The 52,403-nt window shown below is 44.4% G+C and carries 58 protein-coding genes and 3 pseudogenes; 12 read left to right on the top strand and 49 right to left on the bottom strand.

Features of this window, described 5'->3' with window-relative positions; genetic code table 11:
• Together BUB37_RS20150 and BUB37_RS20145 are read right to left on the bottom strand one after the other, a co-directional pair.
• Positions 1–226, bottom strand: a pseudogene (locus BUB37_RS20150) (IS3 family transposase); the annotation flags it as partial.
• 23 nt (positions 227–249) lie between these two features.
• On the bottom strand, positions 250–525 hold the full coding sequence (locus tag BUB37_RS20145; RefSeq protein WP_072995465.1) for a transposase: 276 nt from the start codon (positions 523–525) through the stop codon (positions 250–252).
• A gap of 141 nt (positions 526–666) precedes the next feature.
• Here BUB37_RS20145 and BUB37_RS20140 point away from each other — a divergent pair, with 141 nt between their 5' ends.
• The 3 genes from BUB37_RS20140 (at position 667) to BUB37_RS20130 (ending at position 3,396) form a co-directional block, all read left to right on the top strand.
• On the top strand, positions 667–1,362 hold the full coding sequence (locus tag BUB37_RS20140) for a hypothetical protein (protein ID WP_139278152.1): 696 nt from the start codon (positions 667–669) through the stop codon (positions 1,360–1,362).
• A gap of 208 nt (positions 1,363–1,570) precedes the next feature.
• Positions 1,571–2,128, top strand: coding sequence for a hypothetical protein (locus BUB37_RS20135; RefSeq protein WP_072995714.1), 558 nt, complete (start codon positions 1,571–1,573; stop codon positions 2,126–2,128).
• 587 nt (positions 2,129–2,715) lie between these two features.
• Positions 2,716–3,396 (top strand): class I SAM-dependent methyltransferase, encoded by a 681-nt coding sequence (locus BUB37_RS20130; protein WP_094766816.1) that lies wholly within the window; start codon positions 2,716–2,718, stop codon positions 3,394–3,396.
• A gap of 485 nt (positions 3,397–3,881) precedes the next feature.
• On the opposite strand, the gene BUB37_RS20120 is transcribed toward BUB37_RS20130, so the two are convergent.
• Positions 3,882–4,394: a VOC family protein gene (locus BUB37_RS20120; protein ID WP_072995710.1), complete on the bottom strand. Its 513-nt coding sequence runs from the start codon at positions 4,392–4,394 to the stop codon at positions 3,882–3,884.
• 156 nt (positions 4,395–4,550) lie between these two features.
• Here BUB37_RS20120 and BUB37_RS20115 point away from each other — a divergent pair, with 156 nt between their 5' ends.
• Positions 4,551–4,829, top strand: coding sequence for a winged helix-turn-helix transcriptional regulator (locus BUB37_RS20115; RefSeq protein ID WP_094766815.1), 279 nt, complete (start codon positions 4,551–4,553; stop codon positions 4,827–4,829).
• Between the two features lie 24 nt (positions 4,830–4,853).
• On the opposite strand, the gene BUB37_RS20110 is transcribed toward BUB37_RS20115, so the two are convergent.
• The 4 genes from BUB37_RS20110 to BUB37_RS20095 form a co-directional block, all read right to left on the bottom strand.
• Complete coding sequence (locus BUB37_RS20110; RefSeq protein WP_072995706.1) at positions 4,854–6,374, bottom strand: S41 family peptidase; 1,521 nt, start codon at positions 6,372–6,374, stop codon at positions 4,854–4,856.
• 64 nt (positions 6,375–6,438) lie between these two features.
• On the bottom strand, positions 6,439–7,212 hold the full coding sequence (locus tag BUB37_RS20105; protein ID WP_072995704.1) for an AraC family transcriptional regulator: 774 nt from the start codon (positions 7,210–7,212) through the stop codon (positions 6,439–6,441).
• Between the two features lie 82 nt (positions 7,213–7,294).
• Positions 7,295–8,347 carry an alpha/beta hydrolase family protein gene (locus BUB37_RS20100; RefSeq protein WP_072995702.1) on the bottom strand — a complete coding sequence of 351 codons (1,053 nt, stop codon included), beginning with the start codon at positions 8,345–8,347 and terminating at the stop codon, positions 7,295–7,297.
• A gap of 158 nt (positions 8,348–8,505) precedes the next feature.
• Entirely contained in the window at positions 8,506–8,958 is a 453-nt protein-coding gene (locus BUB37_RS20095; RefSeq protein WP_072995700.1) for an Lrp/AsnC family transcriptional regulator, read from the bottom strand.
• 169 nt (positions 8,959–9,127) lie between these two features.
• Here BUB37_RS20095 and BUB37_RS20090 point away from each other — a divergent pair, with 169 nt between their 5' ends.
• The 3 genes from BUB37_RS20090 (at position 9,128) to BUB37_RS20080 (ending at position 11,627) form a co-directional block, all read left to right on the top strand.
• Positions 9,128–10,270, top strand: a complete 1,143-nt coding sequence (locus tag BUB37_RS20090; RefSeq protein WP_072995726.1) for a histidine decarboxylase — start codon at positions 9,128–9,130, stop codon at positions 10,268–10,270.
• 161 nt (positions 10,271–10,431) lie between these two features.
• Positions 10,432–11,001 (top strand): nuclear transport factor 2 family protein, encoded by a 570-nt coding sequence (locus tag BUB37_RS20085; RefSeq protein WP_072995698.1) that lies wholly within the window; start codon positions 10,432–10,434, stop codon positions 10,999–11,001.
• A gap of 167 nt (positions 11,002–11,168) precedes the next feature.
• A complete protein-coding gene (locus tag BUB37_RS20080; RefSeq protein ID WP_139278151.1) occupies positions 11,169–11,627 on the top strand; it encodes a MoaF-related domain-containing protein in 459 nt (152 codons plus the stop codon).
• A 93-nt stretch (positions 11,628–11,720) separates the two neighbouring features.
• On the opposite strand, the gene BUB37_RS20075 is transcribed toward BUB37_RS20080, so the two are convergent.
• From BUB37_RS20075 to BUB37_RS20020, 12 genes are all read right to left on the bottom strand, one after another.
• Positions 11,721–12,332 (bottom strand): hypothetical protein, encoded by a 612-nt coding sequence (locus tag BUB37_RS20075; protein ID WP_072995694.1) that lies wholly within the window; start codon positions 12,330–12,332, stop codon positions 11,721–11,723.
• A gap of 369 nt (positions 12,333–12,701) precedes the next feature.
• A complete protein-coding gene (locus BUB37_RS20070; RefSeq protein ID WP_072995692.1) occupies positions 12,702–13,424 on the bottom strand; it encodes a peroxiredoxin in 723 nt (240 codons plus the stop codon).
• Between the two features lie 311 nt (positions 13,425–13,735).
• Complete coding sequence (locus tag BUB37_RS20065) at positions 13,736–14,773, bottom strand: zinc-dependent alcohol dehydrogenase family protein (RefSeq protein WP_072995690.1); 1,038 nt, start codon at positions 14,771–14,773, stop codon at positions 13,736–13,738.
• Between the two features lie 68 nt (positions 14,774–14,841).
• Entirely contained in the window at positions 14,842–16,158 is a 1,317-nt protein-coding gene (locus BUB37_RS20060; RefSeq protein WP_072995688.1) for an FmdE family protein, read from the bottom strand.
• A 12-nt stretch (positions 16,159–16,170) separates the two neighbouring features.
• Positions 16,171–17,145 (bottom strand): permease, encoded by a 975-nt coding sequence (locus BUB37_RS20055; protein WP_072995686.1) that lies wholly within the window; start codon positions 17,143–17,145, stop codon positions 16,171–16,173.
• A complete protein-coding gene (locus BUB37_RS20050) occupies positions 17,138–17,545 on the bottom strand; it encodes an OsmC family protein (RefSeq protein WP_072995684.1) in 408 nt (135 codons plus the stop codon). Before BUB37_RS20050 ends, BUB37_RS20055 begins: the two co-directional genes overlap by 8 nt.
• Positions 17,546–17,555: 10 nt before the next feature.
• Positions 17,556–17,792 carry a thioredoxin family protein gene (locus tag BUB37_RS20045; RefSeq protein WP_072995682.1) on the bottom strand — a complete coding sequence of 79 codons (237 nt, stop codon included), beginning with the start codon at positions 17,790–17,792 and terminating at the stop codon, positions 17,556–17,558.
• A 27-nt stretch (positions 17,793–17,819) separates the two neighbouring features.
• Positions 17,820–18,125, bottom strand: a complete 306-nt coding sequence (locus BUB37_RS20040) for an ArsR/SmtB family transcription factor (RefSeq protein ID WP_072995680.1) — start codon at positions 18,123–18,125, stop codon at positions 17,820–17,822.
• A 227-nt stretch (positions 18,126–18,352) separates the two neighbouring features.
• Positions 18,353–18,574: a hypothetical protein gene (locus BUB37_RS20035; protein WP_139278150.1), complete on the bottom strand. Its 222-nt coding sequence runs from the start codon at positions 18,572–18,574 to the stop codon at positions 18,353–18,355.
• An 81-nt stretch (positions 18,575–18,655) separates the two neighbouring features.
• Positions 18,656–19,978, bottom strand: coding sequence for a YHYH protein (locus BUB37_RS20030; RefSeq protein ID WP_072995676.1), 1,323 nt, complete (start codon positions 19,976–19,978; stop codon positions 18,656–18,658).
• Between the two features lie 6 nt (positions 19,979–19,984).
• A complete protein-coding gene (locus BUB37_RS20025; RefSeq protein ID WP_072995674.1) occupies positions 19,985–21,004 on the bottom strand; it encodes a hypothetical protein in 1,020 nt (339 codons plus the stop codon).
• 310 nt (positions 21,005–21,314) lie between these two features.
• A complete protein-coding gene (locus BUB37_RS20020; protein ID WP_072995672.1) occupies positions 21,315–22,283 on the bottom strand; it encodes a bile acid:sodium symporter family protein in 969 nt (322 codons plus the stop codon).
• 432 nt (positions 22,284–22,715) lie between these two features.
• Between BUB37_RS20020 and BUB37_RS20015 the strand changes: the two genes are divergently transcribed.
• The 3 genes from BUB37_RS20015 (at position 22,716) to BUB37_RS20005 (ending at position 25,293) form a co-directional block, all read left to right on the top strand.
• A complete protein-coding gene (locus BUB37_RS20015) occupies positions 22,716–23,300 on the top strand; it encodes a YceI family protein (RefSeq protein ID WP_072995670.1) in 585 nt (194 codons plus the stop codon).
• 29 nt (positions 23,301–23,329) lie between these two features.
• Positions 23,330–24,598, top strand: a complete 1,269-nt coding sequence (locus BUB37_RS20010; RefSeq protein WP_072995668.1) for a hypothetical protein — start codon at positions 23,330–23,332, stop codon at positions 24,596–24,598.
• Between the two features lie 104 nt (positions 24,599–24,702).
• Positions 24,703–25,293 carry a hypothetical protein gene (locus tag BUB37_RS20005; RefSeq protein WP_072995667.1) on the top strand — a complete coding sequence of 197 codons (591 nt, stop codon included), beginning with the start codon at positions 24,703–24,705 and terminating at the stop codon, positions 25,291–25,293.
• Between the two features lie 76 nt (positions 25,294–25,369).
• Here the strand turns inward: BUB37_RS20005 and BUB37_RS20000 are convergent, their stop codons facing one another.
• From BUB37_RS20000 to BUB37_RS19855, 27 genes and pseudogenes are all read right to left on the bottom strand, one after another.
• Positions 25,370–26,038: a hypothetical protein gene (locus tag BUB37_RS20000; protein WP_072995665.1), complete on the bottom strand. Its 669-nt coding sequence runs from the start codon at positions 26,036–26,038 to the stop codon at positions 25,370–25,372.
• Between the two features lie 219 nt (positions 26,039–26,257).
• Positions 26,258–27,199: a uracil-DNA glycosylase family protein gene (locus tag BUB37_RS19995; RefSeq protein ID WP_072995664.1), complete on the bottom strand. Its 942-nt coding sequence runs from the start codon at positions 27,197–27,199 to the stop codon at positions 26,258–26,260.
• 221 nt (positions 27,200–27,420) lie between these two features.
• Positions 27,421–28,254 carry a 4,5-DOPA-extradiol-dioxygenase gene (gene ygiD / locus BUB37_RS19990; protein ID WP_072995724.1) on the bottom strand — a complete coding sequence of 278 codons (834 nt, stop codon included), beginning with the start codon at positions 28,252–28,254 and terminating at the stop codon, positions 27,421–27,423.
• Between the two features lie 39 nt (positions 28,255–28,293).
• A complete protein-coding gene (locus BUB37_RS19985) occupies positions 28,294–28,968 on the bottom strand; it encodes an RluA family pseudouridine synthase (RefSeq protein ID WP_072995662.1) in 675 nt (224 codons plus the stop codon).
• An 89-nt stretch (positions 28,969–29,057) separates the two neighbouring features.
• Positions 29,058–31,013 carry a YgiQ family radical SAM protein gene (locus tag BUB37_RS19980; RefSeq protein WP_072995660.1) on the bottom strand — a complete coding sequence of 652 codons (1,956 nt, stop codon included), beginning with the start codon at positions 31,011–31,013 and terminating at the stop codon, positions 29,058–29,060.
• Positions 31,014–31,130: 117 nt separating this feature from the next.
• Complete coding sequence (locus BUB37_RS19975; protein ID WP_072995659.1) at positions 31,131–31,991, bottom strand: SDR family oxidoreductase; 861 nt, start codon at positions 31,989–31,991, stop codon at positions 31,131–31,133.
• A gap of 51 nt (positions 31,992–32,042) precedes the next feature.
• Entirely contained in the window at positions 32,043–32,591 is a 549-nt protein-coding gene (locus BUB37_RS19970; protein ID WP_072995722.1) for a TetR/AcrR family transcriptional regulator, read from the bottom strand.
• A 137-nt stretch (positions 32,592–32,728) separates the two neighbouring features.
• A complete protein-coding gene (locus BUB37_RS19965; protein ID WP_072995657.1) occupies positions 32,729–33,778 on the bottom strand; it encodes a succinylglutamate desuccinylase/aspartoacylase family protein in 1,050 nt (349 codons plus the stop codon).
• Between the two features lie 247 nt (positions 33,779–34,025).
• Positions 34,026–34,955, bottom strand: a complete 930-nt coding sequence (locus tag BUB37_RS19960) for a sensor histidine kinase (RefSeq protein WP_072995656.1) — start codon at positions 34,953–34,955, stop codon at positions 34,026–34,028.
• 253 nt (positions 34,956–35,208) lie between these two features.
• Positions 35,209–35,580 (bottom strand): nuclear transport factor 2 family protein, encoded by a 372-nt coding sequence (locus tag BUB37_RS19955; protein WP_072995720.1) that lies wholly within the window; start codon positions 35,578–35,580, stop codon positions 35,209–35,211.
• Between the two features lie 427 nt (positions 35,581–36,007).
• Entirely contained in the window at positions 36,008–36,634 is a 627-nt protein-coding gene (locus BUB37_RS19945; protein WP_072995653.1) for a class I SAM-dependent methyltransferase, read from the bottom strand.
• Between the two features lie 210 nt (positions 36,635–36,844).
• Positions 36,845–37,750 carry an NAD(P)/FAD-dependent oxidoreductase gene (locus tag BUB37_RS19935; protein WP_072995651.1) on the bottom strand — a complete coding sequence of 302 codons (906 nt, stop codon included), beginning with the start codon at positions 37,748–37,750 and terminating at the stop codon, positions 36,845–36,847.
• Positions 37,751–38,054: 304 nt separating this feature from the next.
• Positions 38,055–38,627: a DUF3592 domain-containing protein gene (locus BUB37_RS19930; RefSeq protein WP_072995649.1), complete on the bottom strand. Its 573-nt coding sequence runs from the start codon at positions 38,625–38,627 to the stop codon at positions 38,055–38,057.
• A gap of 20 nt (positions 38,628–38,647) precedes the next feature.
• On the bottom strand, positions 38,648–39,742 hold the full coding sequence (locus BUB37_RS19925; RefSeq protein ID WP_072995648.1) for an ATP-grasp domain-containing protein: 1,095 nt from the start codon (positions 39,740–39,742) through the stop codon (positions 38,648–38,650).
• A gap of 150 nt (positions 39,743–39,892) precedes the next feature.
• Positions 39,893–40,384, bottom strand: coding sequence for a DUF3592 domain-containing protein (locus BUB37_RS19920; protein ID WP_072995647.1), 492 nt, complete (start codon positions 40,382–40,384; stop codon positions 39,893–39,895).
• On the bottom strand, positions 40,381–40,932 hold the full coding sequence (locus BUB37_RS19915) for a DUF3592 domain-containing protein (protein WP_072995644.1): 552 nt from the start codon (positions 40,930–40,932) through the stop codon (positions 40,381–40,383). The genes BUB37_RS19920 and BUB37_RS19915 overlap by 4 nt, the downstream gene beginning before the upstream one ends.
• Before the next feature lie 182 nt (positions 40,933–41,114).
• The gene (locus BUB37_RS19910; RefSeq protein WP_072995641.1) at positions 41,115–41,774 is read right to left on the bottom strand and encodes a DUF6304 family protein; all 660 of its coding nucleotides are present in this window, start codon (positions 41,772–41,774) and stop codon (positions 41,115–41,117) included.
• An 84-nt stretch (positions 41,775–41,858) separates the two neighbouring features.
• On the bottom strand, positions 41,859–42,455 hold the full coding sequence (locus BUB37_RS19905) for a T6SS immunity protein Tdi1 domain-containing protein (protein WP_072995639.1): 597 nt from the start codon (positions 42,453–42,455) through the stop codon (positions 41,859–41,861).
• Positions 42,456–42,501: 46 nt separating this feature from the next.
• Positions 42,502–43,239: pseudogene (nfi, locus tag BUB37_RS19895) on the bottom strand (deoxyribonuclease V).
• A gap of 82 nt (positions 43,240–43,321) precedes the next feature.
• Positions 43,322–43,795 carry a hypothetical protein gene (locus BUB37_RS19890; protein ID WP_072995633.1) on the bottom strand — a complete coding sequence of 158 codons (474 nt, stop codon included), beginning with the start codon at positions 43,793–43,795 and terminating at the stop codon, positions 43,322–43,324.
• Between the two features lie 110 nt (positions 43,796–43,905).
• The gene (locus tag BUB37_RS19885; RefSeq protein ID WP_072995630.1) at positions 43,906–44,202 is read right to left on the bottom strand and encodes a hypothetical protein; all 297 of its coding nucleotides are present in this window, start codon (positions 44,200–44,202) and stop codon (positions 43,906–43,908) included.
• A 68-nt stretch (positions 44,203–44,270) separates the two neighbouring features.
• Positions 44,271–45,206, bottom strand: coding sequence for a DUF6929 family protein (locus BUB37_RS19880; RefSeq protein ID WP_094766813.1), 936 nt, complete (start codon positions 45,204–45,206; stop codon positions 44,271–44,273).
• A 154-nt stretch (positions 45,207–45,360) separates the two neighbouring features.
• Positions 45,361–46,086: a DUF5131 family protein gene (locus BUB37_RS19875; protein ID WP_072995627.1), complete on the bottom strand. Its 726-nt coding sequence runs from the start codon at positions 46,084–46,086 to the stop codon at positions 45,361–45,363.
• 2 nt (positions 46,087–46,088) lie between these two features.
• Entirely contained in the window at positions 46,089–46,925 is an 837-nt protein-coding gene (gene tcmP, locus BUB37_RS19870) for a three-Cys-motif partner protein TcmP (protein WP_072995626.1), read from the bottom strand.
• Positions 46,926–47,279: 354 nt separating this feature from the next.
• On the bottom strand, positions 47,280–47,723 hold the full coding sequence (locus tag BUB37_RS19865; protein ID WP_072995624.1) for a methyltransferase family protein: 444 nt from the start codon (positions 47,721–47,723) through the stop codon (positions 47,280–47,282).
• Positions 47,724–47,785: 62 nt separating this feature from the next.
• A complete protein-coding gene (locus BUB37_RS19860) occupies positions 47,786–48,361 on the bottom strand; it encodes a Crp/Fnr family transcriptional regulator (protein WP_072995622.1) in 576 nt (191 codons plus the stop codon).
• A 155-nt stretch (positions 48,362–48,516) separates the two neighbouring features.
• Positions 48,517–49,755, bottom strand: coding sequence for a DUF418 domain-containing protein (locus BUB37_RS19855; protein WP_072995621.1), 1,239 nt, complete (start codon positions 49,753–49,755; stop codon positions 48,517–48,519).
• A 75-nt stretch (positions 49,756–49,830) separates the two neighbouring features.
• Here BUB37_RS19855 and BUB37_RS19850 point away from each other — a divergent pair, with 75 nt between their 5' ends.
• Positions 49,831–50,025, top strand: a complete 195-nt coding sequence (locus BUB37_RS19850; RefSeq protein ID WP_072995619.1) for a hypothetical protein — start codon at positions 49,831–49,833, stop codon at positions 50,023–50,025.
• A 200-nt stretch (positions 50,026–50,225) separates the two neighbouring features.
• On the opposite strand, the gene BUB37_RS19845 is transcribed toward BUB37_RS19850, so the two are convergent.
• The 3 genes from BUB37_RS19845 to BUB37_RS19830 form a co-directional block, all read right to left on the bottom strand.
• Positions 50,226–50,474: a toxin-antitoxin system YwqK family antitoxin gene (locus BUB37_RS19845; protein ID WP_072995616.1), complete on the bottom strand. Its 249-nt coding sequence runs from the start codon at positions 50,472–50,474 to the stop codon at positions 50,226–50,228.
• 65 nt (positions 50,475–50,539) lie between these two features.
• Positions 50,540–50,863 carry a DUF1801 domain-containing protein gene (locus BUB37_RS19840; RefSeq protein WP_212635336.1) on the bottom strand — a complete coding sequence of 108 codons (324 nt, stop codon included), beginning with the start codon at positions 50,861–50,863 and terminating at the stop codon, positions 50,540–50,542.
• 576 nt (positions 50,864–51,439) lie between these two features.
• Positions 51,440–51,916 (bottom strand): cupin domain-containing protein, encoded by a 477-nt coding sequence (locus BUB37_RS19830; RefSeq protein ID WP_034669023.1) that lies wholly within the window; start codon positions 51,914–51,916, stop codon positions 51,440–51,442.
• Between the two features lie 223 nt (positions 51,917–52,139).
• On the opposite strand from BUB37_RS19830, the pseudogene BUB37_RS21825 reads away from it, so the two are divergent.
• Positions 52,140–52,403: pseudogene (locus BUB37_RS21825) on the top strand (IS110 family transposase); the annotation flags it as partial.

The following is a 52,403-nucleotide window of genomic DNA, read 5'->3' as shown; positions in this document are numbered from 1 at the left end:
CGATACGGTTCCTGCTTACCTTGTACCCTTTGTCACGGGTAAGCCAAACGTGCATGCGCTTGGCGCCCTTCTCGGGGTGGTACAGGTAATGCTCGTCCATAAGCCGCATCAGTTCCAGGTTCAGTTCCGTTTCCCCTCTCGGTCTGTAATAAAGTCCTGATCGGTGGATTCCTAGACTACGGCACTGTGCCGATATGCTCAGTTTGGAATGGCCCTTGCGTACCATTTTTCTTCTTTCGGCCAAAGGCCTTAGCGCAAGGCGTCCTTTAAAAAATCGTTCTCGACCTTTAACTCCCCGATGGTCTTGAGCAATTGATCGTTCTTTTTCTCGGCCTCACTACGTTTATCGGTCTTCCCTTTTTCGAAAACCTGTTCGGCTCCCGAAAGAAAATCCCGCTTCCAACTACTGATCTGGGTGGGATGTATCCCGTGTTTCTGGGCCAGTTCGGCAAGGCTATGCCGCTCTTTCAAGGCTTCCAATACTACCTTGGTCTTGAATTTCGATGTGAATTTTCTTCGTGTCATATTCAGTAAATTTAATAATTAAACTTACTGTCCTAAAATTTGGGGTATCTACAGACTGAATTATGGACTTTTCTTGCCGACAACGTTGCTCAAATTACTTTACTTCTAACTGGTTTATCCCAAGTTCTATCAAGAGTTCCTTTGAGAAAATCAAAATTGGAGCAAAAAGATTTGAAACTAAGCATTGAAGAAAGAAAACTAAATATTAAAACCTTAAAAAAAGAATTAAAACAGAAAGAACCAGAGCAAATAACAATTGAAAATCTCAACTTGATAATTGATAGTAATCCCAAAATACTAAAGCATTTATCAAATTATTATAAACAACTTTATAATTATCCTAAGGTCAAAAAAATATCAACATCTAAACTATCTGAGAATAAGACTAAAATTGAAGAACCTAAATTTATCTCGAGAACTGACTTTGATAAATTTGTTATTGAAAGTGATGATTTAGAATCTGAAATTGATGAAAATGCAACTATTGAGATAATTTCGCCTGTTCTGAAAAAAGGAAAATATAAATGGAAAGGAGTTTATGGTAAATCTGGAGAACCGATAGACTTTTATATGAAAGATAAAGTTTTTAAACAGTCTGTAATCGCAGAAGGAATTGAATTTAAGAATGGAACATTTATAGATTGTATTTTAGAAAAATCCAGAAAAATTAATGAGGTTGGAGAAATTTACACTTCCTCGTATTCGGTATTAACCGTTCTTAAAAAGCATTATGAAAATACTGTGGAAGAAACACCTCAAGGAAAAAAATATCGAAAGAAAAAAGAAGCAGAAAACCAACAGTTAAAGCTCTTTAACAATGACAAAAAAGAAAAATAAGCCCAGTGTACACCACGGTGTATAAAACATAGCTAATAAGTGCTAAACCCAATAGTTTGTAATTATTTGCAAAGACCGCCAATTTTTTTAATTTGGCTTTTTCAGAAAATAAGGTAAAAGAAAATTAAAAAATTCGGCTCGTGTATCATCCGAAACGATAATGTCTTTTTAACACGCTACGTTTCGTATACGGAGGGGATAACACATTATGAAAAAAACTCTGATATTAGTAATAATAACTCTGACTTCTAATTTAGTTGAAGCTCAGTTCATTAAAGAAAAATCAATAAATGCTCAAATAGGATATGGTATTAGTGTACCATACAATAGTATTGACGAAGTTGCTGATGATGGCTTTTATGCACAAGGAGAACTAGTATTAAAAGTCACTTCTTGGTTTGAATTAAGACCATACGCAGGTTTTATTTTAACGAGTTCAAATGGAGAAGACCTAAATGGTAACCCTACTAATGAAAAAGCGGAATCAAAAGCCCTTTTGCTTGGAGGAAAAGCAAGAGTTAGAGCACCAATTCCTTGGGTAGCACCTTATGTAGAAATTGGGAATGGAACTTCAATTGGGAAATTTGAAACATTTGCAGCATTTGATGACATAGACAAAAGCGGAATCATTTATCATATTCCATTCTCATTTGGACTTGAATTAGGAAAGAATAATAATGTTGATTTAGGATTTACTTATTATTTTCAGCCATCAGTTGAACAATTCGCAGGAGCATTTGCGGTTGGAATTACATTTCCGCTGTAACCCTTGCACAAGCCCATAACTATAAAAACAATGACCCCTACAACCGCTTTTTAAGGCGGTTTTGTTTATAAAATACCGGAACAGACCATTGTTTTTGGAGGTTATAAAAACAGTCTTTAAAGCTTGTGTAATCCGGTTTTTACAAAAACCGACAAGGAGGCCATGCCTACCCCACTTTTGGCACGTTTCTGTTCGAACTTCAGGTACTCCTGCCCGTGCCGTTCAGGTGGGTTTTCAGGTTATGTGTAAGCTTCCCCAAAATTAAAACCGTCCGGTTTAACGGGAGGAGATCAACCTTCGAACAAATATTGATCTATTGCGGACTTTTGCTGACCTTATCATCGATGGCGACCGTTTTTGGCGTATTTATATTACGACGAACCAAGGGCAAGTCGCCAGGGCACGCCTATAAAAGTCCTTTTTTCCCTTTTTTTCAAGTGATATTCATTATCATATCGCTTTGGATGATCGCATACGCCTTTATTGACAAGCCCTTCGAAACCCTATTGGTTTTTTGAATCTTGTCCTGGTTTTTTTGACCTATTTATGGAGCAATACATTGAACGATAAATCAAAAACGAGTTAAAATGAAAATAAGAACCATTATCCTTTCAGCCACCACAATGATTTCAACTATGGCTTTTTCGCAGCACAAACATCACACTAAAAAAAACGAGGGCAAGGCAGCCTCGGCCAACGCGTACATGCTCCGATCTTCTACGGAAGACTTGATCAAGCGATTTGAATCGCCCGAAAGGGACGCCTACCAACAGCCCCAAAAAGTACTGGAGTACCTGGGTGACCTTACGAACAAAAAAATAATGGACATAGGTGCAGGTTCCGGGTATTTTTCGGTAAAACTGGCGGCCCAGGGTGCCCATGTCATTGCCGCCGATGTAAGCGATGAATTTCAGGATGCGCTTAAAAAACGCATTGAAGAGAACGACCTTAAGAACATCGAACTTCGTAAAATTCCTTATGACAATCCGAATTTGGCCGACGGGGAAGTAGACATGGTATTGATCGTCAACACCTACCATCATATAGACAACCGAAGCGACTATTTTTCGAAGGTCAAAAACGGAACGAAGGACAATGGGGAGTTGGTAATCATCGACTTCTTCAAGACGGAAGTCCCCGTAGGCCCTCCGACCGACCATAAAATAGCGATCGACGTGGTCATAGCCGAACTAAAAAAGGCCGGGTATACCGATTTTGAGGTAAATGTCGACCTATTGCCCTACCAATACATCATCAAGGCGAAATAAGACAAAAACATTTTGGAACGAAAGCTTCGGCAAGAAGGCTTTGCCCAACTTAAGCCCCCCATGTACGGCCAAAGGTATCTTACTATCTCCGAAGACACCGTTTTTCGCAAAATGGGGGCCTTTTTGACCTTCCAAACCACTGTCCGGCAACTCCAAGTCAGGTAAAATTGGACATGGTCGCCCTAACGAAGCCTTCTAGAAGCTCGATCAGGTCAAAACGGCCGGTCTGTAAATTCACGCCCTTTAGGTAGGACACCTTAAAGGTCCGACCACCGATGTTGTTTTGGCAAGGGGCAAAGTGCCCCGCGGCTTATAAGGCCATGGGGCGAAGCCGTAAAAAATCCGCTATTGGCTAGGGGGCCTCTTTTCTACCCCATGCCCGAAAGCCCCGGGTATTCGTATCATCCCGATTTTATGACCGGCTTTCAAAAAAAATAGGAAGCCCCCCATACCAGCACCTGAGTACCTCCCTATATACCGAAGCCCTATTTTGCATAGGCCCCGGAGGAATAGGTGAGTTCGTAACTGTGGGTGTAGATTTCAAAAACGATTCCGAAGGGGTCTTCCACATAGCACATTTTAAAGGGCTTGTCCTCCGGATAGTATTCCCTGATCGGCATTCTTTGTTTGCCGCCGTGGGCGACAATTTGGTCAATGAGCTTTTCGATATCCGGATCCTGTACACAAAAATGAAAAAGACCCGTATTGAAGGGATTGAACTCCGGAGCTTCCTTGATACCGTTCGGAAAGGAGAACAGCTCTACCCCTATGCCGTCAGAAGTGGACAAATGGGCGATTTCAAACTCCGTCCATTCCTCACCGAATACGTCGATACACATTTGACCAATGGCCGTCTCCCTCTCCTTTTTGATTTTGGAAGCTTCCATAATAATGTACCAGCCCATTACTTCCGAATAAAATTTAACGCCCTTATGTATATCGGGAACCGTTATTCCGATATGTGAGAATGATTTGGGATAATTGGTATTCCTTGCCATATGTTTCTTTTTAGAGGGCAAGATTAGCTTATATTTGCTTCATAGACAATAACTTACCAAAAAGTAGTATAGTTACCTAAACGAGTAAAATACTGAATATCAATAAAATAAAAACTAGAATTGAATAAAGATAATAGTTGCCCCTTACATTATACGATGAATTTGATCGGTACCAAATGGAAGCCCCTGGTTTTGTTCCATTTGTTGGAGGGCCCTTTGCGGTCGGGCGTATTGCAAAAGAAAGTTCCGGGTATTTCCAACAAAATGTTTACGCAGACCGTACGGGAGTTGGAGAAAGACGGACTCCTATCGCGAAAGGTCTATCCCGTGGTTCCGCCAAAGGTGGAGTACGGCCTTACGGAACGGGGAAAATCCTTGGGTCCCATTTTACGCAGCTTGGACCAATGGGGTTCCGAGGATGTTCGGGGGCGGTAAGCCTTTTGTCCTGTTTCGGCGGTTTTACCGGTTTTTGTTCTTCCTTATAAGATCGATCGTAAAATCCATTTGAGTATCCCTGTTCTGCAGAAAGTCATTATACGATTGCGGTACATCATAATCGGGAATAATGCCCCTGTCGTACCGCTGGTTCGACTTCTGGGGTACATCCTGTTCCAAATTTACGACCGAAAAGAAAACGGCCATTCCTGATTTTGGCAAAATGTATCCCATCGGGGTATGTCCGTTGTGCCCATAATAACCGCCCATGGTTTCCTCTCCTATTACGGTCGTGTTGTCGTTTCCGGCGACCATTGCGGCAAAAAGGCTTCCTGCCGATGCCACCCTCGGACCTATCAATAAATAGATATTTCCGGTAAAGGCATGCGGCCTTGGTTTTCTAATCTGGTGGTCTTCGTTGTTTTCGTCTTGGTAGAACTTTCCATCTATCTCTTCGGGAAAATTATTTTTAAACATTTTATTGTACTTGCCTGCGCCCAGTGGCCTTAAAAAACGGGGAATTTTGGTAAAGGCATATTTAAGATAAGGGAGCTTTTTAAAGCTGATCCAGGCTTGTTTGTTTTCCTTAAAATTCCTTTGGGTAAGGTAAGAATAGGTTACTAGGTCGTTGGGGTCGGTACCACCGCCATTGTAACGAACATCAACGATGAGGTTTTTAATCCCCTTTGTTTTTATGTGGGTAAACACACTGTCTAAAAAGGTAAGGTACCTGCCATGAGACGAAGATTGTTTGTTTCCCAAAGAAAAACTGTTTACCCTTAGTATGCCGGTATCCCCATCTATGTCCTTGTAACTGTAGGTTTCCCCTTCTTCCCAATCTTTGTAATCGACCTCGTCAAAGGGTTCTGAGTGCCTTTGCCTTACATTTTTGTAATAATCCGTATAGGCGATTCCCTTTAGGGTAGCGTTTTGGACCTCATGTGAATTATGGGGCCTGTACGCAACCTCAAATACAGGAGATAGGCCGTAGTGCAATCGGTAATATTTACTAAAATTGTATGTTATTCCTATGCGTTTTCCGGTGGTATTTACACCATCGGTAGTGTAATATTTGTATAGGTTTTTTATGATATCGGACATTTTTATTGTGTTGATCGATACAATTTCGGCCCCAAGCGGTATTTCTCCCTTGGCAAAATTTATGATCCACTTACCCTCTATCCATTTGACGGGATAGGGGAAATAACCGTTTTGTTCCTTTTTCATCGATTGGTTATATCTCTCCGGTAACCTTGTATCGTTGTGCAAACTGCCCTCAAAATCGGTCAGTTGGCAAATGATGTTGTAAAAATCGCCATAAGTATTCGCCCGGTCGATTGCCCCGTCCGCCCAGGTGTAGATGCTGTCGATTTGTTCCTTGGTGCGGTATTTGTACAGTCCCGAATTGGCCTTCAGGCGTATGTTTTTAAATACTTCAAGGTCTTTGCGCATCCTTTTTTGCGAAAAAGGGTCGTCAACGGACTGTGCAAGGCCGATACATGAAACCATAAAAAAAAGAAGCGGGAAAAAGACGGTTTTGTTCATTCGGAAATTATTTTTTTCCAAAAGTAAATCTCTGTCCGTCCAGACACTTGTAAGATATTGGCAATTATAAAATTTCGATAAGATGTGTTTGGTATTTTTTTGGGGAAACACCGACAAAGCGTTTAAAGGTTTTTGAAAAATGGGCCATATCGGTAAAATTGTATCGATAGGCAACATCCGTAAGTTCGGTATGTGCGTCTATGAGCTCTTTGCACGAAAAAACCTTTTTCATCAAAATATAGTTCATTGGGGTCATACCCGTTGCGGCCTTGAATTTTTTGACAAAACCATATTTGTTGATGTTGGCCATTCTTGATAGGTCGTCCAAATTGAATTTTTCATGGATGTTGTTTTCGATATAGAGATCGATCTCATTGAAATCGCTAAAATGCGGCTTCCCGTGGGTCCCCATATTTTCCTGTGAATGATATTTTATGGCATTTGCAAACCGATGCAAAGCAAGTTCGATTGTTTTTGCATTGCCGGTATCCATGGCTTTGGTCAGTTGTACGAATAATAGGTTGGCCTTTTCGTTATTGATCTTTCTGTTTTCGAATGTGATGTTTTTTCCTTCGAACAGGTATTTCATCAGGTCGCCTGACAGATAGATGGTGTCGAATTTTAAGGCAACCTTTGATTCGCTTAAGGGATTGGCGTGTATCTCATATGGGTTGGTAATAGATATGCTGCCCTTTTCACTAAAAAAACTTTGGTCTTCAAACTCGATCTGTTCAATACCTTGATGGATCAACGAAATACAAAAAGTTTCATGAAAATGCTTGGGGAAATCGGCCGTTTGCCCATCGATGTTGATATACTCTAAATTATCAAAAAACATGGTTGTTTCTCTATTTCATACCCCATAGTAGCCCCTTCTATGGTAGGGTGAAGATAGCGAATTTTACTACGTGACCGTCCCCCTATTCGCAATAGGCGCTTCTCGGGTTGCTTGCCGCCCCGCACTTGAACAAGTAGTTCGATTGTGCATACAAGGGGGTGGGGTCGTCCGTGACCACCAAGGGCTCCAGGGCCTCCCCATCATGGCTGGGCATGGTGATCTGTTCCGTGGAGCCATTTCCCAAGGCCACATTTTTTGCGGCGGAATTCCCGTTAAAGCTATAATCGGTCAGGGCATCCAAAAGGCGGTAAATGCCATAATAGTCGTAGGCATCATAGGCCGTCTGTGTATTGGGAAGGTTATGTTCGGCCGAATAGGTATAGCCGTCCACAGTACTGCTTTTGATCAAGATAAAGTCCTTTTCCGCATCGGATATGTTGATGTTCTTAAAAATATCGATGGCCATCCGGTGGTCGTTGGTCACATCATCGTCATAGACCTGGGTGATGAGTTTGGTATTGGAGGGGAAATTTTGCAATTGCGTATCGGACAGGTCGTATGAAAACCACTGTGCCATGGTAAAGATAAACCGACCGTTTTCGCCCCAGCCTTCTTCCACAAAACCTTTATAGGCCAAGGAAAAGGTGGCACCTCCCCCGAAGGAGTGCCCCATAAAGCCGACTTTTTCCGTATCGATAATATCGGGATGATCGCCTACCGCCTTTTTAAAACTTTCCCATAAGGTCTCGTAACGTTCCTCTACCGATACCCCTGTGGTCGGATAGGGGGCAAAGACCACGGCATATCCCTTTTTGGCGATAAACTCGTAAAGTCCGATGTTGTACTCACTTTTTTCCCCTCCGTAAGGGTGTGAATAGAAAATGACAGGTACCGGTAAGGTAGCTTCCTCGGGGTAAAACACCTCCACGTCTTTTCCTTCGTAGGTGGGACTTTCAAATGCGATTTTCGCCACCGTATAGGTGCCATCGCTCCCATAACCTTCGGTGGGTTTGCCAATGGGACCTTCCAGCTCGTTTTCAATTGAGGGCAAGGTTGTTTGTGAATCTTCAATGGCGTCTTCGGAACAAGCGGTCAAGAGGAATAGGGCGAACAAGGCCCGGGCAATGGCTTTCATGTACAGTTTTTATAAATGATTTGGGTTATTTCGAACGTTTTAACGGCGTAATTATTATACCTGGCGCAGATACATCCCCCGCCCTGCGGGCACCCCCTTCAAAGCGTTGCACCGGGCCTGTCGAAGTGGGGGAATTGTTCCCCTCCCCCCCTAAAGGCTTATAGCTTATAGGCCGTACTGTCTTTTACCGAATTCAATACAAACGCACTGTGTATCGTAGAAATTCCGTCGATAATGGACAGTTTTTCGTTGAGAAATTCATGAAACTCCCCTATATCGTCCACGGCGATCTTAAGCAGGTAATCGAAATTTCCGGAAACCTGGTGGCACTCCATAATATCGGGCAATAAAAGTACTTCCCGCTTAAAGTTATCGGCCATTTTTTTTTGTTGCTTAGACAAGGTAACCTGGCAATAGGCGATCAGTTCCTTCCCTATTTTCTTTCTGTCGAGCAAGGCAACGTACGATTTTACAATTCCCCGCTGTTCCAGTTTTTTGATCCGTTCGTAGGTTGGGGTTACGCTAAGCCCCACCTTGGCCGCTATTTCCTTGGTGTTTTGCTTCGCATTCTTTTGCAATTGCATCAATATCTTATGGTCGATCGCATCCATACTAGATTATTTTTCTATTCCTCAATCCCTTATAAATTCAAAACAGTAATATCAAACTACAAAACTATATTTTACAGTTTAATATTCTATATTATTTCAAATTAAAGCAATAAATTATTACTAATCGTAATTTTACAGTGTAAAAATACACGTATAAATTACAATGGATATGGATAACGAACAACGGATAGACGAGCTGTTAACCCAAATAATCGAAGAAAAAGATCGGGTTATCGGTTACCCAGTGGCCAAGGACTTCGATTATTCAAGATTGTACGAATTTTTAAAACACCCCATCAACAACATTGGCGACCCCTACGAGGGCAACACCTATAAAGTACAGACCCATGAAATGGAACGGGAAGTGGTCGATTTCTTTGCCCAGTTGTTCAGGGCCGACCCGACGGACTATTGGGGCTATGTGACCAATGGAGGTTCCGAAAGCAACCTGTACGGCCTGTACCTGGCCAGGGAGTCGCATCCGAACGCCATGGTCTATTTTTCAGAATCGACACATTACAGCGTACGAAAGAACATCCACCTGCTCAACCTGCCCAGCATTACCATCAGGGCGCAGGAAAATGGGGAACTGGACTATGGGGACCTGGAGAATACCTTGCAGCTCAACCGCCACAAACCGGCCATTATCCTTACCACATTCGGCACGACCATGACCGAGGCCAAGGACGATGTTTCGAAAGTGAAGGGCATTTTAAAAAAACTGGCCATCCAAAACCACTACATCCACTGCGATGCTGCATTGGCGGGCTCTTATGGCCCCTTTATCGAACCCCGTATTCCCTTTGATTTTCAGGATGGCGCGGACAGCATCTCCATCAGCGGCCATAAATTCATCGGTTCGCCCTTCCCTTCGGGCGTTATTATCGCCAAGCGGTCGTTGAGGGACCGGATCGCACGGGGCATTTCGTATATCGGGTCCTTGGATACGACCATTACGGGATCCCGAAACGGACACAGTCCGCTCTTCCTGTGGTACGCCATTAAAAAAATGGGCGTTAAGGGCTTGGAGGAACGCTACCGCCATAGCTTGGAAATTGCGCAGTATTGCAAAGAGGAACTGATCAAGATAGGTATAAAGGCATGGACCAACCCCGGGGCCATTACGGTGGTGCTCCCCAAGGTATCGGACCCCATAAAAAAGAAATGGCAATTGGCCACGGACCATATTACCCACGTCATCTGTATGCCCAATGTAAGCAAGCAACAGATCGATGAGTTTATCCAAGATATGGTGCAAGAAAGGAAATCGGCCACCGATACAAGCGATCGGGCCTTCGCGATTCAGGCCTAAGCGCCCTGCCATGGGGGCCGATATCCACAAGAATTTCAGGCCTTCTTTATTTACTTTGCCCCGTAAAGCCCTATATTGTCCCCGCAACATCCGGACCGTGTACGAGGGCAAGACTTGAGGGATACCGAAAAGGCCTTGGCACGTTGCCTAAATCACATAAAATGAACAAGACCATCGGCATACTGGTCCTTTGGGCCCTGGCCTTTTTTTCGTGCAAAACCGCCCCGAAAAAGGAAACCGACAAAATTGGGATCGCCAGACAATACTACCAGGCCCTTGATCGCTCCGACGGTCCCGCCATGGAAAAGCTGTTGGCCGACAGCCTTTTTACCCAAGAAGGCGACTACAGGCAGACCTTTTCACGGGCCGCTTATAGGGAATGGGTAAAGTGGGACGCCGTATTTGAACCTAGGTACGAAATACTCCAAATAGCGCAGGAAAGCGAAGGGGTCGTGGCCAAGATCTCTAAAGGGGACAAAAGAATTTTCTTTCTTCACAAGGCCCCGATCGTCACCCAGCAGGTCATCCGCTTTGACGGCAACAAGATCAGCGGTGTGGAAACCATCGATTACATCGGGTTCAATGAAAGCACATTTCTCGACAACAGAGGTAAGCTATTGCGCTGGATCGAGGAACACCATCCCGAATTGAACGGATTTTTATACGACCAAACGGAATCGGGCGGCATGAACTACCTCAAGGCCATCGAACTGTACCAAGACAACAACTAGGGCAGTAAGTCCGGGACCGGGAAAATACACGAGCCCGGACCAACTACCTTCCATCAACCGGTTCCGCCCCATAAAGGTTCGACATTCACCATTTTTTGGCCCTTTTTTATCCGTTCCAAACGGGCTACCTGCCCCACCTTTGTACCCAATCAAAAACCAAGAAAAAAATGAAAGCAAAAACAAAATGGGCCGCGCTTATTTGTCTCACGGTATTAGGTGTCGGACTCACTCAAGCCCAGGGCAAAACGACAGAAGAAAACAAATTTCAATTCGGGGAGCCCGAACATTTTTTGGACGGCTACTCCCTCAACTTCCAATATCAAAATGGCACGGCCATCCATATGGAGTTTCACGATGGCCAAGCCCAATACGAATGGCTAGCAGGACCCGCAAAAGGAAACGGAAACTCAGACATCCCCTATCGTTCGCGAAAAATCGGTGATAAGCTCTATTTGGTGAATTGGCACGAAACGGGACTAAAGGACTATTTGACCATTGTATTTGATTTTGAAAAGATGATCGTACATAGTTCGATTATAATCGGCTATGAAAACAGGCCCGAAAGAACCTTAAAAACGGTGTTTCGAAGCGGAATTATCGATCATTTAAAAAAGTTGGAAAAATAATAGGTAATCGTTTCATAAAGGCGAAGTGACCGGAGGGCCCTTTTCCCGGTTGGCGCGAGCGCGACGCTCGCGCCAACCGGGGCTTGCGGCACATCAATCCATAATCCTAACCAATAAGATCGTGCCTTTATCGATTTCGTTAACCGCCTGTTCAAAGGTCTTTATTTCCGCCCGTTGTTTTTCGAAAAGATCGTCCTGCAATTGATGTAGCTTGTCCCTATCGGCCTTCATCAAATCATCATCCGTTATAACCAAGTCCTTGAATTGCCCTATGAGCTTCTGGGCGGTATAATAATTTATCAAAATAGGGTGTTCGTCCCGTGTCGCAAATTTTTGCCGGGCCTCTTCGGTCAAACTGTTCGTTATCCGTATTCCCTTTTGTTCCAAAACACCTTGAAGGTCGCTGAACATCAAAAAAGCGCGGTCGTTCAACGCGGCGACCAAGCTCGTTTTCGACCTTAGAAAGTCTTTGTAATTATCGACCACAACTTTCTCATTGACCGTCCAAAACCATTGTTTCTTCTTTTTGGTAACCACCTTGTATTCGGCAGCTTCCACAAGTCCGTCGAGGTCGGCAAGCCGTAGGATCCTAAATTCGGCCGACGGGTCGGCCGTCTTGGCGGTTTGGTCGGCTTCGGACCTTGGTCTGGAGTATTTTTTTGCTTCGTAGTTTTTGGCAAAATTTCCTGATGTTCTTCTAATCATAACAGAGGTATTTCTACCGTAAATTATGTTTTTTTTTGAAAATCACCATTTCCACACCCCGGATTTCGACAATCGGTCAAACGGATTTCACGCAATATCCCATGGTTTTATAAAGACTGCTTCGTTTTTTTATCTAGCGGATCGGGGGTACACAGTATCCCCCCCCTTCAATCGTATCGATGGCGCAAGAAAAACGCTCGATATAACGCCCCCACGCTTCGAAGAGGGAATTTATCGGTATTACCTTCTGTACTTGGTACGGGTAGGACACTCTTTTTGGTTGGGGAATTTTGGGGTGCCCAACAACAAAAAAGCGGATGCCGGTTGTAAAACCAGTATCCGCCTCCTATATACCCACATTACTGTTCCTTATTTCTTTCTAAGCACACGGTCCAACACCGTTTCCTTATCGAGTTTTTTGGTACAGAAAAACCAATCCTTACAATCGATATCGCTGTCTTCCATTCGGTCTTTGGCCGTACCACAGGAGCCTGCGGGGCCGACAATTACATCGTCGCCCGGGCGCCAATCGGCGGGGGTGGCCACGTCGAATTCGTCGGCGGCCTGCAAGGCGATGATCACACGGTACAATTCATCAAAGTTTCTGCCCAAGCTCAAGGGATAGTAGATGATGGTTCTGATAATACCCTTCGGGTCGATAAAAAACACGGCCCTGACGGCTTTGGTCGAGTCTTCATTGGGCTGGATCATTCCGTATTTTTTCGCCACTTCCATGGTGATGTCCTCGATCAAGGGAAAATTGACCTCTATGTTTTTCATTCCCTTGTACTCGATTTTTTCCTTGATGGTGCGCAACCAGGCAATATGGCTGTACAGGCCGTCGATGGAAAGGCCTACGAGCTTGCAGTTGGCCTCGGCAAACTTTTCCTCCATAGCGGCGAAGGTCATAAACTCCGAGGTGCAAACGGGGGTAAAGTCGGCAGGGTGACTGAAAAGAATGACCCAACTTCCCTTATAGTCCGCCGGAAAATTGATCTCTCCCTGGGTGGTTACCGCTTTAAATTCTGGGGCAGCATCGCCTATTCTTGGCATGCTGATTACTTCATGTTCTTGATCTTGATCTTGTTCCATTACTTGCATTATTTATGTTCATTAATGGTAGCAAGGTATATGATCGTTGCAGCGTCCACAGTTACCTATGTTACAGTAGGCAAGTTCAAAGGCCGGTATGGCATGCCCAAGCTCCCCTTCCCTTCTTAACCCTTCTTGCATTTTTCGGGTGGGGACCGATTTTGGTCTACTTCCTCGATGTCAAGGAGCTACTTTTACATGAAATAAGTGGGGCGGCTGCAATATGGGGTATCGGGACTTGATCGTTCGAAAATTGCCCTATAAAAAAAGGCCCGTTTTGTATACCGGGCCCTCTCTTCTTGCCGCTAGTGTTAGTCAACATCGATAATAAGCTTCATGGCCTTTTCCTTGGGAGCGTTCAAGAACACTTCATAGGCCTTTTCCATCTCACTGAGTTTGAAATGGTGCGTAATCAGTTTGTTTACGGGCAACTTGTTGGTAGATACGGCTTTCATCAACATAGGTATGGTGTTGGTATTTACCAATCCGGTGGTGATGGTCAAGTTTTTGATCCATAGGTCTTGGATCTCAAAATCTACTTTTTTACCATGTACCCCAACATTGGCAATATTGCCGCCCGGTTTTACGATTTTCTGGCAGATATCCCAGGTTTGGGGAATACCAACGGCCTCAATGGCCACGTCTACCCCTTCTTCCCCTACAATTTTTGCCAACTCCTCTTGAAGGGTGTCGGAAGGCTTTAAGGTGTGTGTGGCGCCCAGTTGCTTGGCCATCTCCAATCGGTTTTCGTCCAGGTCTATCATTACGATAATGGCCGGTGAATAGAACTGGGCGGTCAAAAGAACGGAGATACCTATGGGGCCGGCCCCTACAATGGCAATGGCATCACCTGGTTTTACCTGGCCATATTGAACCCCGATTTCATGTCCCGTGGGCAAAATATCGCTGATCATTACCGCTACCTTGTCGTCGATGGAATCGGGAATCTTGTACAGGCTGTTGTCGGCATGGGGAATTCGCACATACTCGGCCTGTACACCATCGATCATATGGCCCAAGATCCAGCCGCCATCCTTACAATGCGAGTAGAGCTGTTTTTTACAATACTCACAAGAACCGCATGAAGTAATACAGGAAATGATGACCTTGTCTCCCACTTTAAATTGGGAAACACTGTCCCCTACTTCCTCGATGATGCCTACGCCTTCATGCCCCAAGGTAATACCATCCCGCATGTAGGGGTTCTTGCCTTTGTAGATACCGGAATCGGTTCCGCAGATCGTAGTTTTCAATACCTTGACAATGGCATCGGTGGTTTTTTCGATAACGGGTTTTGCTTTTTCCTCAAGGGCGATGTTGTGATCGCCATGATACACTAACGCTTTCATAAGTTCTACTGTTTATGTTATTAATTATTTTTCATTTCCATCGCCCCGAGTGTTGGGGCTTATATGTTTTACTTGCCTTCACCACATGTTGGGGCGTTCTTGTTAAGAATGTCGGACTTTATAAAATCGTTCTTTAAAACAGGCTTCCATTTAAAATCGGTGGCTTCCGTTACGGTAAAATTGTCACTGGGGTCGGTAGACAATAGGGTTTCGGTAAAATCGTCCTCCATTTTTTTGAGCTTGTCCAAGTCGCAGGCCGGCAGTTCCCCTTTTACGGCAAGGGCGCCCAGCTTGTCTATTTCTTCGGGTTTCACCCCTTTGTTCATCCGTACCGATACGGCCTCTTTGGTGTCGATACGCTGTACGGTAAACAGGCCGTCGATATCCTTGGAAACATAAAAGGTATTGAATTGATACCGGCCTCCCGTGATGTATATGGCCGCATCGGTCAGGCAGGGCGAGGGTTGGCTCACAATGCGGGTATTGGTACGGTCTATGCGTCCGTCGGGATACAGTTCGTTCAGGGCCTCTTGCAGGGCAAGATAGCCCACTACCAACCCGTCGCAAAGGTGGCCGTGAAATTTTACGAGGTCGTCGAGGTCTATGTTTTGGACATGGCCTATACGCCCCTTGGAAAAATCGGTATCATTGACCCGCATTCCCGTTTTTACGCGGTTATTTTTTTTGGGCAAATAGATTTTGAACGATCGGTCGCCCGAGGTAATTTGGTCCAAATGGCCCATAAAGCTTTGGTCGTCCCTTAGAAAATGGACGTGCACAAAGCTTTTGGAACCCGTAAAGATTCCCTGGTGTTGTTCAGAATAGAAACCGATCAATTGGCCTTTCTCGTTTTCGGATATGAATTTTTGCGACTTTACATCGGGTTTGTAACCTTCTACTTCCGGATTTCTGGGAGTAACGATATGAACTGTGAGCTGGTCAAATTCACCCGCAAGCCTAAAGGCAAAAGGGTCCTTTAGGTCATAGCCCTTTTCTGTGGCAAGGGCCGCTACTTTTTGCTGGATTTCGTCAACGCTGTTCAAAGGTCCGTCAACATCAAACACTTCCCATTCGGGTACCTGGCTATACACAAAAAATGGGGAACGGATGTCCCAGCTCTGGCCCACAACGGCCTTTCCTTCCTCAAAAGCCGAGGCGTGGAAGGGCTTACCGTCCATAACGGTTATTTCGCCCTTCATACGGTCATAGGGCCCCATACCGTATACGTGCGATTTCTGGGGAAGGGTATCCAGCCAGACCTTAAGGTCGTAGGTGTTGCCCATATCCTTCATCGCCCCAATGGAATGTACGGCGGGCACGGTCTGCCCTAAGAGGAACTGCGATGTAAAAACGATGATTGCCAGGATGGGAATTGCTTTTTTCATAGCTGATAGGAATTAAAGAATAAGGTTAAACAGGTATCCGGATAGGATGATGCACAGGGTTACGACCCCAAAGAAAATAGCGATTAGTTTTAGCGACATCACTTTTTTGAGCAAGGTAGCTTCGGGAATGGATAGCCCTACCGTGGCCATCATAAAGGCAATGGCCGTACCCAGGGGCACCCCCTTGGCCACAAAGACCTGGATGATGGGAACAATACCGGCCGCATTGGCGTACATGGGTACGGCCACCAGCACGGCCAGGGGCACGGTCCACCATTGGCCACCGCCCAAATACTGGTTAAAAAAGTTCTCGGGTACATAACCGTGCATGGCGGCGCCAATGGCAATACCTATGATTACGTACAACAATACGCCCTTGACAATATCCCAGGCGCCACGGGTAATCTCGGGCAGACGATCGCGAAAGCTTCGTTTCTCGTCTTGGTACGCGGCCTGTTGCATTTTGTTTTCCAGGATCTCTTTTACCCAATCGGAGAGTAAGGGTTCCAAATTCATTTTCCCCAATAGCCAACCTCCAACAGAGCCTAACAGAATACCTGATAGCGCATAGATCAAGGTGGCCTTTACGCCGAACATCCCCAAAAACATGGCAACGGCCACTTCGTTGACCAAGGGCGAGGTGATCAAAAAGGCAAAGGTGACCCCCAAGGGAATGCCCCCCTGTACAAAGCCGATAAAAAGCGGCACGGACGAACAGGAACAAAAAGGCGTGATGGCCCCAAAAACCGAAGCGAAAAAGTACTCCAGGCCGTAGAGTTTTTTCTTGTTCAGGTAGTCTTTTAACCGTTCTATGGGGAAGTAAGCGTTCACTATCCCCATGATGAAAACGATAAAGAATAGGAGGATGAGAATTTTCAGGGTATCGAAGACAAAGAAATTCAAGGCGGTACCCAAATGGGTATCCGCCCCTATTCCAAACACCGAATAGATCAACCAATCGGCAAAATCTTGCAACCCATCAAACATTAGGAACGGTTTTTATGGTCCCCGAAATGGAACATGAAAGCTTTACGGTGTTGTAAATGGTGCCGAACTTTTCGATGTTCTTTTTCAATAGGGCCGTGTTCAACTTGTCATCATCGCTGTAGATTGTTAAGCTGTATTCGATGGCATCCATTCTTGGGGGATTCTCAAGGCGGGTGGCCTTTACCTCCAAGGTGGTTTTGGTATAGGAGAATCGCATCATGGTCGAAAAACGCTCTACGTTTTTTAGCATACAGGCGGCAAAGGCCCCCAGGAACAACTCGGCCGGATTGGGTAGGCTATCGGCGGTTTTTGAGGTGGTGCCAAAATCGATGTTCGACTCCTTTATTTGGATCGTGGCATCTTGACCTGCAATCGACGAAGCTTTGATTTCGTAATTCATAAGACCGGGATCAGTTTAACAATGCCAATACTTCCTCTTTTGAGGGTACCCTGCCTTTTATGGTAATCACATCGTCGATCACCAATGCCGGGGTGGTCATTACATTGTACCTCATGATCTCCATGATATCCTCCACTTTCTCAATCGTGGCATCTATGTTGTTTTCGGAAACAACGTCTTTGACAACACCTGTCAACGACTGGCATTTTGGACACCCGGTTCCTAAAATTTTAATTGTTTTGCTCATGATATGCAGTATTTATTGGTAAAATCCTTATTCGAAAAAATGTTGGAGCAAGGTCTTTGCCTTGTTCCAGTTTTCTTGGTTGATGCAGTATTTTATTTTGGGCGGATAAACTTCCCCTTGTATCAGTCCCGCACTTTTTAGTTCCTTAAGGTGTTGTGAAACGGTCGATTGCGCCAAGGGAAACACATCCACCAAATCACCCGTAAAACAACAGCTTTGCTTCTTCAGATACTTTAGGATGGCCATACGGGTAGGGTGCCCCAGTGCCTTGGCAAATTTTGCCAGGGCTTCTGTATCTTGGGCATAGGCTATATGTTCCGCGTTTAACCTCATCTGTCTGTACTTCCTTTTTGTGGAAAAATGATACGTTGATTCTCTTGTTGTGTTTTATTATCGTAAAATTACGATGGACCTTTGGCCTATAATGTGACCAAAGTCACATAAGCTTATTTTTTTAGAAAAAATGCTATGATTGTTATGGAAAGATGGGTATAAAAAAACGGTCCGAGCCGAGACCTGAACCGCTTTTATATGGTCGGTAAAACGTTTTATGTCTACGATTACTTGGCCCTTACCGGACAACCGATCGCCCTGGTGAAGTTAGCTTCTATGTCTTTTCCGTTTTCAAAGGCCACAATGGCATTTTCCACATACTTTACCTTTACGTCTTCGGCCGATCGGGCATTAGCGTCAATACAATCGGCCTCCCCGGTGACCATGTGCCCTTTGGTAAAAGCAAGGAACAAAAGGGATGTAAGCAGTGTTAGAACGGTCTGCTTCAATGGGTTGTTTATTTGGGGTATTTTGTTTTTAACCGCCACATGATTTAAAGGTTTCGTAAAAGGTCGTTTTTAAACGATCTTTTAGCGGCCGCCCATTTCATTCTTTCTTTTATAGGTCGATACGGTACTTTTTCCATCGGGGTCTACGAACTCAAAGGTATATTCATCTTCCTCGTTCCATCCGTAATTAATGGTGTACTCTTTAGGACCAATGGTATAGGTCAATGAATACGAATGGGGACCAAGGGTTTTAAAGTCTGTAATTACGGCGTCTTTTAAAGGTCGTAGGTCAGGGCGCACCCCTTTCGTCTTGGCCTGTGGCATTATTTCGTTTTCCGGGGCCTTTGTTCTTGGGTTGAGCTTTACCTTTCCGCGCATCGCTGCGATCAAATACGGGTATTCTTCCACGGCATGGTATTCATAGGAGCCCTCTTCGTTAAACCGGCCCAAGCTTTCGTCGAGTTCTTCATCGGTTTCCCCGTATACGGGAAAACCGTCCAAGGCATAGGCAATGGGTTTTCCCTCGCCCACTTGTTCCTGCAAGTGCGTGGGCGGCAAATGGTAGTGGTAGTCATCGGCCCTTCCACAGTGACCGCCCCATTGATCCAACTCCCCAATGGCATTGGCATCTTCACCACGGTTGTTCAAGGGGTTGAAGATGGGAAGTCCGTTCACCGCAATGGCGATGGCCCCTTTCATAAAATTCGTTTTGGTGGAAAGAGGGGTCTCGGCCAGTTCCGGTTGTAAGGGAATCGCCCAGGCGTTGTTACCGGAATAGTCATGGTCTATAGGTACTTGTTGCTGCCAATTGGTAATGCCCGTCATCATTTCATGTTCGGGAATACCATCCGATTCCACATAAAAATATTGATCGTCGTATCGGGTGGTCACTTTATCGAAGGCCCCGAAAACGGACTCCAAAAATGAGATATCATTGGCGGGAAGCTTTATATCGGTTATGGCGGACTTTTCTTTGCCCGACGTATTTTTACAACCCACAACGATCAATGTCAGCCCTATGATCCCGTAGGCCAATTGAAACCCTTTATAGCGTTTTCCCCATTTAAAAACGGAGATCAAGAGCAATACCGCCCCTAGCCCGATCAATAGATAACCATAATGGTAGTTGTGATGATGGCTTGCCGTATTGGCCTTCAATATCCATTGGGTCTTTTCTTCAATGAACTGCCGGTCCTCTTCTGAAAATTCATTGATGTTGAAGGTAAGGATGTTGTTCTTCTCATCACTTAAATAGACAAGATTGCCCTCTTGTTTTACGAAATTGGCCTCAATGGTATCGTGGGACAATTTCCATGTTTTGGTCGGTGTTCCATGTCCCCCCACATGGGCAAAAGTGTTAAATGCCGCTACTTGGAGCAGCAAGATGAATATCCATTTTTTCAAAACGCGCTATTTTACAGTGTACCTTACTAAAACCTCATTGTCCAAAACTACATTGGTCGACCAGATGAATTGGGCGTCATGGTCCTTATCATCAAAAATATCGGTGAAGTTGGTATATGCAGGTTTGTTGTCCACCCCAATGGTTCTATTAGTATAGGTGGTAGCATTGGGCCAATTACTAGCGTCGAAACCGGCTTTCATCCAATCCTTGGGAAGTTCCCAGTGTAAGGCGTAAAATTGACTACCATCTTGTCCGCCATTGGTGTCGCAATTTTTGGAATAGCGGTAGGCACCCTCTTCCGAAACACAGGCAAGATCGGTAATAGGGGCCGTGTAGAAGGTCTGGGCCTTCCAGTTTTCGTCGGTAACGGCCACCGTTTCGTTCTTTTCGTTTTTGATAACGGCTACCATTCCGCCATCCCCGGCGTGAAAAGACTTGCCCCTGTTGGCCTCACAACCTACCCCAAGGTGTTCTTCCCAATCTACCAGTTTCATGGCAATGGTAAATGGTTTTTGGACCTTGAATTTTACGACACTGGAATTAAACTGGGTAAAGGGCACTTTATCTTTTCCGACAGGAACACCGTTTACGTACATTTCAAAATAATTATCGGCAAAGATATAGGCCGTATAAAGCTCCCCGTCCGTATCGATTTCGACGGTGTTGGAAGCGTCAAAATGAGAGAGGGCTTCTTCGGTTGTCGCATAGTTTTTGCCTTCACATTCATTGTGCAGATCCGTTGCGAACGGAAAACTGTCGTCGGTGTAATGGGTTTCGGCCGGAACGGTCCATTTTTTTCCGTCCGTGGAAACGATTTCGCCCACATCGGTCTTTCTTCCTCGTTCACAGGTATAGATGTCTTCGGTGATCGTTTTAGCTAGCCCTTGGGTTATACTGGCCGTACCCTTGTAGGTGATGTTTTTCGAAGCGTTGGCGCTTAGGTCCGATTTGCCTTTAGATTTGTTTTCTGCGCAACTGACCATAAATAGAAGTGATACAAGCAGGGCGTTCGTTAGTATTTTCATATTTATAGATTTTGTTTTCGGGAACGAAATTATAAATCCCCATAGGCCTCACAACCATGATGATTTAAATTAACATTTATTTATTAGAGCTATATCAATTGGCCCAGGAATTACGGCCACGCTTCTTTTTTCTATTCCCTATCCAGGTCTTCGATTTTTCTGAATAGGGCGATGATATTTTTTTGCGTTTACGGTATCGCTAGCCTCTATGTTAATGAGGTTATTGGACTGCGATTTTTACTATTCTTATTATTTACGATTGTGTTTCCGAAAGTTGAATTAAGACCTCTATGTCGAAAAAGCATATGTTTCACCCTTGGTTTCTATCACCCATTTTTGATGCCATTACGCTTATGATCAACAACTGTATAGCGTGGAAGAGCATAAGGGGCAACAGAATAATACCGATCGTAGGCGCATTGCCAAAAATGATCTTAGCGAACACCGTACCGTGCACCAATGATTTTTTGGTTCCGCAAAACTGGGCGGTAATCCGATCTTCGGTATGGAACCCCATTTTCTGGGCCAAGAAACCCGTTAAAAAATAGAGCAGCCAGAACAGGATTAAAACGGCCACAAAGAGGATGAGCATATCTACCACAGAGATGGTACTGAAGATGTTCTCTTCAAAAGACCTGGCAAAACTCTTGTAGATGATCAATAGGATGATGGATTTGTCGAACAAGGTCAGCTGTTTGGAGTATTTCTGGGCATAATCTCCCCAAAATCGTTGAAGGACAACCCCGAACATGACCGGTAGAATGATCTGTACAATCAGTTGAATGTAAATATCGGCAAAGTTAAAATCGGTTTGCGCGCTCTTAACGAAGAGTCCCATCCATAAAGGGGTGAGTAGCACCCCGATAATGCCCGAAATACTGGCATTGAAAATGGCGGCGGGTATATTGCCCTTGGCAATGGATACCATGACCACCGAAGAGGAAACGGTAGACGGCAGGGCCGCCAAGAAAAAAAAGGCCAGCCATATAATTTCCTGTTCTTCATTTTGTACGAGGGGGCGGAACAACAATACCAACAACGGAAAAATGAGAAAGGTGGAAGCCTGTACCAAAAGGTGCAACCGCCAATTTTTGACCCCGTCCCTTAATTTCGTCGGACTCAATTTAAGGCCGTAGAAGAAGAATATAAGCGAAATGCCTATGCCACTTATAACATCTACGGGAAATTGGCTATCCGGCAGTCCCCATTGGGGAAATAGGTAGGCCAGGCCAATGACCCCTATCACCGAAAGTACGAACCGATCTATCTTTAGTTTCATATTTTTTCAGCGCAAAGATAGTATATGACAGGGACGGCATTCGATTGTCGGACCAGAATTTTATGGGGACGGTGCGAAAGTGTTTCCTACCTATTGATGCCGCTCCCTTGCGGACCATGTATCGGCATAACCTCAAAAATCAAAGGGAATGATTTTCATCGCCCGGGCCGACCTTCTTTTTTTATCCCCCCTTCATACTACCGCTCCTGACGAAAGGGCGACAAGAGGCAACGGACCGTTTATTTGCGGTCGATGCGAACCTAAAAAGGAGCCTTTTTTTCTATTTTTTGGATAGGCCGTCCGGTCGTAAACCCATCTCTATCAGCGCAACCAAAAAGCCCTAATAAAAACCATTTTTTCTTATGATAAAAGTCATAAGCAAGAAAAATTTTGGGCCATAGTTTTGCCCCATAACCTAATAAAACCTGCAGTATGACGGCAAATAGAAGCACGTACGGAACAACCTTCGGGTTGATGATTTTTTTATTGTTGATATCGAATATAACCTTGGCCCAAGAGTATGGTTTAAGGAACGACATGTCCGAATTGACCGTTTTGGGAACTTCCAGCTTACACGATTGGGAAATAGATGCCGAAGAGCAAAGCGGAAAGATCGTGTTCAAGGATGCGGAGGCGGGCCAAATTGGGCAACTTCAGGTAACGGTTGTGGCCGAAAGCCTAAAAAGCGGCAAGTCGGCAATGGACAAAAACACCTATAAGGCCCTTAAAACAAGCAAGTACAAAGACATTTCCTTCGTCTTGGCCGAAGTTAAGCAAACTACCCCTAAAGGAGAGGGCAGCTATGCCGTCAGCGTTATGGGCGACTTAACCATTGCGGGGGTTAAAAAGAGAATCCCCTTGCAATTTTCGCTAAAGGTAAACGGCGATAAAATAAGGCTTGCCGGAGAAACATCGTTCAACATGACCGATTTTAAAATAGAGCCGCCAAAGGCCTTGCTGGGTACCATTACCACAGGTGACGAGGTGACCATAAAATTCAATACCCTATTTCAATAACAAAAAAACAACTATTAAAAAAGGAGATTATGAGATCAATTTTTAAAAATACCGTATTGTTGGGAACCCTTCTGGCCGGGGTCGGCCTATCGGCCCAGAACAGGCAGCTCGACAATTACCGGCAACCCGACAAAAGAGGTGTAAACGTATTTGAGAGTCCAAAGGACACCCTTACCACTTTTGATCATGTAAAAGTAAGGATCGGGGGGTCTTTTGCCCTGCAATATCAGGCATTGGACAATGAAAATTCGGGTGTGGTGCCCTTGGCGGAAGTGGGGAGCAATTTTAACCTGGCGACCGCTAATTTAGATTTGGACGTGGCCCTCTACGATGGCTTAAACATGCACTTAAGAACCTATTTGTCCTCTAGGCACCACCATGAGCCCTATGTTAAGGGAGGATACTTTCAAATTGATAAGCTCGACTTTATCAGCGAGGGTTTCTTGGGCGATTTTATGGACCACGCCACCATTAAGATCGGGCATATGGAGAACAACTATGGCGATGCCCATTTTAGGAGAAGCGACAACGCCCAGGCCATTTATAACCCCTTTGTGGGCAACCTGATCATGGATTCGTTTACTACCGAGGTAGGGGCCGAACTGTACTACAGGACCGACAGTGGCCTCTTTGGTATGCTAGGGTTTACCAATGGCAAGCTGAACCAAAGCGTCACCAAAAATAACGGGTCTACCGGAGGTGCCGCCCTCTTGGCCAAATTGGGCTACGACAAACAACTGTCCGACGACCTAAGATTTAGGTTAACGGGATCTTTGTACAATACGGGGTATGCGCCCAACGTCTACCTCTACTCTGCCGATAGGGCCGGAGCCCGGTACTACGACGTGATGCAAGATGCCGCCGCTACCAGCGATAACTTTAGGGCAGGCCGTTTCGACCCAGGTTTTAGCAACAAGATTACAGCGGTAATGATCAACCCGTTCGTAAAATATGGAGGACTTGAGTTCTTCGGAACCTTGGAACTGACTTCGGGAAGAAGCTTGGCCGAAACCGATAGAAGAAATGCAGAGCAATACGCCGGGGAAGTCATTTATAGGTTCGGTAAGGATGAAAACCTCTTTGTAGGCGGCCGGTACAATACCGTAAGTGCAGAGCTGGCCAGTGGCGATGATGTAAGTATCGATAGGTTTCAATTGGGAGGCGGTTGGTTTATGACCAAGAACGTGCTTGTTAAAGCGGAATATGTAAACCAACAATACAACGATTACCCTACCGGAGACCTATTGGAAGACGGTCAGTTCGACGGGTTTATCTTGGAAGCCGTCATCAGCTTTTAATTAATAGGCTTTAAAGCAAGTCTCATCGTACTGGGTTTCCTCATATTTTTGGATGCTACTTTGAGACTTGCTTTTTTAATCATAACATGAAATCACTTGGTACTATGATGCTAAAAAAAGTAAGCCTGCTTTTTGCCGTCATGGCCATCATGGCCTTTACGACAGGTGCAACCCTAAGAAGCACCTATGTAGCCATTACGCCCGATAGTTCCTTGTACATCAAGGGAACTACCAATGTAAACACCTTTTCGTGCCTGTTCGATGTAACCAATATCGACAACCCGGTGCGTGTGGACTACCATAGGGAAGGCGACAGGATCAGGTTCGACGAAACGACACTGGTCTTGAACGTCGACTGTTTTGATTGCGGCGGAAGGGGCATCAACAGGGATTTTCGGGAGATTTTGAATTCAGAAGAGGAGCCCCACATACTTTTGGCCTTAAAAGAAATCCGGCCCATAGCCGATAAGACCGCCTACGAGGCCCTATTGGACATAGAGATAGCAGGGGAAACCAATGTATACAAAGTTCCCGTAAAGGTCGAAAAGGACAACAGCCTGTTAATTCAAGGGGACCTGAACGTGCGCCTGCCCAATCACAACATAGAGCTCCCAAGCAAGATGTTCGGCCTTATCAACATACATGAGAATGTTGAGATCGCCTTTAAACTGGGGATCGAGGAAATTCGGAATTAGGTAGCCCGCCCTTCGTATGGGGCAATGGCAAATTTTGTCCCGGGCCTATCAAGCGTCAAAGACCGTTTTCTACCTGTCAGTATTCAAGTAAGTCGCCATGAAAGGGACAGTACTTCCAGTTGCCTTTCATTTCGGCATGGTCCACGGGACATTTTTTGGGCGGCATTAGGGCGACCAGGGGCAAGGTGAAATTAAACTGCTTATCGGAGTGTTTTATGGTAAAGCTCCCCTCTTGGTATTCGTTTAGGGCCGTCTTCCCGTTTTCGTCCTGTACCTTAAAGAAATAAAAGTGCATGCCCTCCCCCATCTGACCGAGCATTTGGCGGAACATGGGCTTCATGGGTTCCAAAAAGCCCGAGGCCTCGGGAGTTACCTCATCGTCCGTCAGGGGCAGGTAAACCTCCCCATCTGCGTCTATAAGGGAAATCGATTTTCGCAAAGTGGCCTCATCGGTAAAGGATGCCGTGCCATTGGTATGGATATCTACGTCCAGACCGCAGACCAGGACGTAGTCGTCGAAGGCCGCTACGATTTGGTCTACCGCTTCACCGGATATTTGGGGGTTGCCCTCCGTCGCGATTTTCCAATAGCCCGTGGGTATCCAAAAGGCGAGGGACATATCGTTGTTTTCCTTGTGCCATTTTTGGATCTCCCTGATGTATTCGGTAAGGTTGACTTTTTGTGGGGCTTGCCCAAAAGAGGTAGCGGTAGCAAGTAGGGCAAGCCATACGAATAGGTGTTTCATAATGTAAGCTAAGGCTTGTTTTGTGGTTTTTTTGCCAAGGTATAAAAATGAACAAGCCCCTTACGGAAAAATAGGTGCAAGGTCGGATATTGGCTTTAAAAGGGAAATGGGTATGGACCTTTGAAACATCAATTTGTTAATTTACCGCTGTGCAAAAAGGGGTAAGTCTTCAAAAGGGGTAAGTCTTCAATATGGAGGAGAAAAATTTGAAAAGATTATTTATTCAATTGAATATTTACCTTTTTCTAAAAATACCATTTTTATTTTCATTCCGGCTTTTAGATTTATTCGATTTGCTAAACTCTTTCCCAGTTTAAGAACATGACTTCTGTTATTTCTATAACAAAATTTTACGTTGTAAACTTCTTGTTTGTATTCAATGTGAATATTTGTTGATATGGAAGGGAAGTAATCTTTCAAGTCAGCGGTTATCCTAATCTGATTTTTACTTGCATCTCCTTCGGTAATGGAGTTTCCAGAAGATGGTATTGTAAATATACCTTTACGAATTTTCCTTAAGCCTATTATGGATTTTGTCGTATTTCCCTTAGCCTTGGGTTGATTTGATGTTGCTCCTCCTTTGAATATCTCCTCAATATTTAAGTCGTTTTGTATTATTTTTTCAAATAGCTGTGATAGTTGTCTTTTGTAAAGGTTTCGATCCATAAACCTGTCAATTCTAGAAGGATGTAGAAGTGTAATTAGTTTGGTTTTATCATTATACGTAGTGATTTTTCCGTGTTCACGGGTAATTTCTACCTCTCTTTTCAATAAAAATGAAGATGAAGTTTTCCCAAATGATAATATGATCTTTGGCTGAAGATTATGAATTTCTTTAGTAAGAAAAAAAGAGCAGTTTTCTATTTCATTTTCTTTTGGTTTTCGATTTTTTCCTGAATAGTCATTTGGCCAACACTTCACAATATCCGTCAAATAGAAAATATCCTCTAATGTAGTCTTATATGGCAGACATTCACGCAGTATTTTTCCTCCTGTACCGACCCAATATTTCTTTTTGCCTAGGCTGTCTTTGCCAGGTGCCTCTGAGACTATAAAGGCTAAAGGTTTCTGATTACCATGTGATTTACTTGGAAATTTGTGATGACCTCCAATAGTTTCGCATTTTCTACAATTTTTTATTTGTTTAAATAACTCTTCCATTGGGTTTCTATGTTTTTATAGACTATAAAAAATAGGATACATTTCTAATATTTCTATAATCATAGCCTGGTTTTTTAATTCCAGTAACCTTTGGGGGAAGCCGACCAAAATCCGTCCCCGCAATATAAAAATTCTTACACTTTTTCTTACGGAAAAGCGTAACCCTACCCTAATCAGGGTGTTGATATAGGAAAGTATATAGGGTCACTACTTTACGACCACTATAAATCGGCTTCTATTTTTACAGAGGTCATATAAAGGGAACCGGCCACGGGCTTGTCGTTAAAGAGGCTTATTCTTTCGTTCCCTTCCTTTAGGGCCAGGGCATACAGCAAGGGCATGTAGTGTTCGGGCGTGGGTATGGCGAGGTCGAAGGCCCTGCCCTGGGCCCTATAATCGATCAGGGCCTGGTGGTCGCCCCCGAGTATAAAAGCCTTCATTTTTTCACTGGCCTCAAGGGCCCAATCAAAGGCATAGCTTTCGTCGAGTTTGTCCCAGGCGATCCTACGCAGGTTGTGCACCATGTTACCGCTTCCGATGATCAAAACGCCCTTTTTGCGTAGACGGCTTATTTCCTGGGCCAGTTCGTAATGGTATCGCGGCGGTTTGGACCGGTCTATGCTCATCTGTACGACGGGAATATCGGCCTGGGGGTACAGGTGCCTTATAACACTCCATGCGCCGTGGTCGAGTCCCCATTCATGGTCCAGTTGCACTTGGGTACGCCTTATCGCCTTCTTTGTTTGCAGGGCCAATTCGGGACTCCCGGGGGCCGGGTACCGCACGTCGTACAAGGCCTGGGGGAAGCCGCCAAAATCGTGGATGGTCGGGGGTTGCCGCATGGCGGTCACATAGGTGCCCTGGGTTTCCCAATGGGCCGATATGCATAAAATGGCATTGGGCCGTACCAATTCGTTTCCCAACTTACGGAAAGAGGCCACAAACTCGTTTTCCGCTATGGCGTTCATGGGGCTTCCATGACCAAGGAACAATACGGGCATTGGGGCCGTATTACCCATTTCAGCGGTCATTTTATTTAGATCGTGCAGGTCCATAGCGGTATTTTTAATTCGTTTTACGATGGAAAGCGGCACTTAGGTATCGATGGCCCCGAACTTCCAAAAATCGTTGTCCGGCAAGGGGGCCTCGAAGGTATGCCGCTCCTTTGAACCGGGTACCTCATAGGCGAGTTTCCAGGCGTGAAGGCAGATGGAAAGCGGCAGGTATTCGCGGTCAGAACCGTATTTGGCATCGCCGATAATGGGAAGCCCGATATGGGCCAATTGGGCGCGAATTTGATGGAACCTGCCTGTTTTGGGCCGCACCTCCAAGAGATAGCCCACCTCGTTTTTTCCAATGACCCGGTAAGACAGCATACAGCTTTGCGCATCCTTTGTTTTCGCCATGACGATATCGGCCCTTTTCTCCTTGTGGTTCTTTACCAGGAAGTTCGTCAAATTTGCCCTGTTCTTGGCCGGCTTGTCCTTAACGATGGCCAGATAGGTTTTCTGTACCTTGCGGCTGCCAAAGAGCTTGTTGAACTCCACAAGGATGCTCTTTTTCTTGGCCAGGACCAACACCCCGCTCGTTACGCGGTCCAATCGATGTATGATCCCGATGTAGGGCTTCGGCCTGCCTTTTAAGAGGTGCCCAAGTACCTGGGTCTCGACGGTGACCGCCTCGTAGGGACTCCTTTCGCTTATGAGTCCGGCAGCCTTGTTGACGACCAAAAAATCCTTGTTCTCATGTATGACTTCAAGCGCTGGCATTTACGGGGGTGTTTTTCCAATTACAGCATAGGGTTCTACGGCCCGTGATGCGGTTTTCCCGTCCCGATCGACAACCTGACGGACTAGGTTCAACGGCGTTTCTTTTTGGCCCTATGCTTCTTTCGTTTCCGCTGTGGGCGATCGGAAGGTATGGCATCGTCAAAGGTATGTTTTACGTTTTTCGGTTTTATGCTTTTCCACGACTTTTTTTCCTTTTCCGGCACCAAGACCTCTACCAGGTCTTTTCGGCCCAATTTGTTCAAGGTGTTTTTGATCCACTCCCTGTTTCCCTTTTTGTACCAAAAGAAGAAACGGTGCTGTTCCTCCTTTTCCTTTTTGGTCTTTGGCGTCTTGGTCGGCTTAAGGGTATAGGGGTGGTAACCGCTGTAGTAAATGACCGTGGCCACCGTCATGGGCGTCGGGGTAAAGCCCTGCACCTGCTCCAATTGAAAGCCCATATCCTTGGTCTCGGCCGCCAGGTTGGCCATATCCTCGACCTCACAGGCCGGATGGTTCGAGATAAAATAAGGAATCAGCTGAAGCTTTAGGTTCTTCTTTATATTGATCCGGTCGAAGCGCTCCTTGAACTTGTGGAAGTACTGGAAGGAAGGCTTGCGCATCAACTTTAATACGGGGTCCGACGTATGTTCCGGAGCCACTTTCAAACGGCCCGAAATATGCTTGGTCATCACCTCCTCGGTATAGTCGTCCAATTCTTTCGGGTCGGCGTTCTTGTTGAATTCGGGCACCAGCATATCGTGGCGGATACCGCTGCCTATAAAGGATTTCTTTACCTTGGGATGCTTGTCAACCGCCTGGTACAACTCGGTCAAGGGTTTGTGCGAGGTATCCAAATTACTGCAAATAACGGGCGAGATGCACGAAGGCGCCACGCACTTGTCGCAAATGGCCTGTACCTTCCCCTTCATCTTGTACATATTGGCCGAGGGCCCCCCGATATCGGAGAGATAGCCCTTGAAATCGGGCATATTGGCCACCTTGTCCACTTCCTTTAAAATCGACTCCTTGCTCCGACTGGCGATAAACTTGCCCTGGTGGGCCGAAATCGTGCAAAAGCTGCACCCCCCGAAACAGCCCCGGTGGATGTTGATCGAAAACTTGATCATCTCGAAGGCGGGAATGGGGCCGCGCTTGTTGTATTTTGGATGCGGTAGGCGGGTATAGGGCAGGTCGAAGGAAGCGTCGATCTCTTCCTCGAGCATGGTCGGGAAGGGTGGATTGATCACCAAGAGCCTCTCGCCCACGCCTTGAAGGATACGTCGTGCCCGGAGCTTGTTCGATTCCTGCTCTATGACCTTAAAATTGGAGGCGAACTTCTTCTTGTTCCGCAAGCAGACCTCGTGCGAATAGATCTCGACATCGTCCCAATTTTTGTTCTTGGGGACGGCATCGTCCTTATGGATCAAAAAAGCCGTTTGCTTTATGGTTTTCAGGCTTGAAAAGGGCACCCCTTTTTGCAGGAGCTTCACGATCTCGCGCAGGGGCTGTTCGCCCATGCCGTAGACCAACATATCGGCCTTTGAGGTTTCCAAAATGGTCGGCATCAGCTTGTCGCTCCAATAATCGTAATGCGTTACCCGGCGCAGCGAAGCCTCGATGCCCCCGATCAAAACGGGAACATCGGGGAATTTGTCCTTTAAGATATTCGAATAGACCGTGGTAGCGTAATCGGGCCGAAAGCCGATATCGCCATTGGGGGTATAGGCATCCTTGTCCCTGCGTTTCTTACTGGCCGTATAATTGCTTACCATGGGATCCATACACCCTCCGGTGACGGCAAAAAACAATTTTGGCGTCCCCAATTTGGTGAAATCCTGCAGGTCGTCGTTTACATTGGGCTGCGGAACAATGGCCACCCTTAGGCCGTAACTCTCCAAGATACGGCCAATTACGGCCGGACCGAAGGAAGGATGGTCGACGTAGGCATCACCGCTAAATAGGATAACGTCGAGTTCTTCCCAGCCCCGTATCTTTACTTCCCTCTTTGTGGTGGGCAGCCAATCTGTAAGTTTATAGGTTTGCATATGGCTGCAAAGGTAAGGCTAAATTCGTTTTGTACACTACCCCTAAAGTCCATTAGCGCAGGAGTTTACTTTTTGGGGACCTATGGCCCCAAAGTTCGGCGGACCCGGTTCGGTCAACTACAAAAAGCTTGCCCTTATCTGATCGATCAATCGGGTGCCGTCGGGGTCGGCCATGGTCTTTAACCGGCAAAAATCCTCGGCCCATTTTGAAGTGCGTATCCTAAAGGGCGGGGCGTCGTTACCTGCCACTTGCAAAACCACCCGGGCCACCTCGGCCCCGGTCTGATAGACCTGCTCCGTACTTTCGCCGGCCCTTTTTTGGTTTCCGGCCATATACCGCTCAAAAATAGGTGCGTACTCGCCGGTGGCAAACTCCCCGTTCACGGCGGTCTTGCCAATGGCCGAGGCCATGAACTCCGTACTGATCCCCCCGGGTTCAATGTTGCTGATCTTGATGTTGAAGGCATCGCTTACATAGGTGGCCAGGGCCTCCATAAAACCTTCCACGGCAAATTTGGCCCCGCAGTACAATTCGTTGAAGGGCTGCCCTACAAGGCCGCCCACCGAGGTAATGCTAATTATCCGTCCCGATTTTTGCTTCCTCATGTGGGGTAGAACGGCCTGTGTACAAAAGACCACCCCATGATAGTTGACTTCCGTTACCCAGCGAATTTCTTCCTCGCTTGCCTGTTCCGTCGTTTTGGCAAAACCGGCACCGGCATTGTTGATCAGCATATCTATTCTTCCGTCTTTTTCGATAATGTGGTTTACGGCAGATGCAATGGAATCGCGTTGGGTCACGTCGAGCGAAAGAATCTCGATGTCAAGGTCCCCCTCTTGGATGCACTGTTTCAAGGCATCCGCTTTTTTAAGGTTGCGCATGGTGGCGTACACTTTGTAGTTGTTTCTGGCCAATAACAGGGCACTTTCAAAGCCTACCCCGGTCGATGTTCCCGTAATCAATACATTCTTTTTCATTATGATGGGTTTATGGAATGAACATTCACTCCAATTTGTTGCTAAATTTTTTTATTCCTTGATCGCATCCCAAACCAATTGCAATTGGTTTGAAATGGAAACCTGTCCTTCGTTTTGGTCAAAATACCATCTTAGGTAAGAGAGTACCGCCCCGCCGATAAACATCACGAGCTCCTCGGCCGGGATGTCTTTGATGATCCTGTTTTTTTGCCCGTGCAGGAGCAATTCCATAAAGGGCCGTACCGATCTATTGCCTTCTTCCCTACTCTTTTCCGTAATGATGGGCGAGGCCTGTAATTGAACGATCAGCCCGTAATACAGGGGGTTCTGCATAAAAAAGTCCAAAAAATTCGCGTAGTAGTCCTCAAATTGCGTTTTTACCGGCCGGTTTTCGTCAAAGGGCACAAAAACGGTTTTCTCCTTTTCCTTTATGTACAGGTACAATTCGTTGATCAGTTCGTCCTTGTTTTCAAAATAATTGTAAATGGTGCCCATTCCCGTACCCGCCTCCTTGGCGATGGCCGACATGGGCGTGTTGTGCACGCCGTTGTTTACAAGAAGCCGCAAGGCCGATCGTAGTATGGATTCCCTTTTCTTCACGCTGCAAATATAATCTTTTTGGAACAAACATTCCAAATTCTTTGGTCATATTTTTCGGGAGACATTTAGGAAACGGGGCGTCGCCTACCGCCCCCTATCGCGAAAGCGGGTCCGGCCGGCCCTTATCGCCTTTTGGGTCATTCATTTTCCGTGATGGAAGTTATGCACATAACGGTATCATCGATGTTAATGGGCGGGGTCGCCAATTTGTACAGAATGACCCCGTCCTTCGGGGCCCTGTACTCTTCCAATACCTTTCCGAACTCATCGGTGGTGTAACCGACCACGGCATCCTTTTCAACCTGGTCCCCGGCTTTGTACCCACTGTAAAAAATACCTTGTACGCTCGAGTTGATATAGGTTTGGTCGGTACCATGGATTATCCTTTCATGGGGGCCACTGCCGTTGTCGTACATATTCATTTCCGCGAGCATATTGTGGATTCCCTTTAAGATGAGCTCCACATTGTCGTCCTGTACATTGCCCAATTTGCCACATTCGATGCTCAGGGCCGTTTTTCCATCTTGTACGGCTTGCTTAAAGGCGTACTTTGCCGGGTCGGTATCGGATAGCGTATACGGATAGGAGACCACAAGTTCGAATCCGCTGTTTTCCGAAAGTTTCTTGGCCAAGGCCGTTTGCTCGGGTCGCTGTTCGTTGTTGTAAAAGCATACGAAGGGAATGAGGTCTTCGCAGGCATCGCCCCCGTGTACATCGAGAAGAACATCGCTTACGGGTATAATGTTCGTGCTTATGTAATGGGCTATTTGTTCCGTAATGCTGCCATCGACTTTTCCGGGGAAGGCATTGTTCAGGTTCTTTTGGTCCTGTGGGTTGACAAAGGGGGTTCGGGTAAAAAAGGAAGCCGTGTTGGCCACCGGAACAATGACCAAGGTTCCCCTGAGCTCCTCCATATCGATTTCTTCCATCAGCCTTTGCGCCGCCACGATCGGAGGGTATTCAAAACCGTGCACCCCGGCAAGGACAGTGAATACGGGACCTTCGTTCTTGCCCTTGATGATGGATATGGGCAAGTAGCCGGTATTTCCCCCATCGTCGTTGAAATAAATCCGAATGTTCTCTTTATGGGGCCTTTCATTGGCCTTATAGACACTTTCAAAGCTATTTTGCGAGGCCGCTAGGTTTACCGAGAAAACGAATACGACGAATAATACGATTTTGGACATGGCAATATGGGTTTGACCAAAGGTTAATAAACGGACACAGCGGGCAAATAGGAACCGACCACCTCTGCGACCAATGCCTTTGCCCCCCTTCATTCGAACAAAGGACAAATTTATTTGTTTTTAGGCTTCGGCCCATAGGTTTTTTGGCCCTTTAAAGGCCGTGCACTTCGCGGCACAATGGGGCCGACCTTACCGGGGCGGGTCGGGGCGGGTCCCCTCGGGCGGGAGGCAACGGGCACCATACGTGTTAGCCATGGGGAGGGGCCTTGGGTAGGATTATCGAAACTTTAGTCCCTTTTCCCCGGACACTTTCTATGGACAAGCTTCCGTTGTTCTTTTTAAGGTAATCGATACAGGCCTTTAACCCAAAGCCCGTTCCCTTTTCATTGGAGGTACCCAATTGGGTAAAGAGCTTTTCCCCTTCGAAAATGATATCTATTTCTTCTTTTGAAAGCCCTACGCCCGAATCTTTGATTATGGTATGTACCTCATCCCCCACGACCTTTAAGCAAATGTTTATTTTGCCCTTTACCGGGGTAAATTTGATGGCATTGTGCAACACATTTCGAACAATAAAGGCATAGTCCTGTTGATCGGCATAAATCGTACTGTCCAGATCGCCAATGGTAAAATCGATTTGTTTTTCGAGTAACATCCCTTCGAACAGCCCACCGATCTGGGCCAGGGTATCATTGCATTTGAACAGGGTGCGATTTGCGGGTTTATCTTGAATTTGATCTTGCGACCACTGTAACAAATCGCTTAAAAAGATATCGAGGTTGGCGATATGCTTCGACAAGCGTCCCAAATATTCCTTTTCCGTTTCCCTATCAAAATCATTGAAGGCCATAGCGTGGACCAACCCCTGCAAGGTGGCCATGGGACTACGTATGTCGTGCGATATCAATGAAAACAGTTTTTTGTTGATGATGTCCAGCTTGGCCAGTTCCTGCTTCTGCTTTTTAATTCTTCTGGTATAACCTATCATCACACGCGAAATGGGAAGGGAAATTACAATGGGAAAAACGGCCGAAAGTACCAAGCCCAAACCGAATTTATAAAAGTGGAATATTCCGTGGGCTATTACATAGAGTAGGGTGGCAACGAGTACGGACACAATGACCACCCTATAGGGTTTACTAAAAAAACGCTCTAGTTTTTCAATAGGTATTGACATTCCGGCTTCGATTTATTGTTAACGGACACTTCCCCCGAATGCGTGCACGAACGACATCTCCCAGGCCATCACATACATGCATTGTTTGTATAAAACGCCAGAAAAGGGACAATATTGGACGAGGGGCCTATCCCCACGTATTTTATCGCCCCAAACAAGAAAGCGGCGTAAACGAACCGGTATTTTGCAATATCCCCTACGGCCTTCTTTAAAATACCCCTTGCGCCGGTCCCGCAACCGACGTGGACTTCCCTTACAGTTCGGCCACCAATTTTCTGGCCACCACGGTGTCGTATATAATTTTTAGTTTGGCGATCTTGTTTTGATCATCAAACCCAATAATGTCGACCACGTCAAATTCCACGATCTTGTTGCTCTTTAGGGTCCATTTGTACCTAAAATAGAGCGCTATGTCTTCCGAATCGCCTTCCTCAAAGATTCCCAGGAGGGAAAGCTCCGAATTCGCGGTATCGCTATTCAATTCCAGGTAAAACTCGTCGGCCCTTTTTATACCATATAAGGGAGAATCGACCATTCCGTCTGCATTGAACAGAGCCAATACTTCTTCGACATTTCCATTTCCCAAATGAGTGATGTAGGCCTTCGCCACTTCCCTTTTGTCCATATTCCTTACTTTTTTGGTCAAACCTAGAAACGGACCGTGCGCTTGGCCGCTTTTCGGTACCGTCAAAATTACGACATTTACTCCAGCTACCCGCCCTGCCGGGTTGTATCGAAAGGCGGCGGATGGGATTCCTTTATGTTTTCAACTAAACTTGCAAGAAATCCAAGATACGATTTTTCGAAAAAAAGCCGTTTCGCAGGGACCATTTGCAAGACCGTGGAGGTATGGAGTAAGGGGGGACGGTTTTAGGGGAACACCCCCACTCGCCCATAATTTCCGGTACTTTTTCATATAGCCACGCCCCCGGGCCTATGCACGAGGCCCATTGGTAATGAAAGATGGGCCGACATGACCGGAGAAGGCACAGTACACCTATTTATTTGGCCTATTCGAAGGAAGTGGGGCCGGTAAACTACTTTCCGACCTTTTAATGACTGCCTGAATGGTAACGAAGGTTTTTTTTACACCATATCAGAAACATCGGCTGGCCATCGTTTACCTCTGTTATTCCCAAAAGACCATGTTGCCCAAATTCCGATAGTACCGATGCCCTGTCGTAATAGTATATTTGGGCTCCTTTATGAAACTCGTATCGGTCTTTACCAACGGGTTTTCCCTTACCAAAATTCGGGGCTTCCTTTGTAATGGCGGTAAAAACCATGAGTCCATTGTCCGTCAATTGGTCGTAGCAATCTTGGATCAATTTTTTTCTTTCGCCCTCGCCCAACAAGTGAATCAGGGCATAGCAGAAAATGCCATCGTATACTTTGTCGTCAAAAGGCATATCTGTAACCGAGCCATGGTAAAGGGTTATTTGGCTTCCGTATGTTTCCCTTGTCAGTTCAATAGCCGTTTTGGATATTTCTATTCCGGTAACCCTTATCCCGTTCCCTATAAACGGTTCGGCATTTCGACCATAGCCTATTCCGGGAATGAGTACGTTTTTGAGATTGTTTTCAACAAATAGGTCCTTTGCCCATACCGCTGAACCTGCGGGTTTCGAGCCCCACATCTTTCGTTTGTCCCTAAAAGCATCTTCCCAAAATTCAGCCATATCAATTACCTATTTTACCTTCCAAGATTTCGCATATTATCCCATTTGCCTTTAATTGTCGCAAAATGGAATGTTCGCAGGGGGTATGGGGCATTAAAATCATCCAGGTCAAAAATGTAGCTGTACATCCCGATGGTCTTTTTCAATGATGAAGAACCTTGTTCGCTTCCTTTTCCAATGGTAGGCCGGTTTATAAATACTTCCATGGTCTTAAAAAGATTCCTCCGTCAGTTCCTTGTTGAGCAGGGCCCCTGTGACGTTTCCACCGTAAACCGCCGTGGCAACCGAACGGAACATGGAACTGCCGTCGCCACAGGCAAAAATGCCCTCTTGGGTCGTTTTGTACATAGGGTCTACCTCGATATACCCGCCTTCGGTAATGTTACAGCCCAATTCTTGGGGAATACCCGTGTTCTGTTCAAAGGGGATGGGGGCATAGGCCGCGTCGTACCCCTCTTGGCTGCCATCTTTAAAAACCAGGGTTTTCAACTGCCCGTCCACGTGCTTGATTTCCGCGATTTCCTTCTCGAGGATCCTAATCCGGTTTCGGTGCAGCCGGGACATTTGACCTTCACTGAAATCGGGTTTTCCTGCGGTTATTACAGTGATGTCATCGGTCAGGTTTCGGACCAATGGCGCCAGGTGAAAGGCCTTTTCCCCATTGGCCAAAATAGCGGTTTTCTTCTTTCTTATCTCATATCCGTGGCAATAGGGACAATGTACTACCGAAATTCCCCAGCATTCGGAAAAGCCCTTGATATTGGGTATTAGGTCTTTGATTCCCGTTGCAAAAACCAATTTTTTCGCCGAGAAGACAGCTTGCTTCGAGGTGGTGATTTCGAATCCGGTAGAAGTCCTCTTTCCAGAAATGGCGTGTCCGTCATAAAATTTTACCCGGTCATATCGTGAAACCTGTTTTTTTGCCCGTTCCAATAGCTCTTGTGGAGTGCTTCCGTCTTGGGTCAGAAAATTATGGGAATGGGGGGTTTGGCGATTGCAGGGTTTACCGGCATCGATGACCAGGGTTTTTCTCAGGGACCGCCCCAAGCTCAAGGCTGCCGAGAGTCCGGCATAGCTCCCTCCAATGATGATGACCTCAAATTCTTTATTGCCCATGGCTACCCCTATTTTGCGGAAGCCGGCCAAAGCGGAAAGGTCGGGGCCCACGCCCCTGCCTCATGCCCCTCCCCTATTGCAGGTTCCTATTTGGGCAAAGGTAGCTAAAAATCCTTTTATTGCAACCAAGTTGCAATAAAAAAACAGGGACAGGCATCCCCTTTAAAAAGGCCCCTTGCTACCCGGACCTCTTGCCGTGCCCTACCCGCCCCGGAATCGATATTGTGCCGAAAGCCTAAATTCAAAAAAAACTCGGCCCCAGGGATCCAAACCGGTCGCAACCGCCATCTTGTAGCGGTTCTGCCTACCGCATCAAACTGCCGACTAGGGTAAAAAGAAAATAGGTAGCCCAGAAACTTAAGATGGCCCCCATAAAAATCGGTAGGAAGATTTCCTTCTCGAACCTATTTTCCAAGCAGGCCGAGGCAGGATGGTTCGGATTTACATATACCGTTACGGGCCGGCCTATTACGGAGGCGGACATTTTTTCTAAAGCCATATACTCGGGGAATTCTTTATAGTCCCCATACTTTTTGGGGAACCTTTCCAGAGTCTTGAATTCTTTGTCATAGAGGTAATCGGAGGCCAAGGTTTGGTCTGAGGTAAACACCCTTCCCTTAAAACGATAGGTATATGTTTTTTTAAGTACGAATCTAAAATTTGTACTGATACTCGAATCGTTACTGTAGGTGTTGAATCTAATTTCGGCGGCTATTATTTTTCCGATTACAGGTTGCCATTTTTTGCTCTGAAGCATTTTAAGGGCTCCTATCGTTCCCGTTATCAACAGCCAGTAACCGAAATAGAGGGCCAAGGGCGTAAGTACAAGGATAAACAGGGTGGCGGTGATACTATAATTCCAATGGTCGAAGTTCATTTTTGGGATCGGTCGAGGTTTTATGTTATAGAACCGGTCGTGTTCGGCTTCTTTGCCTGTCGTGATTTAGGGGCCTTCCAACGTTGCCGGAGCATATTTTGGAGTAGATCAAAGTAGTTCCACCCCATACCTCTGGCAGCCAATAAGGACAGGCTATCCTGGTTTTTTCTATGGGGCCTCGATGGTCCGGTCATATTGGGTTTCATGTTCAGGTCGAACAGAAAGTAGCGACCGTTTTCATCGGCCCTGCAATCGATTCTTATGGGGGCTTTAATAGTTAACAATTCCGCCGCTTTTTCGCACTGGCGGCAGGCATCCGTAATTTCTTTGGAACGCCGTTCCCCGTCATCCAACAGGGCACTGTTCTCCACTACGGCCACAACCCCGTTGTAGGGGGCGATCCCATCTTTATGGTTAAACCTTTTTACAGGGGGAAGGCACCAGGGGGCTTCAAAGTGTTGTTTTTCACCCTCTATATAATAAGCTCCCGGAGGCATTACGGTAAGGGTTATTTCCTGTCCGCTTAAAAACTGTTCTATGTATACCGACGAGCCGTATTGCCCACTTGAAAACAGATCTGCCAGTTTGGCGTCCAGTTCGTTTTTGTCCCTGACCAGGGCAACCCCTTGACTTCCCCTACCACGAATGGGTTTTACGACCACGGGAAAATTGAGGTCTTGTTGATCGTAGTCCTTGCCTTGGTCCTGGGTTATTAAAGCGGTTTTGGGAATAAAAATACCGTGCTCCCTCAATAATTTGTTGGTAGTCCATTTATCGTCGTACGTATCTACCTGATGGGGCAATTGCCCTACAAGTTCCATATCGCGATCAAAGAACTTCCCTATAGGGTGCCCTTTGTAAAGTACGGTATTCAACCAAAGTATTTTGGCCCCTTTACGGATCGCATTTTCAATTCCCTCCTCGGTGTCCGGAAAAACCCAGTCCCGATCATTTTCAATGTGGGGCCGGTCTACCGGCGTACACACCTTTACGCCCCTGGAATGCAATTCGAAGGCGATATCGGCACCACTGTCGGAATATCCGCCCGGTTTCATGGGTTTTTGTATGCCGTTCTTTATGGGGGATGGTTGGGCTTGGTACAAAATTGCAATCATGCTGTATGGATTTTTATACTCCTTGTCCAGTTTCGTTCTTTAGGGCCCAAAGCTACTATTTTATATTTTTTTGGCGATCTTTCGCCTTGGCTCCGTATAGTGTTGGCGGGGGCATACCCATGTGTTTGGATGGCCCTTTCGCCGGCCCGACTATCTTGCGGTAATTTGATCCAAGACCAGGGTAAGGTCTTCGCTTAGCTCATAGATCCATATGACAAGGGCAAGGATCATAAAGAACATTCCGGCCGAGATGGCGTAATACACATAATAGTTGTGTCCCACAATCAGACAGGATTTGGTGGGTTTTTTAGGATGATGGAATATATAGACCTGGCTTCCCTCCTTTAACTTGTCCGATATGGCTTTTATCTCTTTTTTATTGGGAGACCAGAACTCAAAATAAGGGAAAAGTTTTTTACCGATAATTTCATTTTCTTGGCCGTTTGGGCGATAAGCATACTCCAAATCCGGCCTATAACTTATTTCTTTTCGGCCCTCCGAATCTGTCCGGATCCACTCTTTTATTCCAGAATGCGTAACCCTTCCTAGGGTGCGATACCATTTTTTCGAACCCTTATCAAGTATATAGGAGCTTACCCCAAAAAAGAAAACCGTGAAGCCGATAAAAAATGTGATGGTCATGACAGCGTTTTTATTTGGTCCGCTAGATAATTGGCCGGATGTTTTTTACCTATATATATCCAATAGCCCAGAAGCAAAGGGAAAATGAACAGGGCAATGCCGGCTCCAATATCCTTTAGGTCAAGGTCGTATTTAAGAAGGGACGATTGTTTCGGATTTTCCGGATTAACGTAAACAGCTACCGTATTCATCTCTTTTAATTTACCGTACAGCTCTGTATGAAATTTACTATCGTATTCTTTTTTGGTATTAAGGCCTATTTGCGTATTGCTGTAATGTTTACCCTTATACTCGTAAGCATATTTGATTTTACATTCCTGGATGGGGAAGACCATCGACGCTTCTTTGGGCATATCGGGATTGGGACGGTTATCGAGTTCGACCAACTCGATATTTGCGACTCGCTTTTCCCACAGAAACCTATTGTTTTCCAATATCCGTTGCAGCGGTTTATAGAAAGAATAGCAACTGAGAACTACCTGCAGTACCAAAAAAAGAAAAAGTATGGTCAACGTTAAAAAATATAAGGCCTTGATCAGATGTTTCATTGGTTATATACTCCTTTAAATCGCGGATGGTCATTGGGGCCGGTCGGGTCGATTTCAGTTCAAGTGGTATTCGTTGATCGTATTTTCCGTTTTTTTGTTTGCCATCGGTACCAAAATACATATTTGGGACTTGGTGGCATCTTTGCCCATCCGGCCTTTTTCACCCCGTGGGGCCTTGGCCCTTACGACCAACTTTTATAGGCCCAATCTTTTTGGGTCAAAAAGGCATGCTCAGGGCAATCGTAAATTTCCTGTACGTTGAAGATCTTGTTTTCTTCCTCCCCTTTTTGCCATAGCAGCATTAGCTCACCTTTATTGGAAACATGCCGGGCTTCGCATTTTAAGTTCCTAAAGCAATGGAGTCCCCCGAACATTCCGTTGCCTATGGGATGATAGTTGCTATAGCGACAGCTTAAACAACTTTTTATTCGGCATTTTTGAGGTAATAGTTGTTGAATTTCAATAAGGGCATCTTCGAACCATTCGTGTTTTTTGCTGTTCAGAAATTTTCCAAACGCAGTGGTCAGTTCCAAAGACACAAGGGTTTCTTTTTCCCTGCCCGTACGTATATGTGCCGTTATTTCCCCTGAATCTGCAATAGTGCCGGAATTGATTTTAATGGGGAATTGTACGTCCATTTCAAAGTTGGTCAGATACCCCGTACCGTCCTGATATTTTTCATATTCAAATTGGGTATGGTCCATTTTTCCGGACAACATTTCAAAATCGATTCCCTTGAATTCAATGGCCCTTAGCGTGAGGCACATGGTACTTCCATCCGATAAAATCGTGGTGCTTTCCTCCCCAAATCGGTCTTTATATGTTACGGGGTATGTTCTCATGTAAGACATGGTTCTCTAAAACAACTATAGCTTTCTGTTGGCTTTATGTGGCATTGCAAAGGCCTTGTTGGTTCCGGCCACTTCTTACTGGGTCATTTGAAAGACGATATCTTGATATACCTGTGCATTTCCCTTTTTTAGGTATTTTGTTTCCATAGCGCCGCCCAAGGCCAAAACGGGAGCGAAGGTAAATACTTCATGCTTGCCCAGACTACCCAGTTCCGCAATCGCTTTTTTAAACAACGATTCCCTTAACCATTCTTCCCTATTTTCATCGTTGGTCATAAAGTCGGTAAAGAAGGACTCAAGGCTCCATACCAAGGTCTCTATTTTTCGGTATTGGATATCGATCATACAGACATCTTCATCGGTTTCCGTCAGTTTTCTATAATAGAACAATTCGCCAAAACCACTGATCGCAAACGGGACATAATTTTCCACTTCCTTCCCCAACCAGGTCCATAACGAAGCCTCAAAATCCTTGGGATTCACCAAGGTGATCAATCCGTCGTCATATTTTTCAAAACCCTTCGATTTCCATAGATCTATCAAATAAGGCGACACTTTGTTCTTGTATTCCTCGATGATATCGTCGGGTACGGGAACGGTACTAGTTTTGGGTTCTCCCGTTTCGTTGTTGTTTTCGGTGTTTTTATGGAATAATTTTTTAAAAAAGCTCATTTAGGGCTCGGTTTTGGGTAAAGCCTTGTCTTGGCGGCATGTTGTCTTATTTAAATGTTCCAGGGGCGGTTTTATTGTCCTTGGGGTCCAAATTATCCGATACGGTGGTATGTTTCATTAGGCTATTTACCAGATGGTCGGCTTTTCTGGTGGTTTCGGGCAACCTGTATTTAGGACAAAGTTCCAAGACCAAGGATGTGGCGAATTCCAAATCTACCTTGTGCCCAATGCTTACAAAAACCGGTTTGGTGTCCTTTTAGGTTCTAAGAACATTGCCGACTATCTTTTCTTCGGAATATAAGGGAACGGCGGAACCTCTTCGGGCTTCCAATTCCTCCTTGGCCCAAACGCCGACCAGTCGTTTTTTGGCACACCCAATGGTCGGCACATCCAACTTAACACCCAAATGGGTCGCCATGCCCACACCCTTTGGGTGGGCTATACCATGCCCGTCGCAAACGATGACATCCGGTTTAATTTTCAAATCGTGATAGGCTTGCACGATGGGAGGAACCTCCCGAAACGAAAATAACCCAGGTACATAGGGGAAGGTAATGTCCATCTCGTGGTAAGATTCTTCCACTACCTCCAAGGTGTCTTTTTGCAGCACTACGATCCCACCTATCATTCGCTGTTCCCCTTCATTGTATGCGACATCCACTCCCGCAACGAACCGTATCGCATTGGGCAAACAATTTTCCTTGATTACCTCTTTCCTCAATTCATTTTGTTCGACAAAATAGGGCCATAAACCCTTATCGTTTTCGTATAGATCTTTGTTCATTCTTGATGTTCTTTCGTAAATCGCAAGAGAAGCCTTCGTTCAATTTCAAGGGGTCGGCACTGTCTTTTGAATTGATCGGACTTTAGTGCATACATCCCATATAGATCCGGCTGTTTACGATAAACGCCTTGTCGGAATGTTTTTTTACTTCCAGTAGTTTTTGGTCCGCCTCTTCCTTGTCATCGGTGATGGCCGTCACCAAGGCCATGGTGTTTTCCCCTGCCTTTGGCCCTTCGGTGTAATAGCTCAAATACTCCAGGCTTAAAGTTTCTGAAGGATAACGCCTTATAAAATATTGACCGGCATAAATTTCATCCTCATCGTCTTCGGGCAGGCAAATTCGGTTTTTCTCCTTGTTGAATCCCCTTCCCATGGTATCGATCTTTATTTTTAGCTTCTCGTGCAGGTCGAACATTTTTTGCCTTAGTTCAAAATAGTTTTGCGAAGTGTCAGATACCACAACATAGGCGTTCATGTATTCCCCTTCGGGATTTTCTTGCGCATTTAAGTTTAAGGTCCCTAACAAAAAGAGCCATAAAATGTAAATCTTGTTCATATTGGAATAAGGTATTTGATCGGGTCTTCTTATCCGTTGGTTCGTTTCGGGTACTTTTAGACCATTAATTTAAATTTTATTTTTTTATCGGGTTGAGGAGGCCGGTGTACTCAAGACTTGTTCACGATTTTCAAGATGAGAAGCACCACTTGGGCGATTACGCACAGCGGAAGCAGGATCATATAGAGCCATAATACGGCCCCGGGACCGTTCTCGTCCCACATGTTGCCCCCTTTTGGGGTATTAAAATAGGCGTAGGCAATGGGGAGCAGGTATACAATGGCATTAAGGATCAAAAGGCCGTTGAGAATCAGCTTTCTTTGGGGGTTGGAATCAGTAACAAACAGCAGGCCAATACTGGAAATCGGCAGGATCAGAAATAGAAATAGTGCAATCATATTCTTCATTGTAATGCAAGCTTAGGTCTTCTACGATAAGAACGATGGTTAGGCCAAAATTGTTTTAAGACGGTTCGCTATAAGTTGATCTGGCAATCGATTTTTATCGAATTCCCCTTGTCGTCATCGGTGACCAAGGCCACTTTATATTTATGGGGTCCTATTTTATCGGCTATGGTTACGGATTCTACCTTTAAGGGCTCCCCGATATTCGGAATTCGGGTTGCCCCGTAGGAATTTAGAACCCTATTGTTGGAGATGGGGATGGTACCGATAAAACTGCCCCATACCTCCCCGTCGTCATAGGCGTTGGCGGTGTTTTCTACCGAAGCGGTAAAAAGGATCATCGAGGTGTCCTTTACGATGGTAGCCCCCGAAAAGCCCGATTCCCTTCCATTGATCTTTGGCAGGGAAAACTCCGTTAGCACCGGCTTGGGAAAAGGCGCGGACCCCTCTAAATAGGCTAAAAAATCGGTATAAACAAATTCGAAAATGATGTTTTTGCCCCGGTTAAAAAGGTAGATCTTATCATTTTGAAAGGCCACGGCCTCTATGTTAAGGGCTTCGTTTTCCATGGCTTTCAGGGCTCGTAAATTATCGTAGAAAGGGGAAATGTCATAGGTTTTGATGCGAAGGCTGTCTTCTAGGAAGATATGTAAAAAGACATCCCTTTGGGGGGATTTGGAGCCGGACCCAAAAGCGACCAATTCATTTTTGCCGATCACTTCCAAGGACTCAAAATCGGGCTTGTCCGTTTTTGATATCCTACCCTTATTTACCTCTTGGGCGGCATGGATCTGCGTTTTGGAAACGACCTCGTTTTCGGTGTTGATCTGGAACAGGAAGGGCGAGTCGTCGCCAATGGCATAAAAACCGTTTTCCACCGCAACGAGGCCCGAGCCGCTGGGGAAGTCGTTTATGGTCTTACTGTTCAGAACCTCAATGGCCAAGGGGTGGTTTTTACAAGAAGCCATGACGAATACCAAGGCCAATAGTAAAACGGTTCTTTTCATTTCTTATCTGAATTTTCTCCCGCTAAAATACATATTGAAAACAGGAAGGCCTTGCCCGTACCTGTAAAGCTTAGTAGAAAGCGGTTAAGGAGGAGGTTGTTTGGGGAATTAGGGGGGTGTATGGAGTGCTATTGTTGGGCACAGACCTTTCTTTTCAGACGCTATGTTGCAATTCCATTTCTGGCATTTCATCATAGGTTCGACCATTTAATTCTCTGCCGTTTTTCTTTTTGTTTCTTCCGCCCCATTGTTTGAAGAAAAATGCAACATCTGCTTTTTCACATTGCTCTTGTATATCAAGTACCCAATCTGCATCCATTGGTCTTGGATTATGTCCGCTTTCTCCACCAACAATAACCCAATCAATATTGTCAAGATTCATATTTGGAAGTGGTCCGATTAGAGGTTCTAATGATAGGAATTTTACCCTTGCGTTTGTTTCTCTCAGAAAGTCAATTCTATTTTCCACTTTTTGTTCTTCAACTGAAACACCCATCCAAATATTATGAGTCCATTTTAATTCTTGATGAAGTTCTTTTAGTCTTTCGGCTCTTTTGGTCAAAACTTGAAAAAGGTGTTGCGGATTTTCATTCATTACCTTAAAAACCTTTTGTATAAATTCAAGGGGGATTTTTTCGTGAAATAAATCACTCATTGAGTTTACGAAAACAACTTTTGATTTCTTCCAAGTGTATGGCGTTTTCAAGGCCTCTTCGTGAGTTTTAACCTCAAAATTATCTTTGTACTTTTCAACACCCATTGCTTGCAGTCTTTTAGACATTATTTCTGCATAGCAAAATTTACAGCCTTGAGAAACTTTGGTGCAACCAGTTGTTGGATTCCAAGTCATTTCCGTCCATTCGATACTTGATTGTGCCATATTTATCCGTTGTATTTTTTTACTATGTCATTAGCAATTTTAACTGCTGTTTTATTGTTCGAAGTTAAGAATAAATGATACATCACTGAATTACTCGAGTTTCTCAACTCATATGGTTTTGAAACATGATCGAATACCTCTTTTAATCTATTCCCATATAACTCTGCTGATTTTTCAATCGCTTTATCTTCTTTTTGAATATGAGTGAATTCTTCAAAAAGAGTTGGACTTTTTGTATAAAATAAATCTGTAATCTCGGTTTTACTTATACCTAAAAATTTCTCAAGTCGTTTTAACCATGCTTCTGAAATCTGTCCATTTTTTTTTAGAAGTCTGTTGACACCTAAACCCGTTGGAACAAGAATCCACATATCAAGATTAAGACCTTTAAGAGCTTCTATTGAACGCCATTCTACTTGCATTCCGCACGGGTCAATATATGCTAAAGTCCTAACTGATTTATTTTCTGGGTTTCTTAAATAATTTGAGAGGTCAATTAGCTTTCTATTACAGTCTTCGTTCACAAGAAATATTTGTTTATTAGGAAACGAGTCTTGTGTGACTTCTTTTAAGGATTCTATGTTCTCTTCATCCTTTTCTACGAAGTAGTATCTATCGAAAGGTCTAGGATTATCAATTTCTACGATTCTTTTCGCTGCACCAACAGTAATGTCAATATCTACTTTATTATCTTTGATAATCGAACCTGAACCTGCGAATCCATCAAAATATAATAATTTAAAAAAGTCTTTACCTTTCATTATTTGCAAATATGCTTTCGCATAGTCGACAAGAATCTCAATCTTGGTTTTTGTCCAATTTCCGCCAAATTCATTCATGACCCAGTTTTTTTCATATTGCAGTTAACAACTATATATGTGTACAATTGCACATATAATTTGGGTATAAAAGCCATAGCTAGCGCTAGCCAAACCCATACGAATATAAAAATTCTTACAATTTTGTTCTTACAGAAAAGCGTAATCCTTTTAAAATGAAGTGGTTTTGTACTCCGTACAAGAGGGGCTGTAACTGGTGTTGTTAAACATCCCCCGCCCTTCGGGCACCCCCTTCAAAGCGCCGCACTGAGCTTGTTGAAGCGGGGGACTTGCAGGGCGTTGAAGTGGGGAGTTGCAGGGTGTTGTTTTGATGATTGCGGGGCGTGCAAGGGTTACTTGTGTTGGCGGAAGTTTTTATATCCACCTTCTTACTTTTTCCTTGTACTTTTTGTATTCATTCCCAAAAGTATGTTCCATAATTCGCTCTTCGAATGGAATATAGTAACTGTTGGTTACTATTATAAAAAGTAAGCACCCAACCATTGGAAGAATTGTACCTAAAAGAATCCAAACTCCAAATAAACTTAGAGCGAAACCAAGATAAATGGGGTTTCTACTTAATTTAAAAAGTCCATGGGTTACAAGTTTCCTGGGATTTTTGAATGTATGTATTTCTGTGCCGATTTTTTCAAATCCCTTTCTGACAATAACCGTCATTACGATTCCAAATAGCAATAATACCACTCCAAAATAATTATATGGTTTTGGAATAATTTCCTTAATAATTATGAGCTTCCTAATGGCAACCATAATTATAATGCAGAATAAGAAAAGAAATGGCGGGAGTATCTTTTTCATACCTTAATTTTATTGTTTTAACAAAGGTATTTGACCGTAACCCCATTTGCATTAACATAGGTTTATGCCTTCATTTTCCTTCTTATTCTGCTTAAAGCTATGGGGGTTATCCCTAAATAGGATGCGATCATATGTTGCTTAACCCTGTTTTCTAATGTTGGGTATTCTTTTAAATAGATTCTATATCTATTTTCTGCATCTAGCAACAAAAATTCCCGTTCCCTTTTTTCCTTGGTTGCATATCCTTTTTCCAACAATTTTACTAGTAACAAATTCCATTTTGGGTTTTGTTCTTTGAGTTTTTGCCAATTGTTATATGACATGATCAAAACTTTCGAATCTTCAATAGCTTCGATGAAAAAATAGGAAGGTGATTTAGAAATCATTGCAGAATATGAACTTATAAAGCTATTTTCCGGCATAAAGACTTTTGTATATTCCTTCCCTTCTTTGGAAATATAAACGTACCGGAATAACCCCCTTATTACGAATCCAAATTCAGTTGGAGTATGACCAGCTCTAATAAAATGAGATTTCGGCTTAAAGGTCTTAATATTCGATATTTCGGTAAATTTAGAAATTTCCGATTCCGTCAAATCGGTTAGTTGTTTTATCGAATTTGTAATTTCTGTTACCATTTTCAAAATTACCGCCCCCGGTCAGTATAAGAATGGTAGCCGACTGCGTGGCACTTACCTTTCAAGTTACAAGAAAGTTGAAGCGGGCTACAACCCTTGAATTTACTACTATTTAGGCTATTATTTTAATACATTATTACCATGGGTTAATGCCATCATTTGGCTAAATAGTTATTTGGATAACGGATATGTATCCTTTTTTTATAAGTCAGGCTACGCCAAATCCATTCCAAGGGGCCAAATTTGAAATGCCTTAACCAGATATGGCTAAGAATAATTTGCGATACCAAAATAAGAATAGCAATACCTGATGTATGCAATAAACCGATTTTACCAATTAAGTTAAATCCAAAATTGTAAAATATAATAATCATGATCAAAGTCTGAAACAGGTAATTGCTCAGGGCCATTCTCCCCACAGGAATCAAATATCCAAATGCTCTTCTACCTATCGAAGTTTGAACGATTTTAGATATGGAAGTTATATAGAAAATGCACATAAATATTTGGCCAGCCAATACTAAGAACTTATAAAGAATATTTAATGGAGTTGGTGGGAACATATAGGAACTTCCACCAATTATTTTAGCTGAAAAAGTAGCCAAAAGACCTACGGTTAAACTGGTTATTAACAATAATGTTGATTTTGATTTTTTTGTAAAAAATTCAATTGAAGCGAAATAGTAACCAAGAAGAAAAATTCCAAGGAATTTAAAATACCCCCCTGATGGGATATAACCTAAGTATTTCCAGACAAGATGATGAATGTTTAAAATGAACAGGTCTGCAATTGAACCATTCTGGAATGTACGTATAACTGCTTCAACGGTCATATCCGGATATTGAACATGGGCCAGGGCAGCCGTTTTTTCAGGACTAGCAGAACTTAAAGCCTCGGAAAATGGCAAGAGACATAAATCGATTAAAAGGGGAAATAGCAGGAAAAACAACGACCAGAGAATAAGATTTTTTGACTTGACATTCCGGAATAAAATGAGGATAAAACCAAATATCGAATAGGCAAGTAAAATGTCTCCAAACCAAATTAAACTGTGCAAAAATCCTATCAACAACAGAAAAAATAGTCTTCTTCGATATGTTTTTAAAAAATTAATGGAATCTTCTTTGTTCTTTTCATATTGAATATAGAACCCAACGGCAAAAAGAAGTGAGAAGAGGGTGTAAAACTTTCCTGTGACTATGACATCTAAAAACGAATATAATTTTTCATCCAATTGAAAATCAGTTATTTGTTCAAGGTCATCAAAGGGCATAAAAACGTATCCGCTAAAAAATCCCATGTTCATGAAAATGATTCCAAGTAAAGCGAAACCCCTGAGGATGTCCAGAATTTCAATTCTTTGTTTAGGTTCTATTGGTTGGTTAGATGTCATTAGTTCAATATTTTATTTGAAAGAGAAATGATATTCTTGGCAAAAATTTCGATAACGAGGTTTTGACCTTAATGCATGGTAACGGCCAGACGGCTATGGCGAGCTGCGTGGCAGACCTTGGCAAGAATCGCCATTGGAGGCATATTCGCTATCGCCGGGGATGTCGATGGTACCGACCGCGAAGCGTTCCGTCCGGGTTTTCTTGGATGTAAGATAGCAAATTTATGGGCGAATGTGCAGTCGTACTGTCCGGCCGATGGTCGATGGTAGGAAAAAAAGGTAGGGCGGCGGCCTCGATCGCCCGGTTTTTTACGGGCCGGAGGTATCATCGACCATCGGTCTCGGCTATGAGTAGTTGCTTGGGTTAGCACGAAAATTCATAAGTACAAACCAAGCTGAAAATCCGCCAGGATTTTCAGAAGTAGGCGAGAACAAGCAATTACTTATAGCCAATGTTGGCGGTTCGTTTTTTATTTTTTTGTCACTTTATATACTTTTCCTTCTTTATCATAAGTTGTCCATTCCCCAACTGGTTCTCCCTTATCAAAATGTCCTGAACGTTTTATTGTTCCGTCAATGCGATACCATTCCCAATATCCTTCTGGTTGGTCATTTATAACTTTTCCTTTTGACCAAATTGTTTGTCCGTTTGCGTGATACTTAATGGTATAACCATCAATTACTTCACTTTTTTTTGGTTCGTTCTTATTTTTCATCATTCGGTTATTCTAATTATTTTGGAAGTTTCTTTAAGTAACCCCAACATTATTGGCTGTTCGTTTTTTTATTTCGCTTTTAAAATCCATTCGTTTACAATTGATGTCAAGTCCGTTTTTCCATTCTCAATTTCTGACATATTTTTGAACGTTACAATTGCTCTGTCATTCTCTTTCCACAACAAAAGTTTTGACTTTGATTGAATAATTTTCTCTTTTGGCTGCTCTTGTTTTTTAGCACCTCTGTGAAAAATCAATTGAATTTGCTTTGGTGGCTGAATTTTCATTGTTATTCGGTCATTATCTTCATAACAATAATTCGGTCCGTTCCATTTTACATTTTCCGTTAAGCCATTTATTGCATTTATTATTATATGACGTAAATTTTCAATTTCATCTCACAATGGATGATTCAATCCGTCAAGAAATTCAGAAACTTCTTTATTTAATTTGTCCATTTTTTTGTGTTTAAATGACCGTCAACGGCCAGACGGCTATGGCGAGTTGCGAGGTATGCTTTGCATACCCTGGCAAGGGGTCGCCATTAGACGCACATGCGCTATAGGCGGTGATGTCGATGGTACCGACCGCGAACGGTTCCGTCCGGGTTTTCTTGGATTGAATATAGCAAATTTTATGGGCGAATGTGCAGTCGTACTGTCTGGCCGATGGTCGATGGTAGGAAAAAAAGGTAGGGCGGCGGCCTCGACCGCCCGGTTTTTTACGGGCCGGAGGTATCATCGACCATCGGCTCGGCTAAGAACAGTACGGGAGCAAACTGGCGTTTGCTTTCCGTTCAGCGATTAGCCGAAACCTTTTGTTTTGATTTTATTTTTTTCTTTTAAAATCCCAAAATCCAATTGTTTTGGCGGACTTCATAAAAATACGCAAGCCATTCGTCAAAACCCGTAGCCCGTATTGTTTTTAGGCATTGTTGTACGTTGGCATTTCCGTCCGAGTGTGTTATTTCAATTACCCTTTAGTTTTTCGGCTACTTCATCATAATACTCCTGCGTAACTACTTCAGTCCAAGAAGTTGGTTGTCCACCACCATATAAAGCTAAATATGTTACATCACTAAATTTGGTAGAAGAATGCCAATGTTCAATGTCTTTCTCACATTTAATTACATCGCCTTTTTTCAAAATTACAGGCGCAGTTCCTTTCTCCTGATAATATGCTTCTCCATCTACAATTATTAAGACTTGCGCAGTTCCATGTTTATGCCAGTCCAAGGTCGAGTTAGCTTTAAAAGTTGCTTTTGTAATATTATAACCCAATTCCTCATCATCGTGGATAATAGCATTCAACCAAGCTTCTCCGATATAATGAGTATTTGGTGCTTTTGTTCCTTCCGTTAGATAGGAGGATACCTTGTAATCTGAGTTTTGGGAAAATACAGATACAGAGGTTAAAAGTAATAGGAGGAAAATTGATTTTTTCATTTTCTTGATTTTCATATATTTCTTGTTTGTTCCGATTTTCATGCTTGCGTACAACGTTCTCGGCTATGAGTAGTTGCGTGGTTTAGCACTTAACTTAGCAAGTACACACCAGACTGAAAATCCGCGAGGATTTTCAGAAGTAGGCGAGAACAAGCAATTACTTATAGCATCGATGAAAAAGCAGTAAGTCGAGTATCTTTAAAGTGAACTAAAAATTAAAGATATGGTTACTCAAATTACTGCTGTACCGAAGTTATACATTGGGATCGACATTCACAAGAGAAGTTGGAAAGTGCATTGCGCTACAGATCTGTTTTCAGGCAAGTCATTTTCGATGGATCCGGACCCGGAGCAACTTAAAGATTATGTTGATAAACATTTCGCCGATCATGAAGTCGTTACGGCTTACGAGGCCGGCTGCTGTGGGTATTCGGCGCATCGTTGTTTCGAGTCCTATGGTTGGTCTTCCCTAGTGGTCAATCCTGCC

This window comes from Pseudozobellia thermophila, from assembly GCF_900141855.1.
In the GTDB taxonomy this organism is placed as follows: domain Bacteria; phylum Bacteroidota; class Bacteroidia; order Flavobacteriales; family Flavobacteriaceae; genus Pseudozobellia; species Pseudozobellia thermophila.
This window is presented reverse-complemented; position numbering and strand designations above follow the sequence as displayed.

What these genes read in the sequence shown, in the direction of transcription:
- BUB37_RS20145 (WP_072995465.1), bottom strand. Translation starts at nt 525, where the DNA reads ATGACACGAAGAAAATTCACATCGAAATTCAAGACCAAGGTAGTATTG.
- BUB37_RS20135 (WP_072995714.1), top strand. Translation starts at nt 1,571, where the DNA reads ATGAAAAAAACTCTGATATTAGTAATAATAACTCTGACTTCTAATTTA.
- BUB37_RS20130 (WP_094766816.1), top strand. Translation starts at nt 2,716, where the DNA reads ATGAAAATAAGAACCATTATCCTTTCAGCCACCACAATGATTTCAACT.
- BUB37_RS20120 (WP_072995710.1), bottom strand. Translation starts at nt 4,394, where the DNA reads ATGGCAAGGAATACCAATTATCCCAAATCATTCTCACATATCGGAATA.
- BUB37_RS20115 (WP_094766815.1), top strand. Translation starts at nt 4,551, where the DNA reads ATGAATTTGATCGGTACCAAATGGAAGCCCCTGGTTTTGTTCCATTTG.
- BUB37_RS20110 (WP_072995706.1), bottom strand. Translation starts at nt 6,374, where the DNA reads ATGAACAAAACCGTCTTTTTCCCGCTTCTTTTTTTTATGGTTTCATGT.
- BUB37_RS20105 (WP_072995704.1), bottom strand. Translation starts at nt 7,212, where the DNA reads ATGTTTTTTGATAATTTAGAGTATATCAACATCGATGGGCAAACGGCC.
- BUB37_RS20100 (WP_072995702.1), bottom strand. Translation starts at nt 8,347, where the DNA reads ATGAAAGCCATTGCCCGGGCCTTGTTCGCCCTATTCCTCTTGACCGCT.
- BUB37_RS20095 (WP_072995700.1), bottom strand. Translation starts at nt 8,958, where the DNA reads ATGGATGCGATCGACCATAAGATATTGATGCAATTGCAAAAGAATGCG.
- BUB37_RS20090 (WP_072995726.1), top strand. Translation starts at nt 9,128, where the DNA reads ATGGATAACGAACAACGGATAGACGAGCTGTTAACCCAAATAATCGAA.
- BUB37_RS20085 (WP_072995698.1), top strand. Translation starts at nt 10,432, where the DNA reads ATGAACAAGACCATCGGCATACTGGTCCTTTGGGCCCTGGCCTTTTTT.
- BUB37_RS20080 (WP_139278151.1), top strand. Translation starts at nt 11,169, where the DNA reads ATGAAAGCAAAAACAAAATGGGCCGCGCTTATTTGTCTCACGGTATTA.
- BUB37_RS20075 (WP_072995694.1), bottom strand. Translation starts at nt 12,332, where the DNA reads ATGATTAGAAGAACATCAGGAAATTTTGCCAAAAACTACGAAGCAAAA.
- BUB37_RS20070 (WP_072995692.1), bottom strand. Translation starts at nt 13,424, where the DNA reads ATGGAACAAGATCAAGATCAAGAACATGAAGTAATCAGCATGCCAAGA.
- BUB37_RS20065 (WP_072995690.1), bottom strand. Translation starts at nt 14,773, where the DNA reads ATGAAAGCGTTAGTGTATCATGGCGATCACAACATCGCCCTTGAGGAA.
- BUB37_RS20060 (WP_072995688.1), bottom strand. Translation starts at nt 16,158, where the DNA reads ATGAAAAAAGCAATTCCCATCCTGGCAATCATCGTTTTTACATCGCAG.
- BUB37_RS20055 (WP_072995686.1), bottom strand. Translation starts at nt 17,145, where the DNA reads ATGTTTGATGGGTTGCAAGATTTTGCCGATTGGTTGATCTATTCGGTG.
- BUB37_RS20050 (WP_072995684.1), bottom strand. Translation starts at nt 17,545, where the DNA reads ATGAATTACGAAATCAAAGCTTCGTCGATTGCAGGTCAAGATGCCACG.
- BUB37_RS20045 (WP_072995682.1), bottom strand. Translation starts at nt 17,792, where the DNA reads ATGAGCAAAACAATTAAAATTTTAGGAACCGGGTGTCCAAAATGCCAG.
- BUB37_RS20040 (WP_072995680.1), bottom strand. Translation starts at nt 18,125, where the DNA reads ATGAGGTTAAACGCGGAACATATAGCCTATGCCCAAGATACAGAAGCC.
- BUB37_RS20025 (WP_072995674.1), bottom strand. Translation starts at nt 21,004, where the DNA reads ATGAAAATACTAACGAACGCCCTGCTTGTATCACTTCTATTTATGGTC.
- BUB37_RS20020 (WP_072995672.1), bottom strand. Translation starts at nt 22,283, where the DNA reads ATGAAACTAAAGATAGATCGGTTCGTACTTTCGGTGATAGGGGTCATT.
- BUB37_RS20015 (WP_072995670.1), top strand. Translation starts at nt 22,716, where the DNA reads ATGACGGCAAATAGAAGCACGTACGGAACAACCTTCGGGTTGATGATT.
- BUB37_RS20010 (WP_072995668.1), top strand. Translation starts at nt 23,330, where the DNA reads ATGAGATCAATTTTTAAAAATACCGTATTGTTGGGAACCCTTCTGGCC.
- BUB37_RS20005 (WP_072995667.1), top strand. Translation starts at nt 24,703, where the DNA reads ATGATGCTAAAAAAAGTAAGCCTGCTTTTTGCCGTCATGGCCATCATG.
- BUB37_RS20000 (WP_072995665.1), bottom strand. Translation starts at nt 26,038, where the DNA reads ATGAAACACCTATTCGTATGGCTTGCCCTACTTGCTACCGCTACCTCT.
- BUB37_RS19995 (WP_072995664.1), bottom strand. Translation starts at nt 27,199, where the DNA reads ATGGAAGAGTTATTTAAACAAATAAAAAATTGTAGAAAATGCGAAACT.
- ygiD (WP_072995724.1), bottom strand. Translation starts at nt 28,254, where the DNA reads ATGGACCTGCACGATCTAAATAAAATGACCGCTGAAATGGGTAATACG.
- BUB37_RS19985 (WP_072995662.1), bottom strand. Translation starts at nt 28,968, where the DNA reads ATGCCAGCGCTTGAAGTCATACATGAGAACAAGGATTTTTTGGTCGTC.
- BUB37_RS19980 (WP_072995660.1), bottom strand. Translation starts at nt 31,013, where the DNA reads ATGCAAACCTATAAACTTACAGATTGGCTGCCCACCACAAAGAGGGAA.
- BUB37_RS19975 (WP_072995659.1), bottom strand. Translation starts at nt 31,991, where the DNA reads ATGAAAAAGAATGTATTGATTACGGGAACATCGACCGGGGTAGGCTTT.
- BUB37_RS19965 (WP_072995657.1), bottom strand. Translation starts at nt 33,778, where the DNA reads ATGTCCAAAATCGTATTATTCGTCGTATTCGTTTTCTCGGTAAACCTA.
- BUB37_RS19960 (WP_072995656.1), bottom strand. Translation starts at nt 34,955, where the DNA reads ATGTCAATACCTATTGAAAAACTAGAGCGTTTTTTTAGTAAACCCTAT.
- BUB37_RS19955 (WP_072995720.1), bottom strand. Translation starts at nt 35,580, where the DNA reads ATGGACAAAAGGGAAGTGGCGAAGGCCTACATCACTCATTTGGGAAAT.
- BUB37_RS19945 (WP_072995653.1), bottom strand. Translation starts at nt 36,634, where the DNA reads ATGGCTGAATTTTGGGAAGATGCTTTTAGGGACAAACGAAAGATGTGG.
- BUB37_RS19935 (WP_072995651.1), bottom strand. Translation starts at nt 37,750, where the DNA reads ATGGGCAATAAAGAATTTGAGGTCATCATCATTGGAGGGAGCTATGCC.
- BUB37_RS19930 (WP_072995649.1), bottom strand. Translation starts at nt 38,627, where the DNA reads ATGAACTTCGACCATTGGAATTATAGTATCACCGCCACCCTGTTTATC.
- BUB37_RS19925 (WP_072995648.1), bottom strand. Translation starts at nt 39,742, where the DNA reads ATGATTGCAATTTTGTACCAAGCCCAACCATCCCCCATAAAGAACGGC.
- BUB37_RS19920 (WP_072995647.1), bottom strand. Translation starts at nt 40,384, where the DNA reads ATGACCATCACATTTTTTATCGGCTTCACGGTTTTCTTTTTTGGGGTA.
- BUB37_RS19915 (WP_072995644.1), bottom strand. Translation starts at nt 40,932, where the DNA reads ATGAAACATCTGATCAAGGCCTTATATTTTTTAACGTTGACCATACTT.
- BUB37_RS19910 (WP_072995641.1), bottom strand. Translation starts at nt 41,774, where the DNA reads ATGAGAACATACCCCGTAACATATAAAGACCGATTTGGGGAGGAAAGC.
- BUB37_RS19905 (WP_072995639.1), bottom strand. Translation starts at nt 42,455, where the DNA reads ATGAGCTTTTTTAAAAAATTATTCCATAAAAACACCGAAAACAACAAC.
- BUB37_RS19890 (WP_072995633.1), bottom strand. Translation starts at nt 43,795, where the DNA reads ATGAACAAGATTTACATTTTATGGCTCTTTTTGTTAGGGACCTTAAAC.
- BUB37_RS19885 (WP_072995630.1), bottom strand. Translation starts at nt 44,202, where the DNA reads ATGAAGAATATGATTGCACTATTTCTATTTCTGATCCTGCCGATTTCC.
- BUB37_RS19880 (WP_094766813.1), bottom strand. Translation starts at nt 45,206, where the DNA reads ATGAAAAGAACCGTTTTACTATTGGCCTTGGTATTCGTCATGGCTTCT.
- BUB37_RS19875 (WP_072995627.1), bottom strand. Translation starts at nt 46,086, where the DNA reads ATGGCACAATCAAGTATCGAATGGACGGAAATGACTTGGAATCCAACA.
- tcmP (WP_072995626.1), bottom strand. Translation starts at nt 46,925, where the DNA reads ATGAATGAATTTGGCGGAAATTGGACAAAAACCAAGATTGAGATTCTT.
- BUB37_RS19865 (WP_072995624.1), bottom strand. Translation starts at nt 47,723, where the DNA reads ATGAAAAAGATACTCCCGCCATTTCTTTTCTTATTCTGCATTATAATT.
- BUB37_RS19860 (WP_072995622.1), bottom strand. Translation starts at nt 48,361, where the DNA reads ATGGTAACAGAAATTACAAATTCGATAAAACAACTAACCGATTTGACG.
- BUB37_RS19855 (WP_072995621.1), bottom strand. Translation starts at nt 49,755, where the DNA reads ATGACATCTAACCAACCAATAGAACCTAAACAAAGAATTGAAATTCTG.
- BUB37_RS19850 (WP_072995619.1), top strand. Translation starts at nt 49,831, where the DNA reads ATGGTAACGGCCAGACGGCTATGGCGAGCTGCGTGGCAGACCTTGGCA.
- BUB37_RS19845 (WP_072995616.1), bottom strand. Translation starts at nt 50,474, where the DNA reads ATGATGAAAAATAAGAACGAACCAAAAAAAAGTGAAGTAATTGATGGT.
- BUB37_RS19830 (WP_034669023.1), bottom strand. Translation starts at nt 51,916, where the DNA reads ATGAAAAAATCAATTTTCCTCCTATTACTTTTAACCTCTGTATCTGTA.